The sequence below is a fragment of the Lentzea sp. NPDC005914 genome (assembly GCF_040629405.1).
In the GTDB taxonomy this organism is placed as follows: Bacteria; Actinomycetota; Actinomycetes; order Mycobacteriales; family Pseudonocardiaceae; genus Lentzea.
In genome coordinates this window covers 227201-284871 of the sequence record NZ_JBEXVQ010000001.1, presented here as the reverse complement: position 1 = coordinate 284871, position 57671 = coordinate 227201, and the positions used below count along the sequence as shown (strand labels likewise).

At 68.9% G+C, this 57671-nt stretch carries 37 protein-coding genes (2 of these 37 running past the window's edge); 16 read left to right on the top strand and 21 right to left on the bottom strand.

The genetic code is table 11. From position 1 onward, the window contains the following. Both ABZ345_RS01190 and ABZ345_RS01185 read left to right on the top strand, forming a co-directional pair. Positions 1-1807 carry the 3' portion of a glycoside hydrolase family 95 protein gene (locus ABZ345_RS01190; protein WP_359841659.1) on the top strand. The gene continues 611 nt to the left of window position 1, outside the view, so 1807 of the gene's 2418 nt are visible here — the last part of the coding sequence; the start codon falls outside the window, past its left edge; its stop codon occupies positions 1805-1807. A 108-nt stretch (positions 1808-1915) separates the two neighbouring features. Beyond that, a complete protein-coding gene (locus tag ABZ345_RS01185) occupies positions 1916-3214 on the top strand; it encodes a jacalin-like lectin (RefSeq protein ID WP_359841657.1) in 1299 nt (432 codons plus the stop codon). Here ABZ345_RS01185 and ABZ345_RS01180 read toward each other — a convergent pair. The 4 genes from ABZ345_RS01180 to ABZ345_RS01165 all read right to left on the bottom strand — a co-directional run bounded on the left by ABZ345_RS01180 (position 3167) and on the right by ABZ345_RS01165 (position 9101). Continuing rightward, complete coding sequence (locus ABZ345_RS01180; protein ID WP_359841655.1) at positions 3167-3625, bottom strand: hypothetical protein; 459 nt, start codon at positions 3623-3625, stop codon at positions 3167-3169. The two genes, ABZ345_RS01185 and ABZ345_RS01180, sit on opposite strands and share 48 nt — an antisense overlap. A 73-nt stretch (positions 3626-3698) precedes the next feature. Further along, a complete protein-coding gene (locus ABZ345_RS01175) occupies positions 3699-6884 on the bottom strand; it encodes a tetratricopeptide repeat protein (RefSeq protein WP_359841654.1) in 3186 nt (1061 codons plus the stop codon). A gap of 97 nt (positions 6885-6981) precedes the next feature. Beyond that, positions 6982-7500, bottom strand: coding sequence for an RICIN domain-containing protein (locus ABZ345_RS01170; protein WP_359841652.1), 519 nt, complete (start codon positions 7498-7500; stop codon positions 6982-6984). Positions 7501-7601: 101 nt separating this feature from the next. Continuing rightward, positions 7602-9101 carry a discoidin domain-containing protein gene (locus tag ABZ345_RS01165; protein ID WP_359841650.1) on the bottom strand — a complete coding sequence of 500 codons (1500 nt, stop codon included), beginning with the start codon at positions 9099-9101 and terminating at the stop codon, positions 7602-7604. 162 nt (positions 9102-9263) lie between these two features. Here ABZ345_RS01165 and ABZ345_RS01160 point away from each other — a divergent pair, with 162 nt between their 5' ends. Then, entirely contained in the window at positions 9264-10694 is a 1431-nt protein-coding gene (locus tag ABZ345_RS01160) for an FAD-dependent oxidoreductase (protein ID WP_359841648.1), read from the top strand. A 2-nt stretch (positions 10695-10696) separates the two neighbouring features. Here ABZ345_RS01160 and ABZ345_RS01155 read toward each other — a convergent pair whose 3' ends face one another. Next, positions 10697-11704: a LacI family DNA-binding transcriptional regulator gene (locus ABZ345_RS01155; protein ID WP_359841646.1), complete on the bottom strand. Its 1008-nt coding sequence runs from the start codon at positions 11702-11704 to the stop codon at positions 10697-10699. 319 nt (positions 11705-12023) lie between these two features. Here ABZ345_RS01155 and ABZ345_RS01150 point away from each other — a divergent pair, with 319 nt between their 5' ends. Then, entirely contained in the window at positions 12024-14273 is a 2250-nt protein-coding gene (locus tag ABZ345_RS01150) for a rhamnogalacturonan lyase (RefSeq protein WP_359841644.1), read from the top strand. Next, a complete protein-coding gene (locus ABZ345_RS01145) occupies positions 14270-15256 on the top strand; it encodes a GDSL-type esterase/lipase family protein (protein WP_359841642.1) in 987 nt (328 codons plus the stop codon). The genes ABZ345_RS01150 and ABZ345_RS01145 overlap by 4 nt, the downstream gene beginning before the upstream one ends. A 75-nt stretch (positions 15257-15331) precedes the next feature. Here the strand turns inward: ABZ345_RS01145 and ABZ345_RS01140 are convergent, their stop codons facing one another. Then, entirely contained in the window at positions 15332-16480 is a 1149-nt protein-coding gene (locus ABZ345_RS01140) for a right-handed parallel beta-helix repeat-containing protein (RefSeq protein WP_359841640.1), read from the bottom strand. A gap of 207 nt (positions 16481-16687) precedes the next feature. Further along, the gene (locus tag ABZ345_RS01135) at positions 16688-18418 is read right to left on the bottom strand and encodes a rhamnogalacturonan lyase (protein WP_359841638.1); all 1731 of its coding nucleotides are present in this window, start codon (positions 18416-18418) and stop codon (positions 16688-16690) included. Between the two features lie 193 nt (positions 18419-18611). On the opposite strand from ABZ345_RS01135, the gene ABZ345_RS01130 reads away from it, so the two are divergent. Further along, positions 18612-19631 carry a LacI family DNA-binding transcriptional regulator gene (locus ABZ345_RS01130; protein ID WP_359841636.1) on the top strand — a complete coding sequence of 340 codons (1020 nt, stop codon included), beginning with the start codon at positions 18612-18614 and terminating at the stop codon, positions 19629-19631. Here ABZ345_RS01130 and ABZ345_RS01125 read toward each other — a convergent pair. The 3 genes from ABZ345_RS01125 to ABZ345_RS01115 all read right to left on the bottom strand — a co-directional run bounded on the left by ABZ345_RS01125 (position 19603) and on the right by ABZ345_RS01115 (position 26578). Further along, positions 19603-22272, bottom strand: coding sequence for a cellulose binding domain-containing protein (locus ABZ345_RS01125; RefSeq protein WP_359841634.1), 2670 nt, complete (start codon positions 22270-22272; stop codon positions 19603-19605). The genes ABZ345_RS01130 and ABZ345_RS01125 overlap by 29 nt on opposite strands. 66 nt (positions 22273-22338) lie before the next feature. After that, positions 22339-25188, bottom strand: a complete 2850-nt coding sequence (locus tag ABZ345_RS01120) for a glycoside hydrolase (protein ID WP_359841632.1) — start codon at positions 25186-25188, stop codon at positions 22339-22341. A 1-nt stretch (position 25189) separates the two neighbouring features. Then, the gene (locus ABZ345_RS01115) at positions 25190-26578 is read right to left on the bottom strand and encodes a BNR repeat-containing protein (protein ID WP_359841630.1); all 1389 of its coding nucleotides are present in this window, start codon (positions 26576-26578) and stop codon (positions 25190-25192) included. A gap of 208 nt (positions 26579-26786) precedes the next feature. On the opposite strand from ABZ345_RS01115, the gene ABZ345_RS01110 reads away from it, so the two are divergent. The 6 genes from ABZ345_RS01110 (at position 26787) to ABZ345_RS01085 (ending at position 35130) form a co-directional block, all read left to right on the top strand. Next, complete coding sequence (locus tag ABZ345_RS01110) at positions 26787-30407, top strand: glycoside hydrolase family 2 TIM barrel-domain containing protein (RefSeq protein WP_359841628.1); 3621 nt, start codon at positions 26787-26789, stop codon at positions 30405-30407. A gap of 341 nt (positions 30408-30748) precedes the next feature. After that, positions 30749-32281: an amino acid adenylation domain-containing protein gene (locus ABZ345_RS01105; protein WP_359841626.1), complete on the top strand. Its 1533-nt coding sequence runs from the start codon at positions 30749-30751 to the stop codon at positions 32279-32281. Next, a complete protein-coding gene (locus ABZ345_RS01100; protein WP_359841624.1) occupies positions 32278-33504 on the top strand; it encodes a hypothetical protein in 1227 nt (408 codons plus the stop codon). Before ABZ345_RS01105 ends, ABZ345_RS01100 begins: the two co-directional genes overlap by 4 nt. A gap of 10 nt (positions 33505-33514) precedes the next feature. Next, positions 33515-34288: an enoyl-CoA hydratase-related protein gene (locus ABZ345_RS01095; protein WP_359841622.1), complete on the top strand. Its 774-nt coding sequence runs from the start codon at positions 33515-33517 to the stop codon at positions 34286-34288. 9 nt (positions 34289-34297) lie between these two features. Next, entirely contained in the window at positions 34298-34816 is a 519-nt protein-coding gene (locus tag ABZ345_RS01090) for a sigma-70 family RNA polymerase sigma factor (RefSeq protein WP_359842230.1), read from the top strand. Next, positions 34813-35130, top strand: coding sequence for a hypothetical protein (locus ABZ345_RS01085; protein WP_359841620.1), 318 nt, complete (start codon positions 34813-34815; stop codon positions 35128-35130). The genes ABZ345_RS01090 and ABZ345_RS01085 overlap by 4 nt, the downstream gene beginning before the upstream one ends. Here the strand turns inward: ABZ345_RS01085 and ABZ345_RS01080 are convergent. From ABZ345_RS01080 to ABZ345_RS01045, 8 genes are all read right to left on the bottom strand, one after another. Then, positions 35127-35837 carry a cupin domain-containing protein gene (locus ABZ345_RS01080; RefSeq protein ID WP_359841618.1) on the bottom strand — a complete coding sequence of 237 codons (711 nt, stop codon included), beginning with the start codon at positions 35835-35837 and terminating at the stop codon, positions 35127-35129. The two genes, ABZ345_RS01085 and ABZ345_RS01080, sit on opposite strands and share 4 nt — an antisense overlap. Next, entirely contained in the window at positions 35831-36724 is an 894-nt protein-coding gene (locus tag ABZ345_RS01075; RefSeq protein WP_359841616.1) for a PmoA family protein, read from the bottom strand. Before ABZ345_RS01075 ends, ABZ345_RS01080 begins: the two co-directional genes overlap by 7 nt. Further along, positions 36706-37788, bottom strand: coding sequence for a Gfo/Idh/MocA family oxidoreductase (locus ABZ345_RS01070; RefSeq protein ID WP_359841614.1), 1083 nt, complete (start codon positions 37786-37788; stop codon positions 36706-36708). Before ABZ345_RS01070 ends, ABZ345_RS01075 begins: the two co-directional genes overlap by 19 nt. Beyond that, entirely contained in the window at positions 37785-39086 is a 1302-nt protein-coding gene (locus ABZ345_RS01065) for an ABC transporter substrate-binding protein (protein ID WP_359841612.1), read from the bottom strand. Before ABZ345_RS01065 ends, ABZ345_RS01070 begins: the two co-directional genes overlap by 4 nt. 15 nt (positions 39087-39101) lie before the next feature. Continuing rightward, positions 39102-39935 (bottom strand): carbohydrate ABC transporter permease, encoded by an 834-nt coding sequence (locus tag ABZ345_RS01060; protein WP_359841611.1) that lies wholly within the window; start codon positions 39933-39935, stop codon positions 39102-39104. Then, positions 39925-40848 (bottom strand): sugar ABC transporter permease, encoded by a 924-nt coding sequence (locus ABZ345_RS01055; RefSeq protein WP_359841609.1) that lies wholly within the window; start codon positions 40846-40848, stop codon positions 39925-39927. The genes ABZ345_RS01060 and ABZ345_RS01055 overlap by 11 nt, the downstream gene beginning before the upstream one ends. Positions 40849-40999: 151 nt before the next feature. Next, positions 41000-42880 carry a phosphatase PAP2 family protein gene (locus tag ABZ345_RS01050; RefSeq protein WP_359841607.1) on the bottom strand — a complete coding sequence of 627 codons (1881 nt, stop codon included), beginning with the start codon at positions 42878-42880 and terminating at the stop codon, positions 41000-41002. Positions 42881-42995: 115 nt separating this feature from the next. Then, a complete protein-coding gene (locus ABZ345_RS01045; RefSeq protein ID WP_359841605.1) occupies positions 42996-44963 on the bottom strand; it encodes a hypothetical protein in 1968 nt (655 codons plus the stop codon). A 340-nt stretch (positions 44964-45303) separates the two neighbouring features. Between ABZ345_RS01045 and ABZ345_RS01040 the strand changes: the two genes are divergently transcribed. The 4 genes from ABZ345_RS01040 to ABZ345_RS01025 are packed head-to-tail and all read left to right on the top strand — an operon-like array spanning position 45304 to position 52521. Next, a complete protein-coding gene (locus ABZ345_RS01040) occupies positions 45304-46257 on the top strand; it encodes a sugar ABC transporter permease (RefSeq protein WP_359841603.1) in 954 nt (317 codons plus the stop codon). Further along, on the top strand, positions 46247-47083 hold the full coding sequence (locus ABZ345_RS01035; protein ID WP_359841601.1) for a carbohydrate ABC transporter permease: 837 nt from the start codon (positions 46247-46249) through the stop codon (positions 47081-47083). Before ABZ345_RS01040 ends, ABZ345_RS01035 begins: the two co-directional genes overlap by 11 nt. 28 nt (positions 47084-47111) lie before the next feature. Next, on the top strand, positions 47112-48413 hold the full coding sequence (locus ABZ345_RS01030) for an extracellular solute-binding protein (RefSeq protein ID WP_359841599.1): 1302 nt from the start codon (positions 47112-47114) through the stop codon (positions 48411-48413). Between the two features lie 4 nt (positions 48414-48417). Beyond that, the gene (locus tag ABZ345_RS01025; protein WP_359841597.1) at positions 48418-52521 is read left to right on the top strand and encodes a hypothetical protein; all 4104 of its coding nucleotides are present in this window, start codon (positions 48418-48420) and stop codon (positions 52519-52521) included. Here ABZ345_RS01025 and ABZ345_RS01020 read toward each other — a convergent pair. The 3 genes in view from ABZ345_RS01020 to ABZ345_RS01010 are tightly spaced (at most 26 nt apart) and all read right to left on the bottom strand, a layout consistent with a single transcriptional unit that may run on beyond the window. Further along, positions 52488-54020, bottom strand: coding sequence for a glycoside hydrolase family 43 protein (locus ABZ345_RS01020; protein ID WP_359841595.1), 1533 nt, complete (start codon positions 54018-54020; stop codon positions 52488-52490). The genes ABZ345_RS01025 and ABZ345_RS01020 overlap by 34 nt on opposite strands. Positions 54021-54033: 13 nt before the next feature. Beyond that, positions 54034-55038: an endo-1,4-beta-xylanase gene (locus ABZ345_RS01015; RefSeq protein WP_359841593.1), complete on the bottom strand. Its 1005-nt coding sequence runs from the start codon at positions 55036-55038 to the stop codon at positions 54034-54036. A gap of 26 nt (positions 55039-55064) precedes the next feature. After that, positions 55065-57671, bottom strand: the 3' portion of a protein-coding gene (locus tag ABZ345_RS01010; RefSeq protein ID WP_359841591.1) for a glycosyl hydrolase 115 family protein. The gene runs 456 nt beyond the window's last position; 2607 of the gene's 3063 nt are visible here — the last part of the coding sequence; its start codon lies beyond the right edge, outside the window; its stop codon occupies positions 55065-55067.

Genomic DNA, 57671 nt, shown 5'->3' with positions numbered 1-57671 from the left:
CGGTTTCACGACGGCCGTGCGCACGCCGTCGAACCGCACGGCCACGATCACCTCGCGAGCCGGTCGCATCACCCAGACCGGGCGCCTCGACGACAACGGGTTGCGGTTCGAGGCGCAGGTCCGGGTGATCAACCAGGGCGGCACGCGCACCGACAACGCGGACGGTTCGGTCACGGTGCGCGGCGCCGACTCCGTGCTGCTGGTCCTGGCCGCCAGTACCGACTACGCCTCCCGCTACCCGGCCTACCGCTCAGGCGTGCACCCGCACAACGCTGTCACCCAACGAGTCGACCGGGCGGTGGCCAAGGGCTACGACCGGCTGCGCGCCGACCACGTGTCCGACTACCGCAAGCTGTTCGACCGGGTACGCCTCGACGTGGGCCAGCAGATGCCGGACGTCCCGACCGACGAACTGTTGCGGGCCTGCCGTGCCGCGAACACCCCGGCCGCGCACCGGAAAGCGTTGGAGGTGCTGTACTTCCAGTACGGCCGCTACCTGCTCATCGCGTCCTCACGGGCCGGGTCGCTGCCGGCGAACCTCCAAGGCGTGTGGAACAACTCGGCGACACCGCCGTGGAGCGCTGACTACCACACGAACATCAACCTGCAGATGAACTACTGGCCGGCGGAGACGACGAACCTGTCGGAGACCACGGCACCGTTGTTCGACTACGTGGACGCGCTGGTGCCACCCGGCGAGGTGACCGCGCGAGAGATGTTCGGCAACCGCGGCTGGGTGGTGCACAACGAGACCACGCCGTTCGGCTTCACCGGCGTGCACGACTGGGCGACGGCGTTCTGGTTCCCGGAGGCGGGCGCCTGGCTGGCCCAGCACTACTACGAGCACTACCTCTTCACCAGGGACGAGTGGTTCCTGCGGGTGCGGGCCTATCCGATGCTGAGGTCGCTCTCGCAGTTCTGGATGGACGAACTGGTGGCGGACCCGCGCGACGGCAAGCTCGTGGTGAGCCCGAGCTACTCTCCCGAGCAGGGCCCGTTCTCCGCGGGCGCGTCGATGTCGCAGCAGATCGTGCACGACCTGCTGACCAACACCGCCGAGGCCGCGACCACGCTCGGCGACCGCGACTTCGCCGCGCAGGTCAAGTCCACTGTGGATCGTCTCGATCCCGGTCTGCGGGTCGGTTCCTGGGGTCAGCTGCAGGAGTGGAAGTCCGACTGGGACGATCCGACGAACACCCACCGGCACGTCTCGCACCTGTTCGCGTTGCATCCCGGCCGGCAGATCACGCCGCAGGAGGACCCCGCGCTGGTCGCCGCGGCACGGGTGTCGCTCACGGCACGCGGCGACGGCGGCACGGGGTGGAGCAAGGCCTGGAAAATCAACTTCTGGGCGCGCCTGCTCGACGGCGACCACTCCCACAGGATGCTGACCGAACTGCTCGCGAACAGCACGCTGGACAACCTGTGGGACACCCACCCGCCGTTCCAGATCGACGGCAACTTCGGTGCGACCGCGGGAGTGGCGGAGATGCTCCTGCAGAGCCATCGCGGCACCGTGGACGTCCTGCCGGCGCTGCCGAGTTTCTGGAACACCGGCTCCGTCACCGGCCTGCGGGCTCGTGGCGACGTGACGGTGAACATTCAGTGGGTGAAGGGAAAGCCCGTCCGCGTGCACCTGACGGCCGGCCGCAGTGGTCCGCTGACGGTGTCGAGCACGTTGTTCGAAGGCCGATTCGAAGTGATCGACGCGCGGACCAGCCACAAGGTCGAGGTGCGCCGCACGGGCAAGGAGATCGTCATCGACGCCACCCGCGGCACCACTTACGTCCTGCGCGTGCCGGCCTGACGCTGAACTAGAGATGTCCGGCCGGACAGCCCCTATGTGAGCGCTCACAAATGGTGGATCATCGTCCCGCGTTCCGTGTGTGAACGCTCCAACCCTGCGAGGAGCAGCATGCGACGATCCACCCTGCTCGTCATCCCGGTCCTGCTGGCGACGCTCGTGCCGCCCACAGCGAGCGCGGCCACCGGCGGCAGTTTCGAAGTGCTGACGTACAACGTGGCGGGCCTGCCGGAGGGCCTGTCGTCCGGCCACCCCGCCGTGAACACCCCGTTGATCAGCCCGCGACTGGCGCCGTACGACGTCATCAACGTTCAGGAGGACTTCAACTACCACGCGGCCCTGTACGCGAGTGACAACCACGCCTACCGCACGCCGACGAGCGGCGGGGTGCCGGTCGGCAGCGGCCTGAACACGCTCTCGCACCTGCCCTACAGCGACCTCGAACGCACGAAGTGGTCGTCCTGCAACGGCACGGACTGCCTGACGCCCAAGGGTTTCTCCTACAAGCGGGTCAGGCTGGCCGGCGGGGTGTCCGTCGACCTCTACAACCTGCACCCCAACGCCGGCACCGAGACCGCCGACCTCGCCGCGCGCCGGGCGAACATCACTCAGCTGTCCCGGTTCATCACGGCGAACTCGGCGGGCAACGCGGTCATCGTCATGGGTGACACCAACACCCGCTACACCCGTGCGGACGACAACATCCGCGAACTGGTCAGCACCAACGGTCTCACCGACGCGTGGGTGCAGCTGGAACGCGGCGGCCAGGCACCGGCGGCGGGCAGTCCGGCGCTGGTGTGCGACCCGGCCGCGTTCAACGACCAGTGCGAGGTGGTCGACAAGATCCTCTACCGGGGCAACCGGCAGATCACCCTGACCGCACGGGACTACCGCAACGAGAACGCGGCCTTCGTCGATGCACAGGGCAAGCCGCTGTCGGACCACTACCCGATCGCCACGAGGTTCGACTGGACCGCCGACGACGGCATCAAGCTCAGCGACGAGGTCGGCGGCCCGCACGGCACCCCGTTCACCGACCTCGCGGCAGTGGACCTGGGTGCCGTGCGCACGCTCATGTTGCGCGGTGGCAGCAGGATCGACCAGATCGCGTTCACGCTCGCCAACGGCACGACGTTCAGCCACGGCGGCAACGGCGGCACCGCGTCGACCCTCACGCTCGAACCCGGCGAGCACCTCGTGTCCGCGAAACTGAGCCAGGGCCAGTACAACGGCCGCACTCGCGTGTTCTCGGCCGCGTTCACCACGGACCGGGGGCGCACGCTCTCGGCGGGCCAGCAGACCGGTGACACGCTCACCGTCACCGCACCGGCCGGGTGGCGCATCGCCGGGTTCACCGGCCGTTCAGGCGACGAGGTGGACCGGCTCGGAGCGATCTTCGCGCCGAAGTGACCGCACGCCGGCCATCACCATCCAGACGCTCCACAGGAGATAGCCGGCGAAGTTGACGGCGTCCGCGCCCGGCACGGGCAACGGGGTCGGCACGCCCATCGCGATCATCACCGCGGAGGGCAGGCCGAGCCGCGGTGCGATGTGCAGGGCGCGGACGACCGCCCGCGTCCAGGCCGCGGTGAACAGGTAGCCGAGCGTCTCGCCGATCCAGGCGGTCCGTCTGTGCAGGAGCAGCGCGAGCGGGGCGAGCAGGGCCTCGGTGTCTTCGCGGATCGCGGCGTGCTGTGGCGGCAGCGGGTCCGGGAGGTTGCACTGGGGGCTGCTCGACCATCCCTGCGTGGCGCGGTTGCTGCTCGGCGTGCTGGCGGAGGCCGGACTGTCCGAGGAGGACCCCGCGCGGGCGTCCTGCACCGTGTACCTGCTGGGGTCGATCGCGCTGGAGGCGGCGGAGCTCGACCCCGCCAGCCCACGCCGCCGGAGCCGCCTACATCTCGACCGACCAGTTCCTGTGGGCACTCGAAAGGGTGCTGGACGGACTCGCGGGTGATTCAGCGAGCCGTTGACGCACCACGGCGGCTTCGGGCATGTTCAGCGACTCGTAGATCGGCAGAGCCGCCTCCCAGAGCCGGCGCGCTTCGGCAACCTCGCCCGTCTGCTCCCGCACAGCGGCCAGCTCGTCCAGCGACCGGGCCTCCTGCTCGCGGTCTTCCATCTCCCGCGCCTGGACCAGCGCCTCCGAGTGGCACGCCAGCGCTTCGGCGTACCGGCCGGACGCGCCTGCCGCCCGGCCACGCCCGTTGAGCGCCGCGCACTCGAGCAGCCGGTCGCCCAGTTTCTGGGCGAGCGTCTCGGCCTGCTGATGCAGGTCGGCCGCCTCCCGGTATCGCCCCATGCTCTCGTGGGCGATCCCCAGATTGATGAGCACCTCGGCCTCGCCGACGAGGTCGCCGATCTCGCGGAACACCGTGATCGCCTGCCGGTGGTGCTCGAGCGCCTCGGCGTGCCGGCCCCACCGCGAGCAGATCCGGCCGAGATCCGTGTGCGCGATGGACTCGGCCGCGCGGTCGCCGACGTCGTGCAGGATCTTCAAGGCTCGCTGGTGGTGGTCGTGCGCTTCCTCCAGGCGCCCGTAGCTCTGCAGGGCGCTGCCGAGGTCGTTGAGGATCCGGCCCTGCCCGACCCGCTGGCCGATCTCCGCGTAGATCGCGGCCGCCCGGCGGTAGCACGTCATGGCGTCCTCGTGTCGGCCGAGGCTGTGCTGCACCTGCCCGATGCTGGCCAGCTCCACGGCTTCCTGGCCGCGGTCGCCCGCCTCCTGGCTCAGCGTCAGCGCCAGGCCGTAGGTGGCGAGCGCGTCGTGGTAGCGGCGGGCTCTGCCTTCGTTGTTCCCCAGCGCGTGCAGCGTCCGGGCCTCGCCTGCCAGGTCACCGAGCCGCCGGTACAGCCCCAGTGCGCGGCGGTAGTGCTCGTCGGCCTCGCTGTAGGCGCCGGAACGAGCGTGCGACCGCCCCAGTTCCAGCAACGAGCGCGCCCGGCCCGCCGCGTCACCGAGGTCCTCGGCCGCCGAGAGCGCGTGCTGGTGCACCGAGAACGCGTCGGCGTTGTGGTAGCCGACGTTCAGGTGCTGGTCGATCACCCGCGCGATCTTGACGGCGTACCCGGCGAGGTCGCCGCCCGCGGTGCCCGTGATCGTGACGAGCGTGAGCCTTTCGGTGTCCAGCCACGTTTTCGCGGCGGACACGGTCATGGCCGACGGCGTGTCCTGCCCGGATTCGCCGCGACGCCACCGTTTCGTGTACGGGTACAGGGCGTCCATCGCGTCGAGCGCGCCGGTCAGGTAGTGCTCGTACAGACTTTGCAGCGCGTCTTGGCGGTCCGGCCAGGAGACCTGGTCTTCCGCGCGCTCACGGGCGAAGGCGCGCAGGAGGTCGTGCATCGTCCAGCGGCCCGGCCCCGAGCTCTCCACGAGGTGGGCGCCGTGGAGCACTTCCAGCAGGTTCCGGGCGACCCGCGCGTCCACCCCGGCGAGCGCGGCGACCGCGTCGGCGTCGGTGTCGCGGCCGGGATGCAGGCCCAGCAACCAGAACAGGCGGTTCGCCGCGGGTGGCAGGTGCCGTTCCGACCACGAGAACACCGCCCGCACGGCCGTGTCGGCATCGGCTCCGGCCTCCAGCAGGTCCAGGCGGTGACGCTCGTCGGCGAGGTCGTCGAGGCCCACCCGCCCGCGCCGCGCGACGAGCTCGGCGGCGACCCGCAACGCCAGTGGCAGCCGGGCGCAGCTCACCGCGAGTTCCTCGAGCTCCGCCGCGGTGGCCACCTGGTCACCGATCAGCAGGCGGAGCAGATCGACCGCCTCGCCGGGATCGAGCACGTCCAGCCCGACCCTGCCGGCGCCGTCGCGGTCGACGAGCCCGGCGAGGTCGTCGCGACTGGTGATCATGACGGTGCTGCCCGGCTCGGCAGGCAGCAACGGCCGGACGTGGGCCGCGTCGCGCGCGTTGTCGAGCACCACCAGAACGCGCTTTCCCGCGGTCATGCTCCGGTACAGCGCGACCTGCGCCTGCAGGACGCCCGGCATGCGGTCGGCGGTGACACCGAGCGCGGTCAGGAACCCGTGCAGCGCCTCCTCCGGCGGCAGCACGCCGCCGGGGTCGAAGCCTCGCAGGTTGACGTAGAACTGCCCGTCGGGGAACCGGGCGGCGACGCGATGTGCCCAGCGCACGGCCAAAGCCGTCTTGCCCACACCGGCCGTGCCGCACACCGCGACGACCGCGATCGTGTCCCGTGCCGCCGCGACGGCCGTGTCGAGCGCGGCGAGTTCGGCCTCGCGACCGGTGAAGCCCGGCACGAGGGGCGGCAGCTGCGCCGGCCGCGGATCCGCGACCCTGATCGGCCCGGAGGGGGCCAGCAGCCGCGGGTCGTGCGCGAGAACCTTCTCCTGGATGTCCGCCAGCACCGGCGACGGCTCCACGCCCGCGTGCTCGACGAGAAGGCGCCGTGCCCGCTGAAAGGCCTCCAGGGCCTCGGACTGGCGGCCCGCGCGGTACAGGGCCGTCATCAGCTGGCCCCACAACCGTTCGTGGCCGGGATGGGCCGCGGTGAGGTCCGCCAGTTCGGCGACCAGCTCCGCACCTGATCCGGCGGCCAGGTCCGCGTCGACGCGGTTCTGCACGGCGTCGAGGCGCACACCGTCCAGCCGGATCCGCTCGGATTCGAGTGCGACGACCCCGTCGAACTCGTCGAACGGCCTGCCCCGCCACAGTTCCAGCGCGGCGGTCAGCCGTTCACGCGCGGCCGCGACCGTGCCGTCGGCCAACGCCGCGTGCCCCTCCCGCACGAGTCGCTGGAACCGGACGGCGTCCACGATGTCCGGTTCCAGCAACACGTATCCCGGTGCGCGGGTGACGATCAGCCCGGCCAGCGGTCCCACGCCCCTGCGCAACCGCGAGGCGTAGGTCCGGACCGTCCGTTCGGCGTCCGGCGGAGCTCCCGCTCCCCACAGCTCCGCCACGAACATCGGGACGCTGACCGGCGTGCCCGCGTACGCCGCGAGCAACGCCAGCATCGCCCGCAACCGAGGTCCCCCGGGATCCAGGTGCCTGCCACCGGACTCGACCTCGAACGGGCCCAGCACGCGAATGCCTTCGTCCGGCATTCGCTGCCCCGCCATCCGGCCTCCGCCCGTCCCTGTTCCGCCGCAATGAGAGAGCCATCATGCGGGACGGGGATACGACGGAGGCGCGAAGGCCGGGCAAACTGCCGGTGGATCAGATGGGGAAGACGCCGTAGGACTGCGCGGCGGTGTTGTTGCAGACCCAGAGCTGCAACGCCAGCCCCTCGTCGGGCCGTCCACCTGGCACGTCGAGGCAGTGGGTGTTCGTGCCGGCGACCCGTGACCTCAGCTGCACGAAGTCGGGCAGGCTCCGGCTCGCGTGGAACCGCTGGTTGCTGATGTTGGCGCACGGCCACTGCACCACCGGCGTGCCGTTGACGTTGTTGCCCAGCGCGTCCATGCACTTCAGCGTGACCGCGTTGCGGATCTGGAAGTTGGAGTTGTCGTGGTCGACGAAGTCCCACCGCTGGAACGGGTCGCCGTTGCACGTGGTCTGGACGATCGGCACGCCGTCGGCGAACGAGTTGCCCTGCGGTGCCAGGCACTTGCCGCTGACCGTGCTCCGGACCGTCACGTCGAAGTGGTCGTCGGCGAGCGCGGGGGTCGCCGCGCCGACCAGCCCCACCACGGCGGTCGTGACGGCGAACGCCGACGACGCGATCCACTTTCTCATCTGGGTACCTCCCCTGAAGCCGGGCGGCGAACGGCCGCCCTGTGCGGAACACGATGGCGAGGCCCGTCGACAGTTCGTCGACAATCCGTCGACAGCGGGGATCAGTGCTCCAGCAGGGACACGCTGGTGCGGTAGCCGGAGTCGCCGACGTAGGGCACCGGACGACCGATGCCGATGGTGACCGCGACGTCCTTGCCCGTGATGTCCCCGGTCGGGAAGTAGCGGCTCGGGATCAGCCCGCCGGCACACCAGCTGCGCGGATTGTTCGTGGTGTTGTTGCGGAAGATGCCCGGGTTGCCGTCCGGGCTGTACTGCTCGAGGCTCGCGCAGTCGACCGCGGTGGAGAACGAGCCGACCCTGGTGCCGTTGACCGACACGGTCACCGTGGTGCTGGAGTACTCCTCACCGCCCGCCGCCGAGCCGTAGCCGGCGATCACCAGCGCGATGTCGCCGCGGTTGCTCGTCGCGGTGTGCCTGACCGGGCCCGCGGTGACCGAGTTCGTGGTCTCGCGCACACCGGAGATCATCCCGGCGACGTCGTGGTCGCGCGCGGTCAGCGCGACGGTGGAGATCAGCGACATCGAGTACTTGAAGCCGATCGCCTTGAACTCGGGCGTCACCTCGGGATGCGAGTCGCACGGGTCACCGCCGTACGGGTTGGAGCCGCCGCCGATGCCGAGGTAGACGTCCCTGGCCGGGTCCGCGAGCGCACCGGCGTACGGGCCGAGGTCGGCGTCCCGGAAGGTGTAGTTCGCCTTGGCGCCGCGCCAGTAGTTGCTGAACGGGGTGATGAAGTCCTGCAGGGTCACCCTCGGCGTGGTCGCGGTCGGAGTGGTCCCCTTCGGCACGGAGACGTAGAACACCGTGCCGATGCGGTCGTAGTTGTCGCACTGCGCGTGATAGCTCACCCGCACCCGCAGGTCGTCGCCGATCAGCGCTTTCTCCGCGTCGGTCAGCTTTCTGGCGAACTCGGTGCCGCGGTTCCACATCAGCACGCCGGCGGGCGGGGTGTAGCCGGCCGGGTCGTTGCTCGTGTAGATGCCGAACTGCGGGATGTGGTCGAACACCCCGATGGTCCCGCCGCCAGGGGTGCCGCTGCTGGTGCCGTACACCTCGAACTCGTAGATCCGCGCGGCCGCGTCAGTGGTCTGGGTCGGTGTGGTGACAACGAGTTTGGCGTACCGGGCAGTGGCCGCGGCGATCGGATGCGTCGTCGTGCTCGCGGTGTTGTCCGTGGTGGACGCCGCCGTGGTCCAGGTGCTGCCGTCGGTGGAGAGCTGGATGGCGAACACCTTGGTGTTGTAGGCGGGCGACTCACCGCCGGCGCCCGCGTGCTTGACGGTGAAGCCGGTGATCGACGCGGGCACGCCGAGGTCGACCTGCAGGTACCTGGTGCTCGCCGTCGAGCACCACTTGTCGCTGTTGCCACCGGTGACGCTGCCGTTGACCGCCTTCTCCGGGCCTTCGGAGCTCGCGCACGCGCTGGAGCCCGTCGCCGGTCTGTTCAGCGCCAGGTTGGTGTCGGCCGCCGAGGGGATCATGGACAGGGTGAGCGCTCCCAGCGACATGATCACTCGGAGAGCTTTCGTCTGAACCGTCATGCGGATGATGCTGCCGACGGTTTCCCGGTCCGTGCCAGACCCGTTCGTCTGAAGAAGGCATCAGCCCTGGCTGATACTCCACAGTGGACAGCCGGCAACCTGTCTGACGCGCATTCGGCGGGTTGTGAACGGCACATGGTCGACACGTGCCAGCATGGTCCTATGGATCGACGCGGGTTTCTCAGGCTTGCGGGACTGGCGGGCACCGGCGCGGCACTCGCCGCCTGTTCCACCCCGGGAAGTCCGGTTGTCACGCCATCGCCCAGTTCGTCCGTTCCGAGTGGACCGCCGGACTGGGCCGCCCTGCGCGCGCGGATGTCCGGCCAGCTGGTGCTCGCCGGTGAGAACGGGTTCACCTACCAGGGCTTCAACCCCGTGCGGGACGGCAGCAAGCCCGCCGCCGTCGCTCGCTGCACGTCGGCGGCCGACGTCCAGGCGTGCGTGGAGATCGCTCGGCGGCGCGTGCCCCTCGCCGCGCGCAGCGGTGGCCACAGCTACGCCGGGTACTCGTCGCCGGAGGGCGGGCTGCAGATCGACCTGCGCCGCCTGGCCGACGTGGAGGTGCTGGCCGGTGACCAGGTCCGCATCGGCGCGGGCGCCGCACTCGGTGACCTGGCACGGACTTTGGTGGCCTCTGGCCGTTGCCTGCCCACCGGCACGTGTCCGTCCGTCGGGGTTGCTGGGCTGACGCTCGGCGGCGGTATCGGCGTGCTGTCCCGCAAACACGGCCTGACCTGTGATCACCTGGTCAAGGCGACCGTGGTGACGGCGGACGGCCGGGTGGTCACGACGTCCGCCGAGCAGGAACCCGACCTGTTCTGGGCGTTGCGCGGTGGTGGAGGCGGCAACTTCGGGATCGTCACCGAGTTCGTGTTCGCCACGGTGCCCGCGCCCGAGGTCACGGTCTTCTCGCTCCAGTACCCCGCGGGTGCCTCGGCCGACGTGCTCGGCGCGTGGCAGGGGTGGATCGCGCGGGCACCGAACGAGATGTGGTCCAACGTCGTCGTTCGTGGTGGCGCGCAGGCGAGTTGCAAGGTCGGCGGCTGTTTCATCGGTTCTGTCGGCGACCTCGCCGCGTTGCTGGGCGGACTGCCGGCACCTGCCTCGCGGTACATCCTGCCGCAGAGCTACGCCGAGGCCACGAAGTACTTCGCGGGTGGTCCGATCGACCGCGAGTCGTTCGTGGCGTCGTCGCGGATCGTGCGCGAGCCGATCAGCGACCCGGCCAAGGCGGTCGGCCTGCTGGCCGGGCAGTCCGACGAGACCTACGTGATCTTCGACGGGTTGGGCGGGGCGGTGTCGGACGTCGCGCCGGACGCCACCGCGTTCCCCCACCGCACCGCACTCGCCTGTGCCCAGATCTACCTGAAGACGCCGCCAGAGGCCGCCGAGCAGGCGACTCGTGCGCTGGGGCAGATCCGGGACGGGCTCGGCGCGCTGGTCGGGGACGCCGGGTACGTCAACTACATCGACCCGCAGCTGCCGAACTGGGCGCAGGCGTACTACGGCGCCAACCTCCCGCGGCTGCGCGAGGTGGCCGCGAAGTACGACCCCGACCGGGCGTTCGGGTTCGCCCAGGCCGTGCCGAAATAGGGTCAGGCCCGGCGCAGGCGTGGTGCCGTGCTCGCGCGGCCCGAGAGTTTCGGTGGCAGCAGGGTCAGAGGTGCCGTCGGAAGACCGTTGAGCCTCGCGACGAGCAGCTCCATCGCCTGCCGTCCCAGCTCCTCCGCCGGCAGCTGCACCGAGGTCAGCTGCATCTGCTCGGCGAGCTCGTCCGGGCAGATCGCCACGACGGCCACGTCGTCGGGAACCTTGCGCCCCAACGCCCGCAGGCTGCCCGTGACCCAGCCGAGCGCCGCCTCGTTGTGCACGACGAGCGCGGTCATGGCCGGTTGTGTGCGCAGCAACGAGCGCACGGACGTCAGCACCGACTCGTAGTCGTCCTCGGCGGGCAGCGCCGTCGACGCGATGCCCCGCCGCATGGCCGCCGCGCCGAACCCGGCCATCGTGCGTTGCGCGTAGCCGGTGTTGCGCTGGTACACGACGCTGGGAGCGCCGAGGAACCCGATGTAGCGGTGCCCGAGATCGGCCAGGTGGTCGACGCACCGCGCCCCGGCGGCCTCGAAGTCGAGGTCCACACAGGTCAGTCCCTTGACCGCCGCCGGGCGTCCGATGAGGACGGACGGCTGGGCCATCTGCCGCAGCAGTGGCACGCGGTCGTCGTCCATCTCGACGTCCATCATCAGGAAGCCGTCGACCTGGGCGCTGCCCGCCACCCTGCGCAGGCCCTGAGCGCCCTGGTCCGCCGTCACCAGCAGCACGTCCATGCCGTGCCGGCGGGCCGTCGTGACCGCCGCCGTCACGAACCGCATCACCACCGGCAGCTGCACGCCGCGACGCAGCGGCAGCACCAGCGCCACCACGTTCGCCCTGCTCGTCACGAGCGCCCGAGCGCCGGCGTGCGGGTGGTAGCCCAGCTGCCGGATGCTCTCCCTGACCTTGGTGCGGGTCTCGGTCGAGATCGACCGCTTGCCCGTCAGCACGTAGGAGACGGTGCTCGGCGCGACGCCGGCATGCCTCGCCACATCCGAGATGGTGACCACGTCGGCACCTCCGTGTGTTGGTCGTTCACAGCCGCGATCGACCGGGTACCAGGTCGGCCGGTCTGAGCACGGCGACGATGTCGTGCTCGGCCTTCTTGGTCACCCAGGGTGAATCGAATCGCTTCGATCGGACTTCGTGAACGTGGCACGGCCCACACCGGCCGTCAAGACGCGGTGAGCCCGTTTCGACTTGTTCGACACATTTTCTGTCGAACGGCGCGTCTCATTCGACAATTCGACTCGGAAAACGCTTTCCACATTGTGCCGCAACACATTTGAACCCTTGCGCGGCGTGCTGGAACGGTTCATCGTAGCCGCCGTGGACCTGCGACGAAGCGTTCTGCTCCTAGTGGTGGTCACCCTCGTCCTCGCCGGGCAGCTGCCCGCGTTCGCGCGTTCCTCACCCGGTGAGCACCTCGACCGCGGGCTCGTCGCGGCCACTGTCAGCGACGGCGTGCACCTGAGCTGGCGCCTGCTCGGGCAGGAAGCGACCGGTGCCACCGCCACGGGGATCGCCGGGCCTGATTTCGCCGTCTACCGCAACGGAGAGCGGATAGCGACTGTCACGGACAGCACCACTTACGTTGATGCGGAGGCGACGCCGGGTGCGCGCTATCAGGTCGCTCCCCTGCGCCGCGGTGTCGCCCTGGGGCGCAGCAAGGCCGTGACCGCGTGGACGGGGTCGCATCACGACCTGCCGCTGCGCAAGCCCGCGGACGGCGTGACACCGGCGGGCGAGCCCTACACCTACTCCGCCAACGATGTGAGCGTCGGCGACGTGGACGGCGACGGGCAGTACGAGTACGTCGTCAAGTGGGATCCCAGCAACTCCAAGGACGTCTCACAGGTCGGCTACACCGGGCCGGTGTACCTCGACACGTACCGCTTCGACGGCACGCTGCTGCACCGGATCGACCTGGGCGTGAACATCCGGGCCGGCGCGCACTACACCCAGTTCCTGGTCTACGACTTCGACGGCGACGGTCGCGCGGAGCTGATGACGAAGACCGCGCCGGGCACGCGTGACGGCCGCGGGCGGTACGTCACGATGCCGCGCGAGGACGTCCGTGCCGGCTACTCGCACTCCGACGACTACCGGCTCAGCCCTGAGGGCTATCGCCGGCACCTCGTCGAAACCTTTCGCGGCTGGGACCGGCACCCCGAGGTCGTCGCCGGTCACTGGCCCGCGACGCTGGAACAGGCGTTCGGCATCGAGCCGCGCTACTCCTACCCTCTGTCCACTGAGGACGCCTCCGCGCTCGTCGACCACTTCATCGACGTGTACGCGCCTTCTCGCAGTGCCAACAACAAGCTGCGCCAGTTCGCGGGCTTCATCGTCGACGGGCCTGAGTACCTTACGGTGTTCGACGGCGCCACGGGCCGCGAGCTGCAGACCGTCCGCTACGAGCCGGGCCGCACCGATGACGGTCTCCTGTGGGGCGACTACGCCATGCCGCGCATCGAACCGGGCAACCGCGTCGACCGGTTCCTGTCCGGAGTCGCCTACCTCGACGGCACGCACCCGTCCGCGATCTTCGCCCGCGGTTACTACACCCGGTCGACCGTCGCGACCTACGACTGGGACGGCAGGCACCTGAAGAAGCGCTGGCTCGCCGACAGCGGCTGGGTGCCGATGACGAACCCGTTCCGCGACGCCCCGCACGGCCGCGACGGCACGAACCCGAGCCACGCCAGGCTCACCACGCAGGGCGCGCACTCGCTCAGCGTCGCCGACGTGGACGGCGACGGCCGCCAGGAGATCGTCTACGGCGGCGCGACGCTGGACGACGACGGCTCGCTGAAGTACAGCTCGTTCGGCGTGCTGCCACCGGGCAGCGCCGAGCCGGGAGCCTTCGTCCGGGTCGGGCACGGCGACGCCCTGCACGTCACCGACATCGACCCGGCCCGCCCCGGCCTCGAGATCTACATGGTCCACGAGGGCGCCCGCTCCGCCCCGTACGGCTACGCGCTGCGCGATGCCCGGACCGGTCAGACGATCTACGGCGCGTACTCCGGCATGGACACCGGCCGCGGCATGATCGGCGACGTCCGCCCGGACGTGCCCGGCATCGAAACGTGGTCGTCCATGCCGAACGGCTCGGACTCCGGTGGTCTCTGGAGCGCGGACGGCCGCCGGCTCGAAGACCGTTCTCCCGGCACGAACATGAGCATCCGCTGGGCGGGCGACCTGACCACCCAGATCGTGAACGGCGCTCAGGACGTCACACCCACCGTCGACGACTGGCGGCGCGGAACCCTGCTGACGGCGTCGGGCACCCGCGCCAACAACGGCACCAAGGGAACTCCCTCGCTCGCGGCCGACGTCTTCGGCGACTGGCGGGAGGAACTGGTCCTGCGCACCCAGGACAGCACGGCGTTGCGCTTCTACCTCAGCACCGAACCGACGAACCACAAGATGTACACGCTCATGCACGACCGCCAGTACCGCGTCGAGGTCGCCCGCCAGCAGACCACCTACAACCAGCCGTCGTACCCGAGCTTCTACCTCGCGTCGGACGTCGACTGGTCGCGCGTTCCCCTGCCCTCGCGCCGAAAGGTGTCATCGTGAAACTCCTGGTCGCAGCAACGGTTCTCGTCAGCAGCGTCGTCATCACCCCGGCCGCGTCCGCCGCGAGCTCGCCCAACGACCCGAACGTCAGGTACTTCGGCCGTTGGAACACGAGCACGTCGAGCGCCTACGTGTCCGAGTGGGCCGGCGCCTACCTCGTCGTCGGCTTCACCGGCCGGACGGTGAAGCTCAAGCAGCGCCGCGCGATCGACTTCTACGTCAGCATCGACGGCGGTCCGGACGTGTCCTACGTGAACAAGTCCGGCACGGTGAACCTCACCCCGGCGCCACTGGCCGCGGGCAGCCACACCCTGCGCGTCTCCTACCGCCCGATCGCGGGCTCGTACAAGGGCGACGCGGTGTACCAGGGCATCGAGCTCGACAGCGGTGCGAGGACGTTCGCCCCGACCGTGCCGTCGAAGATCATCGAGTTCGTCGGCGACTCGATCACCGTGGGCCAACTGTCGTCGAAGCAGGCGCTCACGGCCTACGGCTGGCTCACCGGCGAGAAGCTCAAGGCCGGCCACACCCAGATCGCGGTCGGCGGCGCCTGCCTGCACCCCGCCGCCGACGGCTGCCTGAGCATGCGGGAAGGCTTCCTGCGCACCGGCCTCGCACTTGACGCACCCGCGTGGAACTTCAACCGGTACAAGGCGAACGCCGTCGTGATCAACCTCGGCACCAACGACGTCGGGCACAGCGTCACCAAGGACCAGTTCCGCGCTTCCTACGTGACGCTCCTGCAACGCGCCCGGCAGAAGTACCCGACCGCGGCGATCTTCGCGCTGGGCACGTTCCGCAAGCGGTTCCTGCCGGAGACGCAGGCGGCGGTCAAGGAGGTCAACGACGGCAACGCGTACTTCGTCGACACCACGGGCTGGATCGACGAGGCCACCGACACCGCGGACAACGTGCACCCCAACGACCAGGGGCACCGCAAGATCGCCGACCGCCTGGCCCCGATCGTCGCCGCGAAGATATGAGCAGCCGCCCACGTTGCTGAGGGGAGCTTTCCCGACCTGAGTCGGGAAAGCTCCCTTCACTTCGAGTGACTGCGTTCAGAGGTTGACCGGCTTGCCGCCGAGCGTCACGAGCAGCTTGCCGTCCGAGGCGAACGACCAGCCGAGAGCGCCGGTGTAGCCCGAGCACCTTGAGCCGTTGGTGCCCAGCCAGAACTGGTTGGAGCTGTCCGCGTTGCCGACGGTCTTGTCGTTGGAACCCTTGCTGCTGCGACAGGACGTGTTGCCGCGGAACGTCGTGCTGCCCGCGTCGAACGAGAAGTTGCGCTCGTCGTTGTCGATGCTGAGGTTGTTGGACACGGTCATCGCGCCGGGGTTGCGGTTGTAGGTGAAGCCGTGCTTGCCGTTGTCGAACGCGATGGTGCGCCGAACGACGTGTGGCACGGCGATGTCCTCGCCGCCGAGCTTGAAGCCGTTGCGGTCGCCGTTGCCCGCCTGGCCGCCGTTGCTCAGCGTGCCGTTCTTGTACGACAGCGAGTCCTCGATGGTCACCGGGCCGATCGCGCCGGTGTCGGACTTGGTGTAGAGGTCCCATCCGTCGTCGATGTTGTTGTGCGACACGGCGTACCGGAACACGTTGCCGGAGCCGACGGTCAGCTTCGCGGCGAAACCGTCGGCGTCCTCGCCGTCGGAGTCGCGGTTGTCGTGGGACTCGGCGCTGAGCACGAGGTTGTTGGCCGGCCACTGGTTTTTCGGCGTGCTGGACGCGATCCGCGAGAGCTGCAGGCCGGTGTCGCGGTTGTACCGGGTGATCGTGCGCTCGAGGATGTTGTTGCTGCCACCGACGAAGATTCCGTTGTCACCTGCTCGTTCCACGATGAGGCCGTAAACGTGCCAGTACGAGCCGTTCACGGCCAGACCGCGGTTCGCCGGATCTTCGGTCTGAGCCGAGAAGTTCAGCACCGGCTTCTCGCCCTGGTAGGCGGTCAGCTTCTTGCGGGCACTCGCCGTGCCGTTGTTGCCCGCGGCGATGGTGACGGTCTTGGCGAGGCTGTAAGTGCCGCCGCGCACGAAGATGGTGCCGCCCGCCGCGATTCGGGTGATCGCCGAGGTCAGCGTGGTCGGGTCCGAGATCGTGCCGGTCGCGCCGTCACGGCCAGCGGGCGACACGTACAGCGCGGTGTCGGCGGCGGACGCGGGTAACGGCGACGCCAGGACGACAGCCAATGCCACAACTATGGATTTCATCATTTTTCTCCCTGAGTGCGAAAGGATTCCGGGAGCGCTCCCACGCAAACTAACGCACCCACTTCAAGAAATGCAACGAAGCCCGAAAAGATTCACAACGGTGAAAAGCGTGCAATTCACGAATATAAATCGACGCTAAACGCGCGCAGGCCGAATCCGCGGACGGGCCCGTCCGCGGATTCGGCGTTCAGTTGTCCCCCGACTAGCTCAGGGAGTGGCGAAGCTCGGATGCGGTGGCTGGTTGTAGGCGGTGTTCTGCCACGCCACGGCTTCCCGGTACTGCCGGTCCGCCATCAACGAGGCCCGCCGGATCGAGGTCGGTTCGGTCGTCGAGTAGATGCGCAGCGCCCGGCTGTCCGAGGTGCGCCAGACGACCTCCTCGCGCCAGTCGCCGAGGATGTCCGCCTGCAACGCCGGCGTGGACTTGGTGCCGTTGTTGGAGGCCACGCCCGAACCGGTGAGCAGCCGCGTGTCACCGTTGGGCCCGTACTTGTCGATCGTGGTGCCGTTGAGCAACTCGCGCTGCGCGTCGCCGTCCCACCAGATCACGAAGTTGATCGAACCCGGCTTGCGCGCCGCGACCTGGGCGCCCGTGGTGGCGGACCGCAGCCCGCCCACCGCGGCCGACCACGCCTCCGCGCCGGGGTTGCCGGCCCAGATGTCGGCGGCCACCCCGCGGCCGTTGTCGCAGCCGCACGTCGGGGCGCTCCACAGGATCTGGCCCGTGCGGGCGTCACCCATCCAGTCCGCGACCTCGTTCGTGTGCTCCGACGGTTTGAACACCTCGAGGCCCGGCCGGGACGGGATGAAGTCGCCGACGTGCAGCGCGTCGCCGTGATGGGTGCCGTTCTGCCACAGGCCGCGGCCGTTGTCGTCGATCGCCATCGAGCCGTAGATGATCTCGTCACGGCCGTCCGAGTCCACGTCGGCCACCGACAGCTGGTGGTTTCCCTTGCCCTCCCAGGCCGAGCGGTTCGACTGGGCCGCCGAGTCGAACGTCCAGCGCTGGGTCAGCTGGCCACCGCGGAAGTCCCACGCCGAGATCACGCTGCGGGTGTAGTACCCGCGTGCCGTGACGATGCTCGGCCGCGAACCGTCCAAATAGGCCGTTCCCGCCAGGAAGCGGTCGACCCGGTTGCCGTAGCTGTCACCCCACGACGAGACAGTTCCCCTTGGTGGCACGTAGTTCTCGGTGTCGAGCACCGCGCCGTCCGTGCCGCGGAACACCGAGAGGAATTCCGGTCCGGTCAGCACGTAGCCGTCGGAGTTGCGGTGGTCCGCGTTCGCGTTGCCGATCACCTGCCCGGTGCCCGACCGCGTGCCGTCCGCGGTCTTCACGGCGATCTCGGCCCTGCCGTCACCGTCGTAGTCGAAGACCTGGAACTGCGTGTAGTGCGCGCCCGCACGGATGTTGCGGCCGAGGTCGATGCGCCACAACCGGGTGCCGTTGAGCTTGTAGGCGTCCAGGTACACGTTGCCCGTCCGGCCTGCCTGCGAGTTGTCCTTGGCATCCGCGGGATCCCACTTCAGGACGAACTCGTACTCGCCGTCGCCGTCGAGGTCGCCGACCGACGCGTCGTTCGCCACGTAGCCGGATCCGGGGCTCTGGATCGGGACGTCCTTGCTCGTCGCCAGGGTGCCGACGGACCGCGTGGCCGCCGATTCCACGCCTCCGCCCACCTGACGCACCGAGTAGGACGACGTCGCGGGCGCACCCGTGTCGAGATAGCTCGTCGCCGTCGTCACCGGCGCGCGGTTGACCTTCACCCCGTCGCGGTAGACGTCGAACGCCACGTCAGCGGCGTCGGAGCCGAGCAGCCGCCACGACACGAAGTTGCCGTCGCCGTGCACCGACCGGATGCTGACGAGCCCGCGGTCCGCGGTGGGCGCCGGTTCCGCCACCGCGGGAACGCCGCCCGCGAGGAGAATCGCGAGCACGACCGAAATGGTTGTCCGCCTCATCGCCACGGGCGCACGCGTGAAGTTGTTCATGGAGCTATTCCTCCCGGGAAATCGAAAGGTTTCACCACGAGATACATTAGCGTCGAATAAATCGAACGCGGCGCGCGCAATTCTTCGACCTTTGTTCGACGCGGCGCTAAAGTTGCGAGCACGACGACGGGGAGGCCGGTTGATCACCATCAAGGACGTCGCCAGGCACGCCGGCGTGTCCACCAGCACGGTGTCCTACGTGCTCAGCGGCAAGCGACCGATCTCGAAGGCGACCTCGCAGCGCGTGCGCCGCAGCATCCACGAGCTGGGCTTCCACCCCAACGCGGGAGCCAGGGCCCTGGCGAGCAGCCGCACGAACGTTCTCGCGCTCGTCGTTCCACTCCGGACGGACCTCAACCTGCCGGTAATCATGGAGTTCGTGGAGTCGATCGTCGCGAAGGCGCGCGAGCACGACCACGACGTCCTGTTGCTCACCAAGGAGTCCGGCTCCGACGAGGTCCATCGGGTGATCGCGTCCGCACGGGCCGACGCCGTGATCGTGATGGACGTCGAAGCACGCGACCCGCGTCTGGCCGTGCTGCGCGAACTGGCGGTGCCGATGGTGCTGATCGGCGTGCCCGCCGATCCCGCCGGGTTCAGCTGCGTCGACCTGGACTTCACCACGAGCGGCGCGCACGCGGTCGAGCACCTGGCCGGTCTCGGGCACCGCTCGGTCGGGCTCATCGGTTCGGCACCGGCCGTCTACGACCGCAAGACCGGCTACGCGACACGGTTCCTGTCCGGGTTCACGAAGAGCGCGCGCGAGCACGGCGTCACTGTCCACATGCACCCGTGCGCTCCCTCCTACAGCGCCCTGAGCGCGTGCATGGACAGCTTGCTGCGCCCCGAGATCGCCGTGACCGGTCTGGTGGTCCACAACGAGGCCGTGCTCGCGGACGTCGTGCTGGAGCTGAGGCGGCGGAGCAGGCGGGTGCCGGAGGACATCTCGGTGATCGCGCTGTGCCCGGACGCCATCGCCACCACCCAGCCGGTGCCGCTCACGTCGATCGCGATCCCGGCGGACGAGGTCGGCGCGATCGCGGTGGAGATGCTGATGCGAGGGCTGGCGGGCGAGCAGCCGGCCGAAGTCAGGCTGCTCGCCCCTCATCTCACCGATCGAGGCAGCACGGTCACAGCACCGAGCACGGCCGGTCGTTGAGCGTGAACGACAAGGGTTTCGCGTTCGTGCCGGTCCAACTGGCGTTGAACCCGAAGCCGACGGTGGCGTTCGGCTTGATCTCCTTGTTGTAGCCCTGATCGGCGACCGTCACCGCGGCGCCGGTCTGGGTGAGCTTGCCGTTCCACAGCTGGCTGATCACCTGGCCGTTGGCGAACGACCACTTCACCGTCCACCCGGTGACGGTCGCCGATCCGGTGTTGGTGACGTCGACGGACGCCCCGAACCCGCCCTGCCACTGGTTCTGCACGGTGTACTTCACCGAGCACCCGGATCCCGGCGGGTTCGACGTGGTCGTCGTGGTTGTCGTGGTAGTGGTCGTGGTCGTCGTAGTGGTCGTTGTGGTGGGCGGGGTTCCGGTCATCTCGCCGAGCACGATGCCGCGTCCGTTGGTGCCGAGGTAGACCCGGCCGTACACCCGCGGGTCCCCGGTGATCGCGTCCCCGATGTTGCCGTACTGATGACGGTCGTCGTTGATCCGCACCCAGCTCGCACCCGAGTCGTCGGACCGGAAAACGCCTTTCACGCCACCGACTTCGCCGATCAGGTACAATGCCGGGTACGTCTGTCCCGCGGCGGCCTTGCCGAAGCCGATGTTGAGCGAGCTCGCGACACCGGTGACCTTCGCGAAGCTCGCACCGGAGTTCGTGGACCGCCACAACCCGCCCGTACCCGCGAGCCAGATGTCACCTTCCCTGCCCTGCACGGCCTTGAAGTGCGCCGAGTCCGGCAACCCCGTCGCGGCCGTCGCCGTGAAGCTCGCGCCGCCGTTGGTGCTCACGTAGAACTTCCCGGCGGAGAACCCGTAGAACTTCATCGGGTTGACCCGGTCCGACTCCACGACAGCGCCCGCGGGGATGCCGGTCGACGCCGTCCACGAGTTGCCGAAGCCGGTGGCCTGGTGCACGCCTGTTCCGGCCGGGCTCCAGACGAACCTGCTGCCGTCCGCCGCGGCGGCCACCGTGCCGCCACCGGTGACCCCGCCCGGTTCCTGACCCTGGAACCAGTTCGCGCCGCCGTCGGTGGAGAACGCGACGCGGTTGTCGTTGGGCCTACTGGTCTTGTCGAAGTCGCCTACCCGCACGATCGTCGCGGGGTTCAGCTCGGCGTAGTCCAGGCTGCGCGTGGAAGTGAAGTACGGCTGGGTGAACGTTCTGGCCGGGACCGCGTCCAGCCGGTCGTGCCGGAAGCCGCCGATGTCACCGAGTGCGCTGATCAGCGGCGGTCCGGACGGTGGGCTGATCAGGTCCGTCACCGCGGTCTCCTCGAGCCCCGCGGCCATCGGCTTGATGGTGAACTGGGTGCCGCGGTCCCACGCGGTGAGGTCCGTGGTGCCGTAGATCGTGGCGCCCGTGCCGTACATCATCCGATCGGAGTTGAACGGGTCGATCTCCATCGACTCGGTCATCCAGCCGAGCTTCGGCGAGACCTCGGGCGGTGCGGGGTTCGCGCCGAGGTCGAGCCAGGGCGCCGCGCTGATGTCCATCTTGTAGCGGAAGCTGCGGTTCGGGTAGCTCGTCCAGTCCCAGACGCGTGTCCACGTGGCGCCGTAGTCGGTGCTGCGGAAGAACACCACGTCCGGCCACCAGGCGATCTGCGTGGCGACCATGAGCGTGCCGGGCTTCTTGCGGTCGACGGTCAGGCCGCTGTAGCCGAACGTGTTGTCGGTGCTGGTCGACGGGACCGGGCTGATCCGGGTCCACGCCCCGGACGCGGTGTTCAGCTTCCAGACGTCCCCTTTGGCGCCGTCGTACGGACCACCGGTGTCGCTCGTGGCGAGGTAGAGCGTGTCACCGTCCAGAACTCCCTTGTGCGGCAGGAAGCCCGTCGGTTGCCCGGCCACGCGTTCCCACGTCGTGCCGCCGTTGGTGCTGCGGTAGACGTTGTTCTCCTTGTCCGCGACACCCACGTAGATGGTCTGGGTGGCCGTCGTTTCGCTGCCTGTGCGCGGGTCGAACGTCACCCACAGCACGCCCTGGTTGTCGTTGAGATACCCGTTGGGGTCGTTGGGATCCTGCGCGTAGTTGCCGGGGTTCGGGAACGCCGTGACCTTGCTCCAGGTGGCACCGAAGTCCGTGCTGCGCCACAGGCCGTTGCCGCTCGGCGCGCCGAAGTACAGGACGCTGTCGCGGTTCGGGTCGATCGCGAGCCGCTCCCCCATGCCGCGGCCCGGCATGTTGCCGCCGATCTTGAACGGCAGCGGCGCGGTCTGCCACGTGGTGCCGCGGTCGGTGGACCGCAGGATCGCGCCGTTGTTGGGGTCCCAGCTGTTGGTGTACATGCCGGCGGCGACGTACACGCGGTTCGGGTCGACGGCGTCGGTCGCGAGGCTCGCGACGCCGTTGAGCCCCCAGTTGCCGAGACCGACGTGGTCGAGCAACGGGATCCATCTGTTCGTCTGCGGGTTCAACCGGTACGCGCCGCCGATGTCCGTGCGCGCGTAGACCAGGTTCGGCTCGCGCTGGTTGAACACGATCCCAGGCACGAACCCGCCGCCCGCTATCTCGACGTTGCCCCACGAGTAGGTCTCGGCCGCCGCGTGACCCGCGCTCGTCGTCTGAGCTACCACGACGAGCGCGGCCGTCGTCACCGCCGCCAGTGCGCCTGCGAAAACTCTCCGCATCGAGAATTCCCTTCTCGCCGATTTCAGCGATAGTCGCTCTCGCGCGCACACAAATTCAAACAGTACTCAGATTTCGACTCGATTCGACTTCGCGAACACCTCGATCTCGCCGAGAGTGAGATATCCGGACGGCCGGGCGGTCAGCACGACGCGGACCGCGGTCGCCGGCGGTGACGGGCTCAGCGTGACGTCGGTCTTTGCGCCGGTCACGTCGACTTCGCCGCTCGCGTCGACCCACGTGCCGTCGGTCGTGCGCACCTGGACCTTGAGGCTCTTGGCGATTCCTCCGTCGCCGTCGCGGTAGGAATGCACGGCGATCTTCGTCAGATCACGTGCTTTCAAGAACGTGAACGTGATCGCGTCGGACGGGTTCTTGGTACCGGACTTCCAGTTCGACCACGCCTTTTCGTCGGTGACGCCGTTGCGCAGGCGTTCGGCGGAGTAGCCGGACTCGGTGTAGGTCGCGGCGACCGCTGCTTCCGGCGCCACGTTGATCTCGACGGGTTCGGTGACCTCGACGACCGCCGTGGCCGCGACCGTGCTGCCGTCGACGACCCGGGCACGTCCGGTCACCGTCACCGTGCCGACCTTGTCGAACACTCCGGCGTCCCACGTGACCGGCAGTTCGGCCTGCCCGCCGCGCTTGCCGATTCCCGTGACGGTGGCGGGAAGATCCGGCCGCCCGCCGACGTAAGTCCTGGCACGAGCCGGGATCGTCGAGGTGATCGTGTCCACGGTGACCACGGCCAGCGCGTCCAGCTTGTGCCCCAACGCATCCGTCGCCGTACCGCGCACCCGGACCGTGCCGGGCTGGTTCCACCTAGAGTCTGACGGCACCTCCCACACCACAGGCAGAGCGCCTCGCGCACCGTCGCGGTAAACCGCTGCCACAGTGCTCGGCAGCACGGGACGCAGCTTGGGAACCGTGAACACGGCGGCGTCCTGCGTCCGCAGCACGGTCTCGTCGGTCACGGTCCACCGCTGGCTCGCACCCGACGTCGGGGTCTTCGCCGACACCACCTCGCCGGTCGCGTCGATCAACGCCCCGGTGGTCGCGTTGACGAACGTCCAGCCGCCGTCGCCGGTCGTGGAAATGATCCACTCCGCGGCGGGGTCCTCGGCGGACTGCAGCACCACCGCGTCACCGACGGCGGCGAGCCGGGTGCCGGACACCGCGTTGACGATCTCGTAGCGCTCGCGGTTCCCGTTGCCGTGCCCGAGTTTGCGCACCGACCACAGCTGCCGCCCGCTCGTGACGTCGGTCGTGCGCGCGACCGCGCGGGACCAGTCGTCGGACGGCTGCAGCGACATCCCGCTCATGCCCAGCCGGTACACGTGGCTGGGCTGAACCAGGGCGGCGTCTCTAGACGCCCCGGACACGCCGTCGATGACGAACGTCGTGACCGACTTCGCCGGCACCGCGAGCGTCGCCGACCCGCCGGAGACCTTCACCGGCTTGCCGCGCACCAGAGCACCGTCCGCGCTCGTCACCACCGGGGTCACCCGCGCGTTCGCCGACACGCTGCGGAACCGCGAGAGGTCGAGGGTGACCGCGCGGGCCGCGGAGCCGTTGTTGACGTGCACGACGCTGGCGCCCTGGCCGAAGCGCTTCACCGCGGCGACGCTCGACGGGTCGTCGGTCTTCACGAACCTGTCGCCCGGCCGGACGAAGTGGGTGAAGTTGCGGATGGTGTTGAACTTGGAGTTCGTCTTGATCGGGCAGGACTCGAGCGTGTCGGTCGCCTTGCAGGTGAAGGGGATGTGGATGCTGCCCCAGTTCTTGCCCGCGGCCTGCTGCGGGATCGAGTCCTCGATCGGCTGCCAGAACACCCAGGCCGACGGTTCGAGCTCGCGGATGTCCTCGAGCATCCTGGTCGCCATGCCCAGACCGGGTTCCATGCCCGTGTAGTCGGTGGTGCCGCTGCCCCAGGTGCCCTCGACCTCGCTCATCCAGAGCTTCTCACCGGCACCCTTGGCGATGTCCCGCGCGCTCGTGCGCTGACCGGTACCGTACGTGTGGACGTTGAGCTGGTCGATCACGTCCCGCGCCGGTCCGTAACCGTTCCAGTTGCGCACGAACGTTCCCGGGTTGGTTTCGTCCATTGCGGACACTTTTGTCTTCGACCGCAGCTGGTCGAGCGCACGCCGTGTCGCGAGCAACACCTCCTGCTGCAACTCGGGTCCGGCGTGCGCACCCTCCTGGCGTCCGCCGGTCGGCTGGCCGTCCGCGCCGATCTGCGTGCCCCAGTAGTTCGTGTTGGGCTCGTTCAACGGCGCGAGGGTGTCGAACCTGATGCCGTGCGCCCGTTCCAGCTCCTGCGTGACGCGGGCCAGGTACGTGGCGAAGTCGTCGACGCGGTCCCGGCGGATCTGGTCGGTATTGGCGTCGAACCCGCCGGACACGTAGCCGCTGACCGTCTGGAACCACGGCGGCGAGTTGCTGAAGGCCTCCCACCTGGTGACCTTGCGCTTGATCTGGTCGACCCACCAGCGCTGGTTGGCGTCCGCGCCGAAGTTCCAGTGATCGGGATTGTCGGCCTGCCACCAGTCCACGTCCGCGCGCGTGGTGCCGGGAGGTGCTTTCCAGAAGCCCTCCATCGTCGCGCCGACCTTCATGTAGTCCTTGCGGACGTCCGGCGCGTTGCCACCGCCGATGTTGTACCGCGCGACGTTCAGCCGCAGCCCGTCCTCGCCGAACAGCATGTCGGCGAGCTTGCGGCGGATCGGGTCCGGGTAGCCGCCGGTGACGTTGGCCATCCACACCAGGCTCGTGCCCCAGCCCTCGAACTCCGGCTGCTGGTAAGACGGGTCGACGCGGACCGTGACCCCGTTCTGCGGCAACGGGTCCGCGCTCGCGGTTGTCGTGACGGTGAGCCCGGCGACGACGAGGACCAGTGCCAGCAGGAGTCTCGCCACGTCAGGCCCCCAGCCGGAAGTCGGCCACGCGGATCGGCGACGGTGTGCTGCCAGTGGAGGTCTGCTGGTACTGCACCGACAGAATCCCCTGTGAGGCGACACGGGACGTGTCGACGTTGACCTCACCGAACGCCTGCAGCGACGGGCGGTCGAACACGGTCGTCCAGTCGGTCCACCCGCTGGCCCTGCTCGCCGCCACGATCTTGCCGCGCGGCATCACCAGGTACGCGTTGTCGTCGCGGTCGAGCACGATCTTGGTCCGCTGCGTGTGGTTCGGCGGGATCGGGACCTCCATCTTCGTCCACTTCCCGTCCGCGCCGCGGTAGACGTGGAACGTGCGGCCGTACTGGGCGCGCTGCTGCGCGTAGTTCGAGACGCACTGGGTGAAGCGGCCGGGCACGTAGCTGATCACCACGTGCGGCCGGCCGCTCGTGTCCACCGCCTGGCTCTCCTGGTTCATCAGGCCGTGGTTCGGGTCGAGCGGGTCGGCCACCAGACCGGGCGAGCCGACGCTCACGGGCGTCACGTAGGTTCCCGCGCCGTTGCGCCACGTCCGGCCGCGGTCGTCGCTGTAGACGTAGCCGGTGTCGTGGTTGGTGAGCCCGCCCGGGTTGCAGAGCACGCCGGCATTGCCTTCACGCCAGGTGAAAGCGGCGTGCAACCGTCCGCATCGGTCGTACGTGAGCCCGTGCAGGTACATGTTGCGGGTGGTCGACACGACGCCGTTCGGACCGGTGTACGAACCCGTCGCGGACGTCCAGCCGCCGAGCTTGCGCCACGTGCCGCCGGAGTACTCGGCCAGCTCGTTGACCCCGTTGCCGGAACCGCCGGTGCGGTAGCTGAACTGCAGCCTGCCCTCCGGCGTCACCAGGAACTGCGGGTAGGTCATCGAACCGAGCTCGACGCTCCCGAGCGTCCGCTGCACCTCACCGAAGGACTCGGCGTTCCACCGTTGCGCGCCGATCGCCAGGCCTGGCTTGGACCGGAAGTAGAACAACCGCGTGTTGTGCGTGTCCAACGCGACGTGGATCGTGTTGTCCTGCGGGGAGATTCCCAGCGAGATCACGTTGTGCGAGTCGTCGACGCTGAGCTGGTGCGGTAGAACCACGGTCTCCCACCGGGTGCTGCCGACGCTCCGACGTGCGATGACGGCGTTGCGGCTCGCGGTGTACCACGTGGCGTACTGGCGTCCCTGGTACGTCACGATCGCGTCCTGCTGGAACGAGTTGTTGTTCACCAACCCGTCGTAGGAGACGAAGTACAACGCCGAGGGGTCGAGCACCGTGTCGCTCATGAGGCTCACGCCGGGCGCCGCGTGCGCGGTCCCCGGCGCGGACAGCGTTGCGGCGGTGACAGCCGCGGTCAGCAGATGTACGAACGTCCTGGCCATGTTCGGTGAGCGTGCAGTCGAACAAAATCGAACGCAAGGGACGAGTCGTTCGATAACAGCGGCCGAGTGTGAACGGCACGGACCTCGCGGCCCCTTGTAGCGTCTCAGCCCCAACTGTTCACTTGTGTTCACTTCTGTCTGAACATGGAGGTTCAGCGTGCGGCGCGCGATTGTTCTTGCGACAGTCATGGTGGTTGCGGCGGGTTCGATGACACCGGTCGCCGCCGCCGTCGATGCTCCTCCCGACGTGCACACCTACCTCGAAGATCCGCGCAGGGTCGAAGAAGGGCAGGAACCGCACCACGCGTTCCTCGACCAGCAGGCGAACTTCACGCGGTCGCTCGACGGCAAGTGGCGGATCGCGATGGCGGACAAGCCTTCCGAGGTGCCCGCCCGGTTCTACGCCGACGACTACGACACGTCCGGCTGGCGCACCGTCGCCGTTCCGCACACCTGGCAGACCGACGGCCTGGACCACCCGATCTTCCGCAACATCGCGACCGAGGTGCAGCCGGACGACCCGCCCCACGTGCCTCGCGACATCAACCCGACCGGCGCGTACGTGCGCGACTTCGACGTGCCCGCCAACTGGACTAAGCGCGAGACGTTCCTGCGCTTCGAGGGCGTGACGTCCGGCTACTTCGTGTGGGTCAACGGCAAGTACATCGGCTACGACCAGGGCGGCTACACCCCGGCGGAGTTCGACATCTCCCCCGCGCTGCGGCCGGGCCGCAACAAGATCGCCGTGCAGGTGCACCGCTGGGGTGCCGGTTCCTACCTCGAGGACTACGACCAGTGGCGGTACTCGGGCATCTTCCGCTCGGTGTCGCTGTACTCGACGCCCGCGACGTTCATCCAGGACGCCACGCTCAAGACCGATCTCGACGCCACCTACACCGACGCGACCCTCACCGCGGACGTCGAGCTCGGCCGCAAACCCGGCGGTACCACCGGAACACACCGCGTCACCGCCAGCCTGCGTGACGCGAAGGGCAAAGAGGTCGGTTCGACGAGTGCGGAAACCGATGGCAGCACGGCACGTCTGACGTTGCCGGTGCGCAACCCGGCCAAGTGGACCGACGAGACGCCGAACCTCTACACCGTCGTGCTGACGCTCACCGCGCCCGACGGCACGAAGCACGTCGTCAGCGACACCACCGGCTTCCGCAAGATCGAGATTCGCGACCGGATGTTGCTGGTCAACGGGAAGCGCGTGCTGTTCAAGGGTGTCAACCGCGCGGAGACCGACCCCGAGCACGGCCGGCACGTGCCGCGGAAGGCGCAGGAACGCGACGTCCAGCTGATGGAGGACCTCAACGTCAACGCCGTCCGCACCTCGCACTACCCGAGCGACCCGTACTTCTACGACCTCGCCGACAAGCACGGTATCTGGATCGACGACGAGGTCGACATCGAGACCCACGACCACGAGAACTGCGCCCGGTGGTGCGAGGCGAACCAGCCGGAGTGGCGCGACGCGTTCATGGACCGGATGACCGCCATGGTCGAACGGGACAAGAACCACCCGAGCGTCTTCATGTGGGACACCGGCAACGAAGCCGGTCTCGGCGCGCACCACTACGACATGGCGAAGTGGGTCAAGGCCAACGACCCGTCGCGCCCGGTCTACCACCAGTCGAACAACCCCGACGGTGACGCGCCGTTCGCCGACGTGTGGGGGCCGCGCTACCCGTCGCCGGAGAGGTTCGCGGACCAGGCGAAGAGCACGACCAAGCCGTTGATCTTCGGCGAGTACGCGCACGCGATGGGCAACAGTCTCGGCAACTTCCGCGAGTTCTGGGACATCATCCGCGCCAACCCGCAGACCCAGGGCGGCTTCATCTGGGACTGGGCCGAGCAGAACATCAAGACGAGGACGCAGCTCACGCCCGACACGTCCGGCAACAACATCGCCGCGCTGCTGTCCGGTGCGCCGAAACTCGTCGACGGGCATCGCGGCAAGGCGTTGTCGTTGTCGGGCCTGGACGACTTCGTCGAGGTCTACCGCGACCGCAAACTCGACATCACCGGAACCGCGCTCACGCTGGACGCGTGGGTCAAGCCGGGTAAGTGGACCGGGCAGTTCCCGATCATCGCCAAGGGCGACCACCAGTGGACGCTCAAGATGAAGAACGAGACGACGCTCGAGTTCTTCATCCACAGCGGCACGTGGCGCGCGGTGCAGGCCAAGGTGCCGGCCGACTTCTACGGCAAGTGGCACCGGGTCAGCGGCACTTATGACGGTGTCGCGGTCCGGTTGTACATCGACGGCGCCGAGGTCGGCACGCTGCCGTTCACCGGCGCGATCGACTACTCGGCGGCGGACGTGAACATCGGCCGCGACTTCGAGATGTCGTGGAACGACCCGTCGACCGTCGGCCGGCTCGCCAGCGGCGACGTCGACGACGTGCGGATCTACGACCGTGCGCTGTCCGCTGCCGAGCTGAACGCTGCGACGCCGGTCGGTGGCGCCGTACTGGCTCTGGACTTCGACCGAGTGCAGCAGAAGGGCACGCATCTGGCGTACGGATCGACTCTGTCCGGTGTGGACGGTCTGATCGACTCGGACCGCACGCCCCAGCCCGAGACGACGCAGCTGGCGTGGGTGCACCAGCCCATCCGGTACGCCTACTCCGGCGGCGTGCTGTCGGTGACCAACGAACGCCAGTTCACCGGCACCGACGACCTCATGTTGCGGTGGCGGGTCACCGAGGGCTCCCGGACGGTCAAGAGCGGCTCGCAGCCGTTGCGGGTCGCCAGCGCCTCGACCGCCCAGATCCCGCTGCCGGTCACCGGCTCCGACCGCGAACGGTTCCTGACCGTCGAAGCGGTGGTGTCCTCCGGGCACGTCCTCGCGCACGACCAGTTCTCGCTGGGCGGCAGCAAGGTTCCTGGCCTGGACAAGGCACCGCTCGACTGGGGCGTGGTGTTCACCCAGGACGACGACGCCAAGGTCACCGCGACCGCCGCCGGCACCACCTACACGGTCGACAAGAAGTCGGGTGCGCTGACGTCGATCAGGTCGTGGGGCCGGGAACTGCTCGCCAGCGGCCCGAAGCTCGACGCCTGGCGGGCCCCGATCAGCAACGAGACCTACACGTGGGGCCGCGCGGAGGGCGAGGACTGGCGCAAGGCGGGCCTCGACCGGCTGGAGACGACCGTGACCGGCGTGCGCGTCGAGAAGGACGGCCTCAAGGCCACGCGGATCATCGTGGACAGCAAGGTGGCCGCGCCGGGCGTGAGCGGGGCGTGGTTCGACCAGACGATGGTCTACTCGGTGGACTCGGCGGGTGTGCTGAAGCTCGGTCATAAAGTCACGCCGCAGGGTTCCGTGCGGACGCTGCCCTATCTGCCGCGCATCGGTGTCCAGCTGTCCGTGCCGGACCGCTACTCCGAGTTCTCCTGGTACGGCCGGAAGGCGGAGAGCTACGTCGACCGCAAGGACGGCACGCCGATCGGGGTGCACTCCAGCTCGGTGGCCGACCAGTACGTCGAGTACCACCGCCCGCAGGACCACGGCAACCACACCGACACCCGGTGGGCGCTGCTCACCGACGGCCGCACGTCCGGCCTGCTGGTGTCGGGTGTGCCCGAGGTCAGCGTGACGCAGTACGACGACATCGAGCGAGCCGCGTACCCGTTCATGCTGCAGCGCAACAAGGGCTACTTCACGCTGCACGCCGACCACGCGGTGACCGGTGTCGGTGACACGCCGAACCCGGTGCGGCAGCGCAGCCAGGTCCGTCCCGACTCCACCTACGAGTACACGATCACGATGCGGCCGCTGACGTCGCAGGAGGCCTGGTCGGGCAAGCCGGCGGGCGCCTGACCCGGAGGAGATGGCCCCGGTCTCGGCCGGGGCCACCTCTTTTTCACGCCCTCGTCCGTCCGATGTAGACGTTGCGAGCCCGGTACACCGTGTCCGCGGCCGGGCCATGAGCCGGTACTGATCACGTCTTCCCACGTCTGCGCATACGCGGTGTTCGCAAACGTGGTCAAGAGGAAAAGTACAGCCATCGCGATTCTCGTTTTTCACACTGTGAAGCAGGAAGTTGCTGTCGCACAACGTTTTCGTCGATTCGACAACGACTTGGATTCGACGTGAACAATGTGAGGGGGCGTCTCGTTACGAACGGGTGACCGCGCAGCACTGCAGAAAGGGCACCCGCAGTGAAAGCCGTGTTCCACGAGTCACCCCTGCGCGACCTGCCACCGCTGGATCGCGCGTTGTTCCAGTCGTTCGGCGCCGGGCCGACCCGGACCCCGCCGTTCCACCACATCCACCACGCGGTCGGCGAACAGGCCGCACGACATCCGCACCTCACCGCCGTGGAACACCTCGGCGAGTCGCTGACCTACGCCGAGCTGAACCGCAAGGCTGAACTGCTGGCCGAGCACCTGGTCCGCGCGGGTGTGCGGCCCGGCGATCGGGTGGGACTGTTCCTCACCCGATCCATCTCGATGGTCGTCGGCATCCTGGGCGTGCTCAAGGCGGGCGCGGCCTATGTGCCACAGGACGTGCGCATCGCGCCGACGGTCCACTTGCGACACATTGTCCGCACCGCCCGCATCGACTTCGTGCTCACCACCGGTGAGCACCAGGCCTCGCTGCCCGCCGGCCTCGGCACGATCATCGCGATCGACCAGGTGCCCGACGCCGCGTCGTTCTGCCGCACCCCGGCCGCGAGCTCGGACATCGCCGCCGTCATCTTCACCTCCGGCACCACCGGACGTCCCAACGGTGTGCAGGTCTCGCACGCCAACCTGTGCAACGTCCTGCTGACCGCGCCCGGATGTCTCGGCGTCACACCGGGAACCAGGGTGTCGCAGCTGCTGAACATCGCGTTCGACATGGCGCTGTGGGAGATCCTCGGCACACTGGCGCACGGCGGCACGCTCGTCATCCGCGGCAACGACATCGAGCAGACGGCCAGCACGGTGGACGTCGTCATCGCCACACCCAGCGTGCTGGCGTCGCTCGATCCCGGCGTGTGCCACAGTGTTCGCACCGTCGCGGTCGCCGGCGAGAGATGCCCGCAGTCGCTGGCCGACGTCTGGGCACGCCAGGCCGTCTTCCACAACGCGTGCGGACCCACCGAGGTCACCATCGTCAACACGATTCAGCGTTACGAACGCGGTGGCCCGCTGACCATCGGCAGGCCCGTGCCGAACACGACCGTGTACGTGCTCGACGAGCACCTGCGGCCGTGCCGGATCGGCGAGGTCGGCGAGATGTGGGCGGGCGGCGAGTGCGTGACCGCGGGCTACCTCGGCGATCCCGAGCTGACGGCCGAACGCTACCGGCCCGACCCGTTCCTGGGCGGTGATCACCTGATGTTCCGCACCCGCGACCTCGGGCGGTGGACGCGTGATGGGCAACTGGAGCACCACGGCCGCACCGACGACCAGGTCAAGGTGCGCGGGTTTCGGGTCGAGCTGGACGCGGTGACGTCGGCGCTGGAAGGTGCGGTCGACTGCAGCCGGGCCACGACCTTGCTGCACGACGGCAAGCTCGTCGGGTTCATCAGCCCGGCCAGCGCGGTGCCGGAACAGGCCAGGAGAGCCGTGGCGGCGAAGCTGCCGTACTACTGCGTGCCGACGTTGATCGTGCCGGTCGACACGCTGCCGACCACCGATCGCGGCAAGGTCGACCGGCGAGCGTTGTTGTCGCGTTTGGACGGACAGAAGGAAACCGTGGCATGACCTCAGTTCACGCTGTCCAGCTGCCGCCGGCCGACCGCTCCTGGCGCACGATCCTGCGGCGCAGGCCGTTCACCCACCACAACCGGCTCGTCGCCTTGGTCGTGCTGGTCAACCTCGGTTTCGCGGGCTCGCTGGATTCCGACAGGTTGACCGGGTTGGTCGTCGCCAACCTCACCCTGGCCGCCCTCATCCGCCAGCAACTCGTGATCAACCTGCTCTTCCGGCTCGCCACCAGCGCGCCCACCCGCTGGCCGTTGAAGATCCGCTGGACGCTCGGCAAGGTCTACCACTTCGGCGGACTGCACGTCGGCGGCGCGATCTGCGCCACCGCCTGGTTCCTCGTGCTCGCCGCCACGACCACCGGACCACCGCTCATCCTGACGCTGACCTGGACGATCATGGCCTTGCTCGGCGCTCTCATCGTGCTCGCACTCCCCCGCCTGCGCGCCAAGCACCACGACCTGTTCGAGCGCTCGCACCGCTTCGGCGGGTGGGCGGTGCTCGTGCTCTTCGCCATCCTGTCCGCCATCCAGAACCCCGTCTTCCTCTGGCCCCTCGCCCTCGTGGTGGCCAGCGTGGCGTTGCCCTGGCTGAGGCTCCGGCGGGTTCCAGTGCACATCGTCAGTCCGTCACCGCACGTCGCGCTCGTATCGTTCGACCACGGCGTCACCCCGTTCGCGGGCTCGTCGACGACGGTGAGCCGCCACCCGTTGCTGGAGTGGCATTCCTTCGCCAACGTCCCGGCGCCGGGACGCAGCGGCTTCCGGCTCACCATCTCCCGCTCGGGCGACTGGACGGCGAAGTTCATCGCCGACCAGCCGAGTCACGTGTGGGTCAAGGGCATCCCGACCGCCGGTGTCGGCAACATCGACAAGCTCTTCACCAGGGTGGTGTGGGTCGCGACCGGCAGCGGCATCGGACCGTGCCTGCCCCACCTGCTGGCCGGGGACACTCCGTCGGTGCTGGTGTGGTCGACCCGCAACCCCCGCCGCACCTACGGGGACGCGCTGGTCGGCGAGATCCTCGGCGTGCAGCCCGACGCCGTCGTCTGGGACACCGAGAGCCAGGGCAAACCGGACCTCGTCGCGCTCGCGTACGAGGCCTGCAAGCGCTTCGACGCGGAAGCGGTCATCTGCATCTCGAACAAACCCACCACCTGGCAGATCGTCGAGGAGCTGGAAGCCAGGGGAATTCCGGCCTACGGCGCGATCTGGGACTCGTGAGGAGACCACAATGGACTATCAGACACTCGTACTCGACGAGCACGACGGCGTCCTCACGGTCACCGTGCACCGCCCGCCCGCGCGCAACGCGTTGTCCCAGCAGACGCTCACCGAACTGCGTCACCTCCTGACGAACCTCACCGGCCCACGCGCGGTGCTGCTCACGGGCTCGGAAGGCCCCGCGTTCATCGCCGGAGCGGACATCCGCGAGATGGCGGCGATGTCGCCGGAGGAGGGCGAGACGTTCGGCGCGCTGGGCCAGGAGGTGACCCGGCTGCTCGAACAGCTGCCGATGCCCGTCATCGCCTGCGTCGACGGCTTCGCGCTCGGCGGCGGTTGCGAGATGGCCATGGCGTGCGATTTCGTCTACGCCACCCGCAAAGCCGTGTTCGGGCAGCCAGAGGTCCTGCTGGGGCTCATCCCGGGCTTCGGCGGCTGCGTCCGGCTGTTCCGCCGCGTCGGCGTGGCCAGGGCGCGCGAGATGATCTACTCCGGGCGCCGCGTCGACGCCGCCGAAGCGCACCGGCTCGGGCTGGTCAACGAGGTGTTCGACAGTCGCGAGGAGATGTTCGCCGCGGCACGGCTCGTGCTCGCCGACATCGCCGCCAACTCCCCCGCCGCGGTCTCGGCCTGCAAGTCGGTGATCAACGCCGCGGACGGCCTGAGCGTCTCGGACGGCCTGCGAGTCGAGCTCGAAGCGTTCCGGCAGGCGTTCACGACCTCCGACATGCGCGAGGGCACAGCCGCGTTCCTGGCCAAGCGCACGCCCGAGTTCCGAACCTAGGGGTACGCCATCAACGACGACCACAGCACCCTCTTACGCGCCCTGCACGACGGCCATGCCGAGGCACTCTGGCGGTACGCCCTGCGCCTCACCGGCGACAAGGAGCTCGCTGAGGACGTCGTGCAGGAGGCGTTGCTGCGGGCCTGGCGCAACCCGGACATCCTCGAACAGGGCACCAAGGCCTCCAAGGCGTGGCTCTACGCGGTGGCGCGGAACTTCGCCATCGACGAGGCCCGCAGCGCCCGCGCCCGCTGGGAGATCGGCTCGGCCAGCCTGCCGGAACGTTCGGAGTCTGACCGCACCGACCACGTCGACAAAACGCTGGACGCCTGGCTGATCGCCGACGCGTTGTCCCAGCTCAAACCCGAGCACAGGGTGGTGATCGTGCGGGCCTACTACCGCGGCGAGTCGATCGCCGAGCTCGCCGAAGTGCTGGACGTGCCACCGGGAACGGTGAAGTCGCGCCTGCACTACGGCCTGCGCGCCCTGCGGCTCGCGTTGGAGGAGAACGGGGTGACCGGGCGGTGACTTGCCCGTTCCGCGAGTGGGACGTGGCCTACGTGCTGGGGTCGCTGTCTTCTGGCGACCGGCAGGCCTACGAACGCCACCTCGCTGTATGCGTTCCCTGCGAACACGAGGTGGGCAGGCTGGCGGGCACGGCGGGCCTGCTTTCCCGCGTGCCCGCCGAGTGGGCGGTGGACTCGCTCGGCCCCGCACTCCCCGCCACCGTGCTTCCCAGGCTGGCGAGGGCGGCGCGAAGACACCGTCTGCTCATCACGGCGACGACATTCCTGGTCGCGGCCGTGATCGGGGCGGTGTTCGCGTTCTGCCTCTGTCCTTAGTCGTGCGGCGACTTCCCGTCAGACGGGTCGTGCACGTCGAGCCGGCCGCACATGCCCAACCGCTGCGGCCCCTCCGCGCTCATCACGTGGATGTCGGCGTCGCCCAGGTGCCCGATGTCGCCGTCCCGCAACCGGTCCAGGTGCTCACCGGTGCGTTCGGCCGACGCCAGCGCACCGGCCCGCCACCGCTTCTCCCAGTCGTCGAGAACACCTTGCTTCAGCCGCACGGCGGAGCGGTAGAAGTCGTCCAACGCGTCCTCGCCCGCCTCGACGCGGCTCCGCAGCTCCAGGAACCCCTCGAGAGCGAGGTCGCGGCGTCGCCGAGCCGACGGTTCGTCGGTGGCGACGGCTTGCGCGGCATAGGAGGCCGCGTCGGCCAGCACGGCGTAGGGGAACGTGAACACCGCGTCGCCCGCCTCGGGCAGGCCGCTGTTCTGCATCACGACGATGATCCGCAGGTCACCGTCGTTGACCAGGCGGTGGATCGTGCCGGGCGTGAACCAGGCCACCGTGCCCTCGCGCAACGGCGTCGAGGCGAACCCGCGGCGCGTCAGCGTCTGCACGCTGCCCTGCCCGCCGATCACGTAGTAGCACTCCGCGCAGGTGAGGTGGACGTGCGGCGACCCTCCGCACACGCCGTCCACCGTCGGCCAGTCGTACACGCGCAGGCCGGAGATGCCGATCCCGCCGGGAAACGGCGTCACCACGGGTGAGCCTCCACATAGGACTCCAGCTGATCGCGGTCCCACTCGCCGTCGGCCACGACGAGCCGGTAGCGCAACACCAAAGCCTCGCCGGGCGCCAGCTCCACCGTGTCGTGGAAGGCGAACGACGGGTTGACCGCCGCGAACGGGGTGCTGCGCACGAACCAATGCGTGCCCTTGTTGTCCGGGTGGTCGACGAACAGCAGCGTCGACGACCGGTCCACCTCGTCGTGGTGGCCGACGAACGCGAGCCACCGCGCGGCCTTGCCCATCATCTCCTGGCCGGACCCGCCGTCGGCCGCGATGACCGTGCCCTCGGTGAACGAGCGCGGGCCGCGCCAGAAGAACCCGGTGTAGCCCGCGAGCTCACGGCCGTTGGTCGTCGGGCTGCCGAAGACCAGCGGCTCCGAACGCAGGTTCGTCACCGTGGTGCAGAACTCCAGCGTCCAGGCCGACTCCTCGACGTCGCGCACGGTGAACTGGCGCATCTCGTGCACCCAGTGCTGCCCCGCCTCGGTGAACCACGACAGCAGCTCGTCGATCCGCACCTCCCCGCCAGCGGAGGCGACGGTGAAGTCCTCGTGCCGCATGCTCCCGACGTTCGGCAGCGCCACGTACCCCTGGTCGCGCACGTACGTGACGCCGCCCCAGAAGTTCTCGCCCGACACGTCGGTGGCGGTCATCTGCACGCCCTTGTGCCACCGGTGGTCGTGCGGCCGGAACGCCGTCACCACGTCGCCGGCCAGCGTCCGCACGGGGTGCAGGTAGGGCTTCGGTCCTTCGAACGCCAGTGTCGACGGCCGGTGCACGTAGGTGAAGAGCTCGACGTCGCCCACCGACACGACGAGCACCTCGTCGTCCTGCCGAGTGATCACCGGGCGTTCGCCCATGGGGCACCGATTCCTTCCATCGTCGCGTAGAACGGGCTGTCCGGGCCGAGCTCTCCTGCCTTCACCGCTGTGCCGGTGAACGCCGAGGCGTACAGCGCCGCGATGAACTCCATGGTGTCGCGCGTGTCCGCCAGCGTCACCGGTGGCGTCTCACGGCTGTCCAACGCGTCGAGGAACGCCGCCAGCTGACAGCCGTGGCCGCTCGCCACCTCGGACCGCTCCTCCCGCCACAGGTCCACCACCTCGTCCTGACCGGGCGCGGGAGTCACCGTCCAGTGCGCGTCGGTGTAGCCGTAGAGGTGCTCGACCTCCACCGTGGCACGCTCGAAGTCGAACCGCAGTTCGGAGGTTTCGCGCGGCGAGAGCAGCGAGTTGACCACCGAGGCGACCGTGCCGTCGGCGAACGTCACCAGCGCCATCGACACGTCCTCGGTCGCGACGTGCCGTGCCTGCCGCGCGGCGAGCCCGCGGATCTCCTGCCACGGTCCCAGCACCGACAGCAGCAGGTCGAACTGGTGGATGCCGTGACCCATCGTCGGGCCACCGCCCTCGCTGTCCCACGAACCCCTCCACGGCACGTCGAAGTAGGCGTCGTCGCGGTACCACAGCGTGTCGCACTTCGCCACCAGCGACCTGCCGAACACGCCCTGCGAGACCATGCGCCGCAACCGGATCGCGGCGGGGCCGAAGCGGTGCTGGAACACCGTCGCGACCCGGCCGGTCGACGCGCGTTCCGCCGCGATCAGCGTGTCGATCTCGCTCAACGACAGCGCGGGCGGCTTCTCCACGAGCACGTTCACGTTCGCGGCGAGGCATTCGAGCGCCAACGGCACGTGGGCACGCGGCGGAGTGCAGATGTGCACGACGTCGACGTCTTCCACGTCGAGCAACGTCGCCAGCCTGGGGTACACGCGCGGCACACCCCACTCCTTCGCGAACTCCGCGGCGCGCTGCTCGTCGACGTCCACCACGGCGACCAGCTCGATGCGCTCTCCCTCCGCCCGCAAGGCCTCGGCGTGGGAGGTGGCGATCGCACCCGTGCCGACGATGGCCGCGCGCCTCACTTCGCCGCGTCCACTTCGGACTGGACTTCCTTGATGAACGACGTGGCCGCCGCCTCGGGTGTGGTCCGGCCGAACAGGACGTCCTCGGTGTGCCGTTTGAGGATCGCGTCGAGGGTGCTGGCACCGTTCGGGGTGATCCTGGGCGGGTCGCTGACGGGCACGGTGTCGAGGTACTCCTTCGCCGCCTTGTCAGTTTCCTTGAGCTGGCCCGCGATCGCCTCGCGGATCTTCTGGTTGGCGGGCACGCCGCGTTCGGTCAGCAGGATCTTCGCCGCCTCCTCGTCGTTGGCGAGGAAGCTGATGAACGCCGCCGCCTCCGCCGGGTGCTTGGACCGCGACGACACCGACCAGAACATCGACGGCTTGTAGTACGCGCCGGGTTTGCCCTGCGACTCACCAGGCAGCCGCAGCAGCTTCAGCTTGGCACCGCTCGCGGCGGTCAGCGCGGTGAGCTGCGTGTTCCACCACAGCCCGAACGCCGCGGTGTTCGTCGCGGTCGCGGACTGGTTCAGCCCGGCGGAGGCCTTCTCCACGGTCACCGACGGCGGTGCCGCGACCCCGGACTTCGCGAGGTCGGAGATGTACTGCCAGTACTGCGTCGCGATCTCGGGCGGCAGGACGACCTTGCCGGCGGCGTCGAAGAGCGACTTGCCCTGCTGCCGCGCCCGGATGCTCAGTCCGGCGGTGTCGTTGATGCCCGGCGACTGCACTCCGAACACCTGACCGCCGCTCGCCTTCGACACCTGGTCGCCGATCGTCTTCAGGTCGTCCCACGACCACTTCGTGTCGTCGGGCAGCGGAATGTTGTACTTCGCCAGCAGGTCGGTGTTGACCATGATCGAGTACATGCCCAGGCCGACCGGGAGGCCGTACTGCTTGCCGTCGACCGCGCCGGTGGCGAGCGCCTTCTGGTCGAAGTTCGCCGTGTCCAGGTGCTTCTTGGCCTCGTTCAGGTCCAGCAACGCGCCGCGCTCGGCGTAGGAGGCGATGTACAGCTCGTCCATCTGCATGATGTCCGGCGCGTCGTTGGCCGCCATCGTCGTGGCGAGGCTGTCCCAGTAGCCGTTCCACTCCTTGAACTCACCTTTGACGGTGATGTTCGGGTGCTTCTTCTGGAACATCTCGATGACCTGCTGGGTCCGCTTGTGCCGGTCGTCCGCGCCCCACCAGGTGAACCGCAGCGTCACCGGTTCCGCCGTGAGGTCACCGCCGGCGTCGGAACCGGAGCCGCAGGCGGCGAGCAGCGACGCGGTGAGCGACACCAGAACCGTTAACGCGGTGCGGCGGCGAACAGACATGTCCGCTCCTTTCGGCTACTTGCCACCGGTCGTGGCGATCCCCTTGACGAGGTACCGCTGGCCGATGAGGAAGGCGAGGAAGATCGGGATGATCGACACGACGCTCATCGCGAACTGCGAGCCCCAGGACGTGGCGACCGTCGAGTCGACGAACGAGCGCAGGGCGACGGGCACCGTGTACATGTCCGGGTCCGTCAGGTAGATCAGCTGGGTGAAGAAGTCGTTCCACGTCCAGATGAACGTGAAGATCGTCGTGGTGGCGAGCGCGGGCTTCATCAGCGGCAGCACGATCTGCGCGAAGATCCGCGGGTGGCCGCAGCCGTCGATGCGCGCCGCCTCGTCCAGCTCCCTGGGCAGGCCGCGGATGAACTGCACCATCAGGAACACGAAGAACGCGTCCGTGGCGAGGATCTTCGGCACGATCAGCGGCAGGAACGTGTTCACCCAGCCGATCTGCGAGAACAGCACGTACTGCGGCACGATGATCACGTGGACCGGCAGCATGATCGTGCCGAGCATGATGCCGAACCACCAGCGCTTGCCGCTGAAGTGCAGGCGCGCGAAGGCGTAGGCGGCCATCGAGCACGACACCAGGTTGCCGACGATGCAGCCCAGCACCAGGATCGCCGAGTTGAGCAGGTACGTGCCGAACGAGGGGCTGAGCGCGTACCAGCCCTCGGTGTAGTTCTCGGCGTGCAGGCTGTCGAGGATCAGGCCGGGGCTGCGGAAGATCTCGTCGCCGGGACGCAGCGAGCTCACGACCATCCACAGCACCGGGTACAGCATCACGAACCCGATGAGGATCAGCCCGGCGTGCTTCGCCAGTGACGAGAGCCGATCAGTCGTCATAGAACACCCAGTACTTCGCCGCCCAGAAGTTGATCGCGGTGAACGCCGCGATGATCAGCAGCAGGAACCACGCCAGCGCGGACGCGTACCCCATGTCGAACCGGCTGAAACCCTGCTGGTACAGGTAAAGCGTGTAGAACATGGTCGAGTCGGACGGTCCGCCCGTGCCCCCGGAGACGACGAACGCCTGCGTGAACGACTGGAACGCGTGGATGATCTGCAGCACCAGGTTGAAGAACAGGATCGGCGACAGCAGCGGCAGGGTGATCCGCCAGAACTGCGACCACCTGCTCGCCCCGTCGATCGAGGCCGCCTCGTAGTAGACGGCCGGGATCTGCCGCAACCCGGCCAGGAAGATGATCATCGGTGAGCCGAACGTCCAGACGTTCAGCACGATGAGCGTCGACAGCGCGGTGTCCGGGTCGGAGATCCAGCCCCTGCCCTCGATGCCGACGAAGCCCAGCACGCGGTTCAGCAGTCCCTCGGCGCCGAACACCTGGGTCCACAGCACCGCGATCGCCACGCTCGACCCGAGCAGCGAGGGCAGGTAGAACGCCGATCGGTAGAACGCGAGACCGCGCATGCCGCGGTCGAGCAGCAGCGCGACGCCGAGCGCGCACGCGAGCTGGAGCGGCACGGACACCAGCACGTAGGTGAACGTGACGCCCAGAGCGTTGTGCAGCCGCTCGTCGCTGAGGATGCGGGCGAAGTTGGCGAACCCGATGAACTTCGGCGGCTGGATCAGGTTGTACTTCGTGAAGCCCAGCCCGAACGACGCCAGCACCGGACCGACCGTGATGAAGACCAGGCCGGCGAACCAGGGCGCGAGAAACCAGAACGCGGCTTTGTTGTCGCGCTTGCGCACCTGGACGCCGCCGCGGCGGAGCTGACGCAGTTCGTCTAACGCGCTCATGAACTCCTGACCCCGTCGGCTGGAAAACGCTTTCCGGAGTCTGCATCGGGGGCTTCACGAGCGTCAAGCAAGGGTGTCGAACAGCGTCGAACGGCGTTGTCGAACGGAGACGTCGCCGTTCGACAACGCCGTTCAAGAAGTCCTTTGTGGACTAAGCCACGACCCGCACGGAAAGCCCGGCAGGGCTGTAGCGGGCCTGCACCCGGTGCCCGCCACCGGTCACCGTGATGTGGTCGAACTTGCCGATCAGGCCAGGTGCGGCGAGCACCGGCACCACGGCGCCGACGTGCACGTCCTCCAGCGAGATCTCCAGCGTGCCCGCCAGCCTGATCGGGTGCGCGGCGCTCAGCACGGCGCAGGAGCCCCGCCGCACCGTCACCGCGAGGGTGGTTCCAGCAGCCTGCCGGTAGCCCCGCACCCGGACGGCGGTCTCGAGCCGCAGCGTGCCCGAACGGAGGTCGATGTCGCCCTTGCCCAGCGCGGACGACGAGGTGGCGACGAGCGTGCCGCCTTCGACGCGCGTGCTGCCGGTGTAGGTGTTGGTGCCGGCCAGCGTCAGCGTGCCGGTGCCCCGCTTGACCAGGCCGCCGCGGCCGCCGATCGCGTTGTGCCAGGTGTCGGCGGCGTGGAAGCCGCCGCGGTTGCCGTCCATGTCGACGCGCACGTCCGCGTCGAACGCGCCGAAACCGTCGGCCGCGGCGAAGAGGTTGAGCCGGCCCCACTGCTCGGGACCGTCGAGCAGCGCGTGCCCGGACGGGAGCGCGGTCGTGCGCAGGACCTCGCGCCGCTGGTTCGCGCTGAGGTAGGGCAGGCGGGTTTCCAGCAGCACTTCCGCGCCCTTCGGCACGGTCATCTCGACGCGGCGGCCGATCCTGGGCAGCCCGTAGGTCAGCAGCGGTTCCACCAGCCGGGCGTTGGCCTCTCGGTCGGCGTACGGGTCGGTGGGGATGCCCGCCGAGTGCGCGAACTCGAACAGGTCGGCGCCGGTGTGCTGGCGGAAGTACTCGCTCGCCTGCGCCCGCGCGGCGGCCTTGAGCGTGGCGTTCTGCGGGTCGGCCAGCGTCGCGGCGGCCAGCGCGGTCGCCAGGATCCGGCCGCCGATGACGTCCACCGGCGAGTGCATGCCCGCCACGATCCTGGTGTCGGCGGTGTCGAACGCCCTGGTCACGAGCTCCTGGAACCGTTCGGGGATCGCGTAGGCCAGCGCCAGGCAGGCCAGGTGCAACGCGTTGGTGTGGCCGCTCGGGTAGCCCCCGTCGTCCACGGGGCTGAGGTTGCGCTGGCGCAGCAGCTGCGGGGCCACCACGACCTCGGAGCGGTACACCGGGAAGCCGAACTGGTCGGTTTCGCCGGTCGGGACCACCGTGCTGTCCAGGGTCATCCGCCACGGCCGCGGGTACTGGTAGGCGTACTTCGACGGGTTGCCGGAGGCGAAGGTCCCGCGCACCGTGTTGACCAGGAGCACGACCTGCCCCAGCGCCGAGTCGGGCGACCCCGCGCCGAGCGCCGAACCCGCCGGGGCGTCCGGTGGCAGCTTGTCGTCCACAGTGGACGGCGGCGTGCCGTCGGGCGCGGACGTGATGCCCGTGATGGCCTTGGCTCCGGCCTTGTACAGGTCGGCCAGCGGGCCGAGCCCGCCGATCGCGCTGTAGCTCTGGTGCTGACGGTCCACGATGAACGCTCGCTTGGCCTGGTCGGCGGTCCGCGCCCTGGTGATCCGCGCGACGTGGCGGACGTTGGCCCTGAGCACGTTCCGGTCGAGCACGACTCCGGTGTTCCAGCTGCCGCCGGTGCGCCAGAGGTCCTGCATCCCGGACAGGGCGCGGACCGCGGCGTTGGTCGCCGGCGTCTGGTTGGCCGGCACGTTCGTGCGGTAGGAGTCGACGAACGGGGCCGCACCCGTGGGCAGCTCGGCGGCGCTCGCTTCGAGAGCCCGGTCCAGTGCGGACGGGCCGAGCAGCAGGCCCGCGGACAGCATCGCCGAACGACGCAGCAGGGCTCTGCGATCGAACCCGTCGGCGGTCGTGGTCATGTTAGCGCTCCCAATGGTCCTTCAAGGACACCTGTGGCGGCTCGGGGATTTTGGTGCACAATACGCAACGAGACCGGACCGTACTCGAAGTTGGGGTGATGTGAGCGTTAACAGTTCACGGTGCGGCGATGCGCAGGACGGGCTCGCCGCCCACGTCACCCGCCGGATGCCCGGCCACCGCCGTGAAGAACGGGGTGCGCACCCGCACGCCGTCCGGGACCTCGTCGGCCACCACGTCCAGCGCGACCGGCTGTGGCCCGTAGCAGAGGACGAACACGGCTCGCCCGTGAGGTGCGTCGGCGATCGGATCGGCCAGCACGTGGTTGGTCGCGACGACGCGACGCCAGCCCGCGTCCGGGTCGCCGTAGCCCCTGGGGTCGTCGCCGAGCCAGAACGACAGCTGCTCCTGCGTCATGCCGGCGGTCCGCTCGTTGTTGAAGTACGCGGGGCCGTCCGGGGGGTTCTCCACGCGCAGGCCCGCGGCCGCGCTCACCGCGAGTCCGCCCGCGAGCAGCGTTCCCTTGGTGTCCAGAGCTCGCCAGGCGTCGCCGAGGTCGAACGGATCCCCGCCCGGCTCGCTGACCGTCCGGACGCGACGTTGCCGCGAGCCTTCCGCGGTCGCGTAAGGGAGTCCGGCGAGGAACGTCACCTCCGCGCTCACGGGCAGCGCGGAGCGGTCGAGCACCGCGATCAGGAAGAGGCGTTCGCCGTCGGTGACGTAGAGCTGCTGCACGGGGAGCATGACCTGGCTCCAGGTCACCACGGCCTTCGTCACCAGCTTGGCGCCCAGCCCGTCCACGGCCGCGTCGCGCACGCGCACGGGACCGAGCGGGCGGGTGAGCAGCGTCCTGCGGCCGTCGGCGTAGCGCACCAGCGGCCCGATGCCGTGCTGGTGGTCCACGATGGACTCGATCACGGCGGTCCCGCCGGCGTCGATCAGGTACGGGGTCAGCGCGCCGGTGAGGGACACCGACACCTTCCCGTGCCGCAGGGAGTAGCGCGTGTGCACGGGACTTCCGTCCGGCCCGCGGTACCACCGGTGGTCGTCGAGGAAGAACCACACGGTGGCGAAGGCGAAGTGCCCGCTCGGCAGGCCGGGTGTGCCGGCGCAGTAGTAGGCGACCCGCCGGTCGCCGAGGTAGCGGCCGAGCTCGGCCTGAACGCGGCCGCTGAAGAACCGCAGCCCGAGCATGCCCTCGCAGCCGCAGTGCTGCTCGCTGTAGCGGGGCCCGCCGTAGTCGAAGCCGCGCGCCGACAGGCGCGTCTCGAGGTGCCTGGCGATCTCGTCGCCGTCGTCGAGGAAGCACTGCTCGCCGCTCACCTGGTAGGCCCTCGCCAGGAACGTGAGCGAGATCGGCAGGTAGTTCTGGTCGTGCCCGGCACCGTGCTCGACGGGCAGCCGCAGCTCGCGGTCGACGACTCGTTTGGTCCTGATCTCGCTGTGGTAGAGGAACATCGCGACGTCCACGATGGACTTTTCGGACAACAGACGCCCGAGCGTCAAACCGGCCACGACGGCACCGATCGCCTGGTTCGCGGTCTGCTGCGGGTTGAACATGCTCGCTTCGGTGAGCCAGCGCCAGAAGCCCGTCGCCACCTCGGCGAGCGCGGTCCACTGCTCGCCGGTGATCACCTCTCGGCCGAACTCCAGCACGTTCACCGCGTGCAGCAACGCCCACACCGTACTCGGCCAGTCGCCGAAGGGATGTTCGCCTTCTTCGAGCACGTAACGGGCGTATGGCAGGCCGGTGTCGCGCATGTGCAGGAACGGCTCGCCGGGGTTGTCGGTGCGGAACACCCGTTCGGCCAGCACGAAGTCCAGCCCGCGGCGGATCGCGTCGGCGAAATCGGGATCACGGCGGTCACCGCGATGCGAGGCGAGGCACAGCAACGACACCGCGCCGAGCGCCATGTCACCGATGTCGTCGTCGGCTGCGACGTCTTCGAGGTTGCCGTCGGGACGCTGACGGGCGAGCAGTGCGGACACCGCTCTGGCGAGGACCATCCGCAGCTCTTCGTCGTCGTCAGGCAGGTCGTGCATGCTCGCGTGCTGGCTCGGCAGATACACCGCGGCGGCGGTCATCGGTACTCCTCGCGGGGCGCTCGCCCAAGATCGTCAGCGGTGGTGGGCGTGCGTGGCCGGAGTGCGTCTCCTCCCCTGCGTTCTCGTGGGTGTCGCGGCTGGGACCCGCCTAGTTGGTTTAAACGTAAACTTGTTCACCCGGTCGGAGTCAAGTCACAAATTCTGCCGACCCGTTGGAGAACAAGGTTTCCAGAAGTTGTTCTTGACAGGTGGGTGACCGGTTCCTACAGTCCCGGAAAGCGCTTTCCAGCTCCCTGGGACGGACCATTGGAACTGCGCCGTGCGTGGCATCGAACACTCGGCCCATCGGTCCATCCATGACGTCCCAGGAGTGGCACACATGTCGGAGAACAGCGGCGTAGCCGTTCTCGACCCACCGGTCGAGGAACGGCCGCCACCACCGTTGCGGCGCAAACGCAAGCGGCACAAGCACAACCTCGCGGGCTACGCCTTCCTCGCGCCCTGGCTGATCGGCCTGTTCGCGTTCACGCTGATCCCGATGGTGTACTCGCTGTACCTGTCGCTGACGAAGTTCAACCTGCTGACCGCTCCACAGTGGATCGGTTTCGAGAACTACGCCCGGTTGTTCTCCGACGAGCGGTACCTGCAGTCGATCAGGGTGACGCTGATCTACGTCGTGACCTCGGTCCCGCTCAAGCTCGCCGCCGCGCTGCTGGTCGCCATCGCGCTCAACCGCGGGCTGAAGGCGCTCGGCTTCTACCGGGCGACCTTCTACCTGCCGTCGCTGCTGGGCGCGAGCGTCGCGGTGTCCGTGATGTGGCGGCAGATCTTCTCCCGCGACGGCCTGGTCAACCAGATCCTCGGGCTGTTCGGCGTGCAGGGCGCGGACTGGATCGGCGACCCGCGTTACGCGATGTGGACGCTCGTCCTGTTGTCCGGCTGGCAGTTCGGCACCCCGATGCTCATCTTCCTGGCCGGGCTCAAGCAGCTGCCGCAGGACCTGTACGAGGCGGCGGCCATCGACGGCGCCGGCCGGTTCACTGTGTTCTTCAAGATCACGCTGCCCCTGTTGTCCCCCATGGTGTTCTTCAACCTGGTGCTGGAGACGATCAACGCGTTCCAGACGTTCACGCCGGCCTACGTCATCTCGAACGGCCTCGGCGGTCCGATCGACTCCACCCTCCTGTACACGCTTTACCTGTACCTCAAGGGATTCGGCAGCATGCAGATGGGCTACGCCTCCGCGATGGCGTGGGTGTTGTTCGCCGTGATCGGCCTCTTCACGGCGGTCTACTTCTGGTCGGCCCGCAAGTGGGTGAACTATGCGGACTAAGAAGAAGCAGGCCCACTGGCGGGCGCACGCCGTGCTGATCGTCGTGCTCGTGGCGATGATCTACCCGATGGTCTGGCTGGTCGGCGCGTCGTTCAAGCCGGAGAACCAGATCTTCAGCACGATGAACCCGTTCCCGTTCGCCTTCACGATCGCCAACTACGTCAGCGGCTGGACGGCGACGGGCAACTCGTTCACCGTCTACCTGGCCAACTCGCTGACGGTCTCGCTGTGCACGGTGGTCGCGAACGTGGCGTCCTGCTCGGTGGCGGCGTACGCCTTCGCCCGCCTGGACTTCGCGTTCCGGAAGTTCTGGTTCGCGGTGATGCTCGGCACGATGATGCTGCCGTTCCAGGCGACGCTGATCCCCCAGTACACGATCTTCTTCCAGCTGAACTGGATCAACACGTTCCTGCCGCTGGTCGTGCCGTACCTGCTGGCCTACGACACCTTCTTCATCTTCCTGATGGTGCAGTTCATCCGCGGCATCCCGCGCGAGCTGGACGAGGCGGCCGAGCTGGACGGCGCCGGGCACGTGCGGGTGTTCTTCAGCATCATCCTGCCGTTGCTGAAACCGGCGTTGCTCACCACGACGATCCTCACGTTCATCTGGACGTTCAACGACTTCCTGCGCCAGCTGGTCTACCTGTCCGACCACTCGCGCTACACCGCGCCGCTGGGCCTCAACGCGTTCGTCGACCGGGCGAGCGGCTCCAGCTACGGCGGCATGCTCGCGATGTCCGTGGTCACGCTCGTGCCCACCGTCGCGGTCTTCCTCGTCTCGCAGCGCCGGCTCGTCGACGGCGTCGCGAACACCGGCATCAAGTAACGCCTTTCACCGCCAAGAAAGGAAACACATGTCCATCTCCAGGAGAGGCCTCTTCGGCCTGGCCGGTGGTCTCGCGGCCGCGTCGGTCGCCGGCTGCGGGTTCGCGCCGAGCACCAGCGGTGGCGCGGCGAACAACTCGCTGACGTTCCGCTGGTGGGGCGGTGAAGCGCGCAACAAGGCGTACCAGAGCGCCCTGCAGATCTTCACGCAGAAGAACGGCACCAAGGTCGACCCCCAGTTCTCCGGGTACGACGGTTACTTCAACAAGCTGAACACCGAGTTCGCCGGCGGCAACCCGCCCGACCTCTTCCAGATGGACACCGCGCTGGTCAGCACCTACGCCGCCAAGGGCGTGCTGACCGACCTGGGATCGTTCATCCCGAGCACGATCCACATGGACACGCTCTACTCCGCGGTGCGCGGGGCAGGTGTGGTGGACGGCAAGACCTACGGCGTGCCGTCCGGGTCCGGCTACGCGCCGGTCCTCTACGACAAGACCCTCTTCGAGCAGGCGAAGATCCCCGTCCCCGCCGACACCTGGACGTGGGACGACTTCGGCCGCATCGCCGGTGAGCTGTCGAAGGCCATGGGACAGGGCAAGTACGGAGCTCTGGACGCGTCCAAGGACGACTCCGGCGCGTTGCAGCCGTGGCTGCGTCAGCGCGGCAAGGACCTCTACAACGCCGAGGGCAAGCTCGCGTTCACCAAGGACGACCTCGCCGAGTGGTTCTCCATGTGGGACAGGCTGCGCAAGGCAGGCGCGATCTGCCCGCCCGAGATGCTGGCCAACACCGACTCCGCGGCCGGCACCCACCCGCTGATCGCCGGCAACATCGCGATGACCACCGGGTGGGGCCTCGCGCAGATGCAGCCGTTGACCCAGCACGCGCTCGACATCGTGGTGGTGCCACGCGGGAGCAACGGCAAGACGGGCCAGGCGCTCAACGGTGGCGTGCTGCTGTGCGTTCCGGTCAAGAGCAAGAACCCGGAGGCCGCGGCCAAGCTGATCGACCTCTTCGTCAGCGACGTCGACGCGATCAAGGCGATGGCCCTGTCGCGCGGCATCCCGCCGTCGGCCAAGGCGCTGGAGGCCCTGACGCCGTCGCTGAGCGCGGCGGACAAGCGGGACGTGACGTACTCGCAGTACGTCGCCGACGAGGTGGCGAAGGACGGTCTTCCGAACGCCCCGACCGCGCCGCCTGGGTACAACGACGCGAAGACGGCGCTGGACGCCGCGGCCAAGCAGGTCGCGTTCGGCAAGATGTCGATCCCCGACGCGGTCGCGCAGTACTTCCGCGACGCCGAGGCAGCACTGCAAGGGGCCAAGTAGCACCGTGGCGAGCAATCCTGGGGTGACCGTCGAGAGCACGGACCTGTTCGTCGGCACGGCTTCCGCACCACGCCAGCTGGTCCGGGTCACCATCGCGGTGCCCCGGCCGGAGTCGGCGTGGGTGCGGATCACCGGTCCGCTGGTCCGCACACCCGTGCCCGTGCGGGTGGCAGGAGGTCAGGACGAGGTCGTGGCCGAGATCGGCGTGGTGTTCTCCGCGCCGGTCACGGCGAGCACGGCCTATCCGGCGACCGTGCTCGTCGCGCCGGTCAGCGGTGCGCCGCCGTTCGCCTGGGACGTCACGGTGACCGTGGCGGAGACCGGGTGGACGATGTGGATGGTCTCGCACTTCCACTACGACCCGGTGTGGTGGAACACCCAGGCGGGCTTCACCGAGACGTGGCTCGACCTGCCGGGCGCGCAGGCGAAGCGGATGCCGTTCCAGCTCTCGGCGTTCGACCTGGTGCGCGCTCACCTCGACGCGGCCAGGACGGACGAGGACTACCGGTTCGTGCTCGCCGAGGTGGACTACCTCAAGCCGCACTGGGACGCGTTCCCCGGTGATCGGCACGATCTGCGGCGGTTCCTGCGCGAGGGCCGGATCGAGATCGTCGGCGGGAACTACAACGAGGCCAACACGAACCTGACCCACCCGGAGTCGACCGTGCGCAACGCGGTCTACGGGGTCGGTTTCCAGCGGGACGTGCTGGGCGCCGATCCGCAGTCGGCCTGGATGCTCGACGTGTTCGGGCACGACCCGTCGTATCCGGGGTTGATGGCGGACGCGGGGCTGTCGTCGAGCGTGTGGGCGCGCGGGCCGTGGCATCACGTGGGTGCCAAGCGGCACACCGGTGACATCACGCGGATGCAGTTCCCGTCCGAGTTCGAGTGGATCTCGCCGAGCGGGCGCGGGGTGCTCACCGCCTACCTGGCCGACCACTACGTGGCCGGGTGGGACATCGAGCGCAAGTCCACTTTGGATGAAGCGATGGCGGAGGCGTACCGGCAGTTCAGCTCGTTGCGTTCCGTTGCGGCCACCCGGAACGTGATGCTGCCGGTCGGGCACGACCACAACGTGCCGTCGCGGTTCTGCACCGAGATCCACCGCGCGTGGAACGAGAACTACGTCTGGCCGCGCTTCGTCGTCGGTCTCCCCCGTGACTTCTTCGCCGCCGTGCGTGCGGACGCTGCGGAGCGCTCGGTGACGTTCAGCCCGCAGACCAGGGACATGAACCCCGTCTACACCGGCAAGGACGTCTCGTACATCGACACCAAGCAGGCCCAGCGCGCTGCCGAGGTGGCGGTGCTCGACGGCGAGCGGATGGCGGCGCTGTCGACGTTGGTGGGCGCGGGCTATCCGGCGTTCGCGCTGGACAAGGCCTGGCGCCAGCTGGTCTACGGCGCGCACCACGACGCCATCACCGGCACCGAGTCCGACCAGGTCTACCTGGATCTGCTGACGGGGTGGCGGGAGGCGGACGAGCTCGGCCGTTCCGTCCTGCACGACGCCGTCTCACACCTGGCTTCCCGTGCCGACACCTCCGGTGAGGGCGAGGCGGTGATCGTCGTGAACTCGCTGGCGTTCCCGCGTGATGCCGTCGCGACGGTCGAACTTCGGCTGCCCGGTTTCAAGGGTGCTCGCGTCGTCGATCCCGATGGCGGTGACGTGGACGCGGTGACCGAGGCCGTGATCAAGCACCCGGACGGCACTCTCGAACTGACGCTCACGTTCCTGGCGCGGCAGGTTCCCGCGTCCGGTTACCGGGTGTACCGCGTGGTCGACGCCCCCAGGACGCCGCCGTACTGGATGCCGCAGAACGGTGTGACGATCGAGTCCGAGTCGTTCGTGGTCGAGGCCGATCCGGACCGCGGCGGTGCGTTGTCCCGCGTGTACGACCGTGTTACCGACCGAGAGCTGCTGCGCCCCGGCGGTCTCGCGGCGGAAATGCTGGTGCAGGAGGAACACCCCGGGCATCCGGTGTGGGGTGAGGGGCCGTGGCACCTGCTGCCCAAGGGTCCTGGAACGACCGCGGGGCCGGCCGTCGTGCGGGTCGAGACGAGTCCTGTCGGTGAACGCGTCATCAGCTCCTGCCAGCTCGGCGAGCTGCGGATCAGGCAGCAGGTCACGTTGTGGCACGGGCTGCCGCGGGTGGACATCCGGTCCTTCGTGGACGGTTCCATCGGCAAGGACCGGTTGCTGCGCAGCCGTTTCGGCTTCGACCTGCCCGGAGCGCTGCCCGTGGCCGAGGTCGGGTTCGCCGCGGTGGGCCGCTCGTTCGGCTTCCCGGACGTCGACGCGGCCACGCACCTCTGGACGCTGGACAGTCCCGCGCACACCTGGGCGGGCCTCTCCGCTCCCGTGCGGCTGAGGCTCTCCGACGGTGTTCTGCACGCCATCGGTGTCGCGGAGGTCGTCGCCGACGACGCGCGAGACCTGATGGCCGCGTTGGTGGCCAAGGGTGTCACGGCCACCTGCACCCGCCCGTCCGGACCTCGCTACGGCGATCTCGAGGTGGACTCCAACCTGCCCGACGTGCGGATCGTGGTGGGGGACAACGAGTTCACGGCGGCCGTGCTGGCCGATGCTCCCGAATGCCGCTCGGTGCTCGACGAGTTCGGCAGTGTGTTCGTGCCCGCCGCACGTCCGCGGGCCCAGCAGTGGGTGCCGGACGCCGACCTGCGCGGCCCGCGTGACCTTCCGGTGCTGATCGTGACGGACGTGCGGGCCCTGATCGACGACCTGGCCGACGCGTGCGTCGAGGTGCCCGGCAGCACCACCGATCCCGTCACCGACTACTCGGTGGCCGTCGTCAACCGCGGGACCCCGGGGTTCGTCGTGGCACCGGACGGCTCGCTGCACGTGTCGCTGATGCGGTCGTGCAGCGGCTGGCCCGCGGAGGTGTGGATCGACGGCGAGCGCCGCACGGTGCCGGACGGGTCCAGTTTCGCGTGGCAGCACTGGTCCCACACGTTCGACCTCAGCCTGGTCGCCGGCGCGGGCGACTGGCGTCAGGCCGGCTTCGCCCGCGCCGGCCAGGACGTCAACCACCCGCTGCACGCATGCCAGGTCCCGTCCACCGCCGGAGACCTGCCCGTCGAACTGAGCCTGCTGGCCGTGTCACCGCCGGAGGTGCTCCTGACCGCGGCGAAGATCCGCGGCAACCCGCTCGCGAGCGGCACGGACGACCACGGCTCGGACCTCGCGGTGCGGCTGTACGAGTCGACCGGAACCCCCGTGACCGCCACGGTGTCGCTGTACGGCGGCATGTCCGCGGCTCATCGGACGAACCTGCTGGAAGAACACGATCTCTCGCCGCTGACCGTCCACTCGGGTTTCGCCACGGTGGACCTGGGCGCAGCGGACGTGGCGACGCTCCGCCTGGTGCCCGCCACCGCGCGCCCCGGCACGCCGGTGGAGTCGGCCGAACCCGTCCAGCCCGTCTACACCCGCTACTGGCGCCACAACTCCGGTCCCGCTCCCCTCGGCAACCTGCCGGTGACCGTGCACGTCACCCCGTCCCTCACCCGGCTCGCTCCCGGCGCCAGAGGCCAGGCGCGGATCACCGTCAGCTGCGGCGCCACCCCGGCCAGGGGACGGCTGGAGTTCACCGACGGCCAGTCGTGGGACTACGACCTGGGCGCCGGCGAGTACGCCGAGTTCACCGCCATCCTGAAGGCCCGGCCAGGCCGGCACCTTCACGCCGCCCGCATCCGCGACCACCTCGGCCAGGTGCTGGAGGACAGCATCGAGGTCGTGTCCGGTCCCACCATGGACAGGGAACTGCTCGACGTCCAGCTCAGGGCAGGCGCCCTCCTGCTCGGGCCGAGCGAGCACGCACTCTTGCCGGTGACGCTGCAGAACCGCGTGCAGAGCGAGGTGCACGGCGAAATCACCGTGATCAGCCCGTTCGGCACCTGGGACGACGACGTGGCCATCGGTCCGCGCACGCAGCCGTTCGTGATCCCGCCGACAGGCAAGATCACCGTGCCCGTGACGGCCACCGCGGCACCCACCGCTCGTCGCGGCGCGCACTGGTGGGCGCTCGTGCGGGTGGCCGCCCACGGCAGGCTGTACTACTCCCCCGCGATCCCCGTCACCGTCCGGTAGGTGAAGCCGGAGAAGTCCGCCCACGATTCGCTCGGCACGCCATCGCTGGTCGCATAGAGTCCGATGTGGACACCTGTGAACCCGCCCGCGACCGGCGTGCTGAGGAACCGTCCGTCGAACGGCGCGCCGAGCGGCCGGCCGTCGACCAAGGCCTGGTGCTCCTGCCCGCGCGCCTCGATCCCCAGCCGCACGACACCCGCGCCGGCCTGGGTCTTGGCGAGCAGCTCGTCCTGACCGCCGACCCGGCGCACCAGGGTCACCTCGTGGTCCGCCCGAAGCAGCAGCCGTACGTGGAAGTCATTGCTCTGCAGCAGCACCAGACCCGCGGCCTCGCGAGGCCCCGCCGGCGAGAAGTCCACCTCGCACGAGACGTGGAACGACTGGTGCTGCTGGCGCCGCACCACGGCACTCGGGTTGACGAGGTCGGTGATCGACTCCGGACGCAGGCGCAGCCGCAGGTGGCCGGGCCGTTCGGTGAGCGACCAGAACTCCGACTCCGGTGTGCGCACGAACATCCAGGCCGGGTCGAGGGCCGGCGACGAGAAGTCGTCAGCAACCTCAGGCCACGGGTGCGCGGGCAGATCCGGCGCGGGATACGAGTCCTCGACCCGTCCGGTGCCGGGACTGAACACCGGACCATCGGCCTCCCACGACACCGGCACGAGGAAGGTCTCGCGGCCCAGGTTGTAGTAGTAGCCGCCGTACGGGCGCACGGCCAGCAACACCGCGTACCACTGGCCGTTCTGCGTGCACACGAGATCCGCGTGCCCGGCCGCGGCGATCGGGTGGTCCCGCCCGAGATGGCGGTGCGTGAGGACCGGATTCAGCTGCGAACCGCGGTACGGCCCGGTGACCTCGTCGGAGAACGCCACGACGACGGAGTGTTCGAAGTCCGTGCCGCCCTCGGCGCACACCAGCACGTACGTTCCGTCCACTTTGTACAGATGTGGTGCTTCGAGCCACCGGGAGTCCGCCATCGCACCGCGGAACACCACGTGCTCCTCACCGGTCAGCGACAGCGACGGCACGTCGAACTCGCGCAGGTAGACCTCGGTCCGTCCGTCGCGGATCTCCTGGGTGGCGGTCCACCACGCCCGGCCGTCGTCGTCGAAGAACAACGACGGGTCGAACCCGTCTGCCTCGGGCAGCCAGTGCGGCTCGGACCACGGACCGGCGGGATCACCAGCGGTCACGACGAAGTTGCCGCTCTCCGGGCTTTCGTGCACCAAGGTGCACACCACGTAGAACACGCCGTCGTGGTGGCGGATCGTCGGCGCGTACAGCCCGCCGGAGGCCCGCACGCCCTGCAACGGCAGCTGCGACGGCCGGTCCAGCACGTGACCGAGTTGGCGCCAGTGCACCAGGTCGCGGCTGTGGAAGACCGGCAGCCCCGGGAAGTACTCGAAGGTGGACGTGACGAGGTAGTAGTCCGGTCCCACCCGGCACACCGACGGATCGGGGTGTGAGCCGGGCAGGATCGGGTTCGAGAACAGTGCCAAGTGGACTCTCCAGCTACGGGTTGATCCTGGTGTAGGCCGGTTTCGGCCTCAGGTTCGTGTCGAACAGGCACGCGGCGCCCTCACCGGGGAACGTGCCCGGCACCCACGAGTGACGATCGGTGAAGCCCCACGTCGTGAACTCCACGCACCGCGGCACGGCGTGGCAGGCGTCCCAGATCTGCTTGTAGTAGCTCGCCTGGGTGTTCAGCTTCGCCGAGTCGGCCGGCAGCGGGATGCGCACGTCGGCCTCGGTGATCGCGATGTCGAGCCCGAGAGCGGCGAACCGCTCCATGTTCTGCCGGAAGCTCGTCGGGAACCCGTACTTCGTGGCCAGGTGCGTCTGGATGCCGATGCCGTCGATCGGCACGCCCTGCTGCTTCAACGTGCGCACCATGTTGTACAGACCGGTGCTCTTGGCGTTGATGCCCTCGGTGTTGTAGTCGTTGATGTAAAGCTTGGCCGACGGATCGGCCGCACGGGCCGCGCGGAACGCGTCGGCGACATAGCCGTCACCGAGCTTCTGCTGGAAGATCGACTGCCGCCGTGAGCCGTCCTCGTTGAACATCTCGTTGACGACGTCCCACGCCCGGATCCGACCGCGGTACCGGCCCATCTCCGTGTTGATGTGCTGCTGCACCACACTGCGCAGCTCGGACGAACCGAGGTTGTTCAACCAGCCGGGATACTGGCTGTGCCACACCAGCGTGTGCCCGCGCACGGTCTTGCCGTTCTGCTGGGCGTAGTTGACGATCGCGTCCGCGCCGCCCCAGTTGAACTGGCCGCGGTTCGGTTCGACGACCGCCCACTTCATCTCGTTCTCGGGTGTGACGTTGTCGAACTCGCGCGTCAGCACCGACCGGAAATCGGATTCGTTCAGGTTCTGGGCGGCCACCGCGCTGCCCACGTACCTGGTGGTGATGTCCTTCAACGGTCCCGCAGCCGATGCGGGAACCGCCTGGCCCGCCGCCATCACGGCCGCCGCCGCCGTGATCGCGAGAACCCGGGGTAAGCGCAACATCATTGTCGCTCCTTGAGGGGTGTTGTCTACAACCGCTTGCTCTCCGGCGGTCCGAGGTAGCTCGGTCGCAGACCGCCGGTGTCCACGACGAGCTTCTGCACGACGACGGTCGGATCGACCATCCAGAACCGGAGCACGTGCGGGCCGGGAGCGGCGATCACGTGCCTGGTGGGGGTGAGGTTCACGTTGTCGGAGGTGGTGCGTTCCCACTGACGGTTCATGCCCGTGTGGTCCGCACCGGTCGCCTTGATCACGTCCACGACCTGCGGTGTCGCGTCGTCGAACGAGACTGCGTAACGAAGTCCGGGCGTCGGCAGGACACCCGCGCGCGGCGAGAGATAGGCCCACACGGTGATCTCGCCCGGCGTGAGCAGGGTCATCCGGTACTCCAGCACGGGCCCGCGACCGGGCTCCTGGACCGCCGCCGTCACCGGGAACGGCTTCATGCCCGCACCGGTCCGGCCGATGCCGGGAATCCGTTGCCACCGCACGTCTCCCACGGCGGCGTTCGCGCTGAAGTGCTCGGCCTCCATCGACACGTAACCGTTGGCCTCGATGAAGCCCTCACGCCAGGCACGCGGCACGTCGGGATTGCTGACCACGGCCTGGACGGTCACCGTGCGACCGGCTCCGGAGACGGTGACCGGGACCCGGGTCGTGCCCTTCGGTGCCCGCGACCAGTCGACGTGCAGCTCCGCCCGCAACTGCTTGTCGACCCTGCCTCGGCCCGGCTGCACCACCAGCCACGGCACCCCGGCGCGGATCGTGCAGTCGAACGGCTGACCGCCGCGGTTGAAGACGTCGACGTACTGCTCCGGCTGGCTCTGGAACGGGCTGAACTCGGGCAGCACCGGGCTGTCCGAAGAGGACGGCCACCACTGATCGGAGCCGTCGATCGCCACGCCCATCTCGGCACCGGACGGCACCGGGATCCGGCGCACCGGAGGGAAGATCTCGTCGGGCAACGCGACGTTGTCCTTCTCCGGCTGCTGCCAGGGCGCGTTCGGGCCGTAGCGCTCGACGTCGCCGTACCCGATGTGGGGCTGGGTCTGGAAACCACGCCACTTGCCGCCCGCGACGACGGTGTTGTACCGCTCGGCCAGCGCGAGGTCGTCGGCGAACCGCGCCTCGGCGGTCGCGGCGAGATCGTTGGCCAGCGCGCGGCCCTGCTCCGCGTAGAAGATGTTCGTGAACTCCGCCCGGCGCAGCTCGTACAGGTTCGCCGTCGCCTTCACCTGGTACAGCACCAGTTCGAAGAACGCGTCCTGGTACGCCGCGGGAAGCCGTGCGGCGATGTGCTCGGCGCGCTCGGCGAGCTCACGCCACTCCTGCGTGACCCGCTCGATCTCGCGGTAGTGCACCAGGCTGAACGGCGTCGCCTTGTCGTCGTAGACGATCGACGTGCCGTCGAGCGTGATCCTGCGGTTGAGCAGCTCGGGTTTGCGGCGCGCCTGGAGCCTGCCGTAGGTGTTCAGCACCGCGGCGACGGCCACGGCGGTGCGCCTGCCGAAGTTCTGCTCGGCGAAGTCGCGCTCCCACACCGGCAGCTGTTTCAACGACATCGGCTTCCACGCCTGGTCGAGGAAGAACTGCGCGGGCAGCTCGTTGCCCTTGAAGTCGCCGACGTTGGCCACCCACAGCCGGGAGACGCCGTACTCGGCGGCCTGGTACAGCTGCTCCCACACGTTGGCGATCGCGCACGTGTCGACCCACTTGTAGTTGCGGCCGCCACCGACGTAGTCGAAGTGGTAGTAGAGACCGTATCCGCCCGCGCGGGGCGGCAACGACCGGTCCGGCAGCTTGCAGAGGTTGCCCCAGTTGTCGTCGGGGAAGACGACGGTGACGTGGTCCGGCGGGCGCAAACCCTTCTCCCAGTACCGCATCACCTCCTTGTAGAGCGTCCACACCTGCGGGACCGAGGCCGGGTCGCGGCCCGTCACGCGGGCCAGCACGTCCTGCTCCGCGGCCAGGATCGACCGCATCAGCTCGATGCTGTCGCCGTCGGGCAGGCGGGTGTCGCCGTTGCCGCGCATGCCGACGGTCACGACACCCTCGAAGTCGTCGTCGACCATGCGCCTGATGCCGTCGGCCCAGTAGGCGGTGATCGCCTCGGGGTTGCGGCGGAAGCTCCACTCCCCCGTACCGCCGTACGGGTCGTGGCCCGGCTTCACGATGTTGCCGTCGGCGTCGCGCTCGGCCGCCACGGCATGACGGTTCCACTCCTCGATCCCGCGCATCATCGGCGCTTCGTGCGAGGTGCCCATGACGATGCCGTAGCGCTTCGCGGTGGCGTGGTTGAGCGGGTCGTCCTCGGCGAACGCCCGGCCCCACACGGCGGGCCAGACGTAGTTCCCCCTGAGCCGCAGGACGGTCTCGAAGATCTTCTCCCAGAACTGGTGGTTGAACCCGTTGGGGAAGCCGGGTGCGTGACCGGGTCCGAAGTACCGGGGCGCCCAGGTGCCCAGGGCCGGGTTCTCGTCGTTGACGAAGATGCCGCGGTACTTGACGAACGGCGTGCCGAGGCTGTGCCGGTCCGCCTCCACGTGCAGCTCGTCGCGGTGCTCCACCGGCACGTCGTCCCACCAGTACCAGGGCGAGACGCCGATGGACCGGGAGAGGTCGTAGGCGCCGAA

Excerpts from the sequence above, each read along its gene's own strand:
- ABZ345_RS01185 (WP_359841657.1), top strand. The coding sequence starts at position 1,916 with ATGCGACGATCCACCCTGCTCGTCATCCCGGTCCTGCTGGCGACGCTC.
- ABZ345_RS01175 (WP_359841654.1), bottom strand. The coding sequence starts at position 6,884 with ATGGCGGGGCAGCGAATGCCGGACGAAGGCATTCGCGTGCTGGGCCCG.
- ABZ345_RS01170 (WP_359841652.1), bottom strand. The coding sequence starts at position 7,500 with ATGAGAAAGTGGATCGCGTCGTCGGCGTTCGCCGTCACGACCGCCGTG.
- ABZ345_RS01165 (WP_359841650.1), bottom strand. The coding sequence starts at position 9,101 with ATGACGGTTCAGACGAAAGCTCTCCGAGTGATCATGTCGCTGGGAGCG.
- ABZ345_RS01160 (WP_359841648.1), top strand. The coding sequence starts at position 9,264 with ATGGATCGACGCGGGTTTCTCAGGCTTGCGGGACTGGCGGGCACCGGC.
- ABZ345_RS01140 (WP_359841640.1), bottom strand. The coding sequence starts at position 16,480 with ATGAAATCCATAGTTGTGGCATTGGCTGTCGTCCTGGCGTCGCCGTTA.
- ABZ345_RS01125 (WP_359841634.1), bottom strand. The coding sequence starts at position 22,272 with ATGCGGAGAGTTTTCGCAGGCGCACTGGCGGCGGTGACGACGGCCGCG.
- ABZ345_RS01115 (WP_359841630.1), bottom strand. The coding sequence starts at position 26,578 with ATGGCCAGGACGTTCGTACATCTGCTGACCGCGGCTGTCACCGCCGCA.
- ABZ345_RS01110 (WP_359841628.1), top strand. The coding sequence starts at position 26,787 with ATGACACCGGTCGCCGCCGCCGTCGATGCTCCTCCCGACGTGCACACC.
- ABZ345_RS01100 (WP_359841624.1), top strand. The coding sequence starts at position 32,278 with ATGACCTCAGTTCACGCTGTCCAGCTGCCGCCGGCCGACCGCTCCTGG.
- ABZ345_RS01095 (WP_359841622.1), top strand. The coding sequence starts at position 33,515 with ATGGACTATCAGACACTCGTACTCGACGAGCACGACGGCGTCCTCACG.
- ABZ345_RS01075 (WP_359841616.1), bottom strand. The coding sequence starts at position 36,724 with ATGGGCGAACGCCCGGTGATCACTCGGCAGGACGACGAGGTGCTCGTC.
- ABZ345_RS01065 (WP_359841612.1), bottom strand. The coding sequence starts at position 39,086 with ATGTCTGTTCGCCGCCGCACCGCGTTAACGGTTCTGGTGTCGCTCACC.
- ABZ345_RS01060 (WP_359841611.1), bottom strand. The coding sequence starts at position 39,935 with ATGACGACTGATCGGCTCTCGTCACTGGCGAAGCACGCCGGGCTGATC.
- ABZ345_RS01055 (WP_359841609.1), bottom strand. The coding sequence starts at position 40,848 with ATGAGCGCGTTAGACGAACTGCGTCAGCTCCGCCGCGGCGGCGTCCAG.
- ABZ345_RS01050 (WP_359841607.1), bottom strand. The coding sequence starts at position 42,880 with ATGACCACGACCGCCGACGGGTTCGATCGCAGAGCCCTGCTGCGTCGT.
- ABZ345_RS01045 (WP_359841605.1), bottom strand. The coding sequence starts at position 44,963 with ATGACCGCCGCCGCGGTGTATCTGCCGAGCCAGCACGCGAGCATGCAC.
- ABZ345_RS01040 (WP_359841603.1), top strand. The coding sequence starts at position 45,304 with ATGTCGGAGAACAGCGGCGTAGCCGTTCTCGACCCACCGGTCGAGGAA.
- ABZ345_RS01035 (WP_359841601.1), top strand. The coding sequence starts at position 46,247 with ATGCGGACTAAGAAGAAGCAGGCCCACTGGCGGGCGCACGCCGTGCTG.
- ABZ345_RS01030 (WP_359841599.1), top strand. The coding sequence starts at position 47,112 with ATGTCCATCTCCAGGAGAGGCCTCTTCGGCCTGGCCGGTGGTCTCGCG.
- ABZ345_RS01015 (WP_359841593.1), bottom strand. The coding sequence starts at position 55,038 with ATGTTGCGCTTACCCCGGGTTCTCGCGATCACGGCGGCGGCGGCCGTG.